Source organism: Roseovarius sp. JB2-10 (assembly GCF_055693585.1).
In genome coordinates, this window is sequence record NZ_CM146337.1 from 1,706,691 (window position 1) to 1,761,723 (window position 55,033).

General features: G+C 56.9%; 61 protein-coding genes, 1 tRNA gene and 1 pseudogene (1 of these 63 running past the window's edge). 40 read left to right on the plus strand and 23 right to left on the minus strand.

Going from position 1 to position 55,033, the window contains the following annotated elements:
* The 5 genes in view from ACZ1HJ_RS08465 to ACZ1HJ_RS08485 are tightly spaced (at most 11 nt apart) and all read right to left on the minus strand, a layout consistent with a single transcriptional unit that may run on beyond the window.
* Positions 1-184 carry the 5' portion of a hypothetical protein gene (locus ACZ1HJ_RS08465; RefSeq protein ID WP_472721859.1) on the minus strand. It extends 89 nt beyond the left edge of the window, so only the first 184 of its 273 coding nucleotides appear in the window; its start codon is at positions 182-184; its stop codon lies off the left edge, out of view.
* The gene (gene plsY, locus ACZ1HJ_RS08470; RefSeq protein ID WP_472721860.1) at positions 181-786 is read right to left on the minus strand and encodes a glycerol-3-phosphate 1-O-acyltransferase PlsY; all 606 of its coding nucleotides are present in this window, start codon (positions 784-786) and stop codon (positions 181-183) included. Before plsY ends, ACZ1HJ_RS08465 begins: the two co-directional genes overlap by 4 nt.
* The gene (gene pyrC / locus ACZ1HJ_RS08475) at positions 786-2,063 is read right to left on the minus strand and encodes a dihydroorotase (RefSeq protein ID WP_472722184.1); all 1,278 of its coding nucleotides are present in this window, start codon (positions 2,061-2,063) and stop codon (positions 786-788) included. Before pyrC ends, plsY begins: the two co-directional genes overlap by 1 nt.
* Positions 2,064-2,074: 11 nt before the next feature.
* The gene (locus ACZ1HJ_RS08480; protein ID WP_472721861.1) at positions 2,075-2,593 is read right to left on the minus strand and encodes a hypothetical protein; all 519 of its coding nucleotides are present in this window, start codon (positions 2,591-2,593) and stop codon (positions 2,075-2,077) included.
* Positions 2,590-3,540, minus strand: a complete 951-nt coding sequence (locus ACZ1HJ_RS08485; RefSeq protein ID WP_472721862.1) for an aspartate carbamoyltransferase catalytic subunit — start codon at positions 3,538-3,540, stop codon at positions 2,590-2,592. Before ACZ1HJ_RS08485 ends, ACZ1HJ_RS08480 begins: the two co-directional genes overlap by 4 nt.
* Before the next feature lie 113 nt (positions 3,541-3,653).
* On the opposite strand from ACZ1HJ_RS08485, the gene ACZ1HJ_RS08490 reads away from it, so the two are divergent.
* The 6 genes from ACZ1HJ_RS08490 (at position 3,654) to ACZ1HJ_RS08515 (ending at position 11,160) form a co-directional block, all read left to right on the plus strand.
* Positions 3,654-4,439: a uracil-DNA glycosylase gene (locus tag ACZ1HJ_RS08490; protein ID WP_472721863.1), complete on the plus strand. Its 786-nt coding sequence runs from the start codon at positions 3,654-3,656 to the stop codon at positions 4,437-4,439.
* A complete protein-coding gene (locus ACZ1HJ_RS08495; protein ID WP_472721864.1) occupies positions 4,436-5,029 on the plus strand; it encodes a metallophosphoesterase family protein in 594 nt (197 codons plus the stop codon). The genes ACZ1HJ_RS08490 and ACZ1HJ_RS08495 overlap by 4 nt, the downstream gene beginning before the upstream one ends.
* Position 5,030: 1 nt before the next feature.
* On the plus strand, positions 5,031-5,651 hold the full coding sequence (locus tag ACZ1HJ_RS08500; protein WP_472721865.1) for a LysE family translocator: 621 nt from the start codon (positions 5,031-5,033) through the stop codon (positions 5,649-5,651).
* Between the two features lie 3 nt (positions 5,652-5,654).
* Positions 5,655-6,197: a molybdenum cofactor biosynthesis protein B gene (gene moaB / locus ACZ1HJ_RS08505; RefSeq protein ID WP_472721866.1), complete on the plus strand. Its 543-nt coding sequence runs from the start codon at positions 5,655-5,657 to the stop codon at positions 6,195-6,197.
* 94 nt (positions 6,198-6,291) lie between these two features.
* Complete coding sequence (locus ACZ1HJ_RS08510) at positions 6,292-7,749, plus strand: efflux RND transporter periplasmic adaptor subunit (protein ID WP_472721867.1); 1,458 nt, start codon at positions 6,292-6,294, stop codon at positions 7,747-7,749.
* Between the two features lie 3 nt (positions 7,750-7,752).
* The gene (locus ACZ1HJ_RS08515; protein ID WP_472721868.1) at positions 7,753-11,160 is read left to right on the plus strand and encodes an efflux RND transporter permease subunit; all 3,408 of its coding nucleotides are present in this window, start codon (positions 7,753-7,755) and stop codon (positions 11,158-11,160) included.
* On the opposite strand, the gene ACZ1HJ_RS08520 is transcribed toward ACZ1HJ_RS08515, so the two are convergent.
* Entirely contained in the window at positions 11,139-11,936 is a 798-nt protein-coding gene (locus tag ACZ1HJ_RS08520; protein ID WP_472721869.1) for a protein-disulfide reductase DsbD domain-containing protein, read from the minus strand. The genes ACZ1HJ_RS08515 and ACZ1HJ_RS08520 overlap by 22 nt on opposite strands.
* A 151-nt stretch (positions 11,937-12,087) precedes the next feature.
* Between ACZ1HJ_RS08520 and ACZ1HJ_RS08525 the strand changes: the two genes are divergently transcribed.
* The 4 genes from ACZ1HJ_RS08525 to recO all read left to right on the plus strand — a co-directional run bounded on the left by ACZ1HJ_RS08525 (position 12,088) and on the right by recO (position 14,857).
* Positions 12,088-12,654 carry a YqgE/AlgH family protein gene (locus ACZ1HJ_RS08525; protein WP_472721870.1) on the plus strand — a complete coding sequence of 189 codons (567 nt, stop codon included), beginning with the start codon at positions 12,088-12,090 and terminating at the stop codon, positions 12,652-12,654.
* A gap of 73 nt (positions 12,655-12,727) precedes the next feature.
* A complete protein-coding gene (locus ACZ1HJ_RS08530; protein WP_472721871.1) occupies positions 12,728-13,120 on the plus strand; it encodes a hypothetical protein in 393 nt (130 codons plus the stop codon).
* Positions 13,121-13,125: 5 nt separating this feature from the next.
* The gene (locus tag ACZ1HJ_RS08535; RefSeq protein WP_472722185.1) at positions 13,126-14,058 is read left to right on the plus strand and encodes a sterol desaturase family protein; all 933 of its coding nucleotides are present in this window, start codon (positions 13,126-13,128) and stop codon (positions 14,056-14,058) included.
* A gap of 61 nt (positions 14,059-14,119) precedes the next feature.
* Positions 14,120-14,857, plus strand: coding sequence for a DNA repair protein RecO (recO, locus tag ACZ1HJ_RS08540; protein ID WP_472721872.1), 738 nt, complete (start codon positions 14,120-14,122; stop codon positions 14,855-14,857).
* Between the two features lie 14 nt (positions 14,858-14,871).
* Here the strand turns inward: recO and ACZ1HJ_RS08545 are convergent, their stop codons facing one another.
* The 3 genes and pseudogenes from ACZ1HJ_RS08545 to ACZ1HJ_RS08555 form a co-directional block, all read right to left on the minus strand.
* Positions 14,872-15,273 (minus strand): META domain-containing protein, encoded by a 402-nt coding sequence (locus ACZ1HJ_RS08545; RefSeq protein WP_472721873.1) that lies wholly within the window; start codon positions 15,271-15,273, stop codon positions 14,872-14,874.
* The gene (locus ACZ1HJ_RS08550) at positions 15,270-15,794 is read right to left on the minus strand and encodes a TetR family transcriptional regulator (protein ID WP_472721874.1); all 525 of its coding nucleotides are present in this window, start codon (positions 15,792-15,794) and stop codon (positions 15,270-15,272) included. The genes ACZ1HJ_RS08545 and ACZ1HJ_RS08550 overlap by 4 nt, the downstream gene beginning before the upstream one ends.
* Before the next feature lie 93 nt (positions 15,795-15,887).
* Positions 15,888-16,582 (minus strand): annotated as a pseudogene (locus ACZ1HJ_RS08555) (DUF1045 domain-containing protein).
* Between the two features lie 111 nt (positions 16,583-16,693).
* Here ACZ1HJ_RS08555 and ACZ1HJ_RS08560 point away from each other — a divergent pair.
* Both ACZ1HJ_RS08560 and ACZ1HJ_RS08565 read left to right on the plus strand, forming a co-directional pair.
* Positions 16,694-17,395 (plus strand): fumarylacetoacetate hydrolase family protein, encoded by a 702-nt coding sequence (locus ACZ1HJ_RS08560; protein ID WP_472721875.1) that lies wholly within the window; start codon positions 16,694-16,696, stop codon positions 17,393-17,395.
* Complete coding sequence (locus tag ACZ1HJ_RS08565) at positions 17,392-18,360, plus strand: SLAC1 anion channel family protein (protein ID WP_472721876.1); 969 nt, start codon at positions 17,392-17,394, stop codon at positions 18,358-18,360. Before ACZ1HJ_RS08560 ends, ACZ1HJ_RS08565 begins: the two co-directional genes overlap by 4 nt.
* A 3-nt stretch (positions 18,361-18,363) precedes the next feature.
* Here ACZ1HJ_RS08565 and ACZ1HJ_RS08570 read toward each other — a convergent pair whose 3' ends face one another.
* On the minus strand, positions 18,364-20,049 hold the full coding sequence (locus ACZ1HJ_RS08570) for an acyl-CoA dehydrogenase family protein (protein WP_472721877.1): 1,686 nt from the start codon (positions 20,047-20,049) through the stop codon (positions 18,364-18,366).
* 145 nt (positions 20,050-20,194) lie between these two features.
* Between ACZ1HJ_RS08570 and ACZ1HJ_RS08575 the strand changes: the two genes are divergently transcribed.
* Positions 20,195-20,965, plus strand: a complete 771-nt coding sequence (locus tag ACZ1HJ_RS08575; protein WP_472721878.1) for a sulfite exporter TauE/SafE family protein — start codon at positions 20,195-20,197, stop codon at positions 20,963-20,965.
* A gap of 9 nt (positions 20,966-20,974) precedes the next feature.
* On the opposite strand, the gene ACZ1HJ_RS08580 is transcribed toward ACZ1HJ_RS08575, so the two are convergent.
* The 4 genes from ACZ1HJ_RS08580 to ACZ1HJ_RS08595 are packed head-to-tail and all read right to left on the minus strand — an operon-like array spanning position 20,975 to position 23,423.
* Positions 20,975-21,454, minus strand: a complete 480-nt coding sequence (locus ACZ1HJ_RS08580; RefSeq protein WP_472722186.1) for a DUF6505 family protein — start codon at positions 21,452-21,454, stop codon at positions 20,975-20,977.
* 11 nt (positions 21,455-21,465) lie between these two features.
* On the minus strand, positions 21,466-22,143 hold the full coding sequence (locus tag ACZ1HJ_RS08585) for a biotin/lipoate--protein ligase family protein (RefSeq protein WP_472721879.1): 678 nt from the start codon (positions 22,141-22,143) through the stop codon (positions 21,466-21,468).
* Positions 22,144-22,165: 22 nt separating this feature from the next.
* Entirely contained in the window at positions 22,166-23,227 is a 1,062-nt protein-coding gene (locus tag ACZ1HJ_RS08590) for an Mrp/NBP35 family ATP-binding protein (protein ID WP_472721880.1), read from the minus strand.
* Position 23,228: 1 nt separating this feature from the next.
* Positions 23,229-23,423 (minus strand): DUF6494 family protein, encoded by a 195-nt coding sequence (locus ACZ1HJ_RS08595; protein WP_472721881.1) that lies wholly within the window; start codon positions 23,421-23,423, stop codon positions 23,229-23,231.
* On the opposite strand from ACZ1HJ_RS08595, the gene ACZ1HJ_RS08600 reads away from it, so the two are divergent.
* Positions 23,398-24,234, plus strand: coding sequence for a hypothetical protein (locus ACZ1HJ_RS08600; RefSeq protein ID WP_472721882.1), 837 nt, complete (start codon positions 23,398-23,400; stop codon positions 24,232-24,234). The two genes, ACZ1HJ_RS08595 and ACZ1HJ_RS08600, sit on opposite strands and share 26 nt — an antisense overlap.
* Here the strand turns inward: ACZ1HJ_RS08600 and ACZ1HJ_RS08605 are convergent.
* The gene (locus ACZ1HJ_RS08605; RefSeq protein WP_472721883.1) at positions 24,228-26,189 is read right to left on the minus strand and encodes a 4Fe-4S dicluster domain-containing protein; all 1,962 of its coding nucleotides are present in this window, start codon (positions 26,187-26,189) and stop codon (positions 24,228-24,230) included. The two genes, ACZ1HJ_RS08600 and ACZ1HJ_RS08605, sit on opposite strands and share 7 nt — an antisense overlap.
* A gap of 338 nt (positions 26,190-26,527) precedes the next feature.
* Here ACZ1HJ_RS08605 and ACZ1HJ_RS08610 point away from each other — a divergent pair, with 338 nt between their 5' ends.
* The 10 genes from ACZ1HJ_RS08610 to ACZ1HJ_RS08655 all read left to right on the plus strand — a co-directional run bounded on the left by ACZ1HJ_RS08610 (position 26,528) and on the right by ACZ1HJ_RS08655 (position 36,380).
* A complete protein-coding gene (locus tag ACZ1HJ_RS08610) occupies positions 26,528-27,148 on the plus strand; it encodes a DUF3305 domain-containing protein (RefSeq protein ID WP_472721884.1) in 621 nt (206 codons plus the stop codon).
* Entirely contained in the window at positions 27,090-27,731 is a 642-nt protein-coding gene (locus ACZ1HJ_RS08615) for a DUF3306 domain-containing protein (protein ID WP_472721885.1), read from the plus strand. Before ACZ1HJ_RS08610 ends, ACZ1HJ_RS08615 begins: the two co-directional genes overlap by 59 nt.
* Positions 27,728-28,342, plus strand: a complete 615-nt coding sequence (locus ACZ1HJ_RS08620; RefSeq protein WP_472721886.1) for a TorD/DmsD family molecular chaperone — start codon at positions 27,728-27,730, stop codon at positions 28,340-28,342. Before ACZ1HJ_RS08615 ends, ACZ1HJ_RS08620 begins: the two co-directional genes overlap by 4 nt.
* A gap of 56 nt (positions 28,343-28,398) precedes the next feature.
* Positions 28,399-28,590 (plus strand): ubiquinol-cytochrome c reductase iron-sulfur subunit N-terminal domain-containing protein, encoded by a 192-nt coding sequence (locus ACZ1HJ_RS08625; RefSeq protein ID WP_472721887.1) that lies wholly within the window; start codon positions 28,399-28,401, stop codon positions 28,588-28,590.
* Positions 28,591-28,704: 114 nt separating this feature from the next.
* On the plus strand, positions 28,705-31,599 hold the full coding sequence (locus ACZ1HJ_RS08630; RefSeq protein ID WP_472721888.1) for a formate dehydrogenase subunit alpha: 2,895 nt from the start codon (positions 28,705-28,707) through the stop codon (positions 31,597-31,599).
* Positions 31,600-31,612: 13 nt separating this feature from the next.
* Positions 31,613-32,206: a formate dehydrogenase FDH3 subunit beta gene (fdh3B, locus tag ACZ1HJ_RS08635; protein WP_472721889.1), complete on the plus strand. Its 594-nt coding sequence runs from the start codon at positions 31,613-31,615 to the stop codon at positions 32,204-32,206.
* Between the two features lie 105 nt (positions 32,207-32,311).
* Positions 32,312-33,538, plus strand: a complete 1,227-nt coding sequence (locus tag ACZ1HJ_RS08640) for a formate dehydrogenase subunit gamma (RefSeq protein ID WP_472721890.1) — start codon at positions 32,312-32,314, stop codon at positions 33,536-33,538.
* Entirely contained in the window at positions 33,539-34,873 is a 1,335-nt protein-coding gene (locus tag ACZ1HJ_RS08645) for a c-type cytochrome (RefSeq protein ID WP_472721891.1), read from the plus strand.
* 1 nt (position 34,874) lies between these two features.
* The gene (locus ACZ1HJ_RS08650; protein WP_472721892.1) at positions 34,875-35,000 is read left to right on the plus strand and encodes a hypothetical protein; all 126 of its coding nucleotides are present in this window, start codon (positions 34,875-34,877) and stop codon (positions 34,998-35,000) included.
* A 9-nt stretch (positions 35,001-35,009) separates the two neighbouring features.
* Entirely contained in the window at positions 35,010-36,380 is a 1,371-nt protein-coding gene (locus ACZ1HJ_RS08655) for a sigma-54-dependent transcriptional regulator (protein WP_472721893.1), read from the plus strand.
* Positions 36,381-36,478: 98 nt separating this feature from the next.
* On the opposite strand, the gene yidD is transcribed toward ACZ1HJ_RS08655, so the two are convergent.
* From yidD to rpmH, 3 genes are read right to left on the minus strand one after another with little or no spacing between them, the layout of a single operon-like run.
* The gene (gene yidD, locus ACZ1HJ_RS08660; protein WP_472721894.1) at positions 36,479-36,712 is read right to left on the minus strand and encodes a membrane protein insertion efficiency factor YidD; all 234 of its coding nucleotides are present in this window, start codon (positions 36,710-36,712) and stop codon (positions 36,479-36,481) included.
* Positions 36,709-37,107: a ribonuclease P protein component gene (gene rnpA, locus ACZ1HJ_RS08665; RefSeq protein ID WP_472721895.1), complete on the minus strand. Its 399-nt coding sequence runs from the start codon at positions 37,105-37,107 to the stop codon at positions 36,709-36,711. Before rnpA ends, yidD begins: the two co-directional genes overlap by 4 nt.
* 24 nt (positions 37,108-37,131) lie before the next feature.
* Positions 37,132-37,266 (minus strand): 50S ribosomal protein L34, encoded by a 135-nt coding sequence (gene rpmH / locus ACZ1HJ_RS08670; RefSeq protein ID WP_027241708.1) that lies wholly within the window; start codon positions 37,264-37,266, stop codon positions 37,132-37,134.
* Positions 37,267-37,563: 297 nt separating this feature from the next.
* On the opposite strand from rpmH, the gene ACZ1HJ_RS08675 reads away from it, so the two are divergent.
* The 10 genes from ACZ1HJ_RS08675 to ACZ1HJ_RS08720 all read left to right on the plus strand — a co-directional run bounded on the left by ACZ1HJ_RS08675 (position 37,564) and on the right by ACZ1HJ_RS08720 (position 45,313).
* Entirely contained in the window at positions 37,564-38,289 is a 726-nt protein-coding gene (locus tag ACZ1HJ_RS08675) for a TVP38/TMEM64 family protein (RefSeq protein ID WP_472721896.1), read from the plus strand.
* Between the two features lie 2 nt (positions 38,290-38,291).
* Entirely contained in the window at positions 38,292-39,710 is a 1,419-nt protein-coding gene (locus tag ACZ1HJ_RS08680; RefSeq protein WP_472721897.1) for a dihydrolipoyl dehydrogenase family protein, read from the plus strand.
* 18 nt (positions 39,711-39,728) lie between these two features.
* Positions 39,729-41,120 carry a sensor histidine kinase gene (locus ACZ1HJ_RS08685; RefSeq protein ID WP_472721898.1) on the plus strand — a complete coding sequence of 464 codons (1,392 nt, stop codon included), beginning with the start codon at positions 39,729-39,731 and terminating at the stop codon, positions 41,118-41,120.
* 57 nt (positions 41,121-41,177) lie between these two features.
* Positions 41,178-41,254 (plus strand) — tRNA-Arg (locus ACZ1HJ_RS08690).
* Positions 41,255-41,408: 154 nt separating this feature from the next.
* Positions 41,409-41,897, plus strand: coding sequence for an integrase arm-type DNA-binding domain-containing protein (locus ACZ1HJ_RS08695; RefSeq protein ID WP_472721899.1), 489 nt, complete (start codon positions 41,409-41,411; stop codon positions 41,895-41,897).
* 16 nt (positions 41,898-41,913) lie between these two features.
* Positions 41,914-42,501 (plus strand): tyrosine-type recombinase/integrase, encoded by a 588-nt coding sequence (locus tag ACZ1HJ_RS08700; protein ID WP_472721900.1) that lies wholly within the window; start codon positions 41,914-41,916, stop codon positions 42,499-42,501.
* A gap of 214 nt (positions 42,502-42,715) precedes the next feature.
* A complete protein-coding gene (locus tag ACZ1HJ_RS08705) occupies positions 42,716-43,501 on the plus strand; it encodes a hypothetical protein (protein ID WP_472721901.1) in 786 nt (261 codons plus the stop codon).
* A gap of 80 nt (positions 43,502-43,581) precedes the next feature.
* The gene (locus ACZ1HJ_RS08710) at positions 43,582-43,794 is read left to right on the plus strand and encodes a MerR family transcriptional regulator (protein ID WP_472721902.1); all 213 of its coding nucleotides are present in this window, start codon (positions 43,582-43,584) and stop codon (positions 43,792-43,794) included.
* Complete coding sequence (locus tag ACZ1HJ_RS08715; RefSeq protein ID WP_472721903.1) at positions 43,794-44,258, plus strand: helix-turn-helix domain-containing protein; 465 nt, start codon at positions 43,794-43,796, stop codon at positions 44,256-44,258. The genes ACZ1HJ_RS08710 and ACZ1HJ_RS08715 overlap by 1 nt, the downstream gene beginning before the upstream one ends.
* Positions 44,259-44,287: 29 nt before the next feature.
* Positions 44,288-45,313 carry a site-specific integrase gene (locus ACZ1HJ_RS08720; protein ID WP_472721904.1) on the plus strand — a complete coding sequence of 342 codons (1,026 nt, stop codon included), beginning with the start codon at positions 44,288-44,290 and terminating at the stop codon, positions 45,311-45,313.
* A gap of 306 nt (positions 45,314-45,619) precedes the next feature.
* On the opposite strand, the gene ACZ1HJ_RS08725 is transcribed toward ACZ1HJ_RS08720, so the two are convergent.
* Positions 45,620-45,961: an H-NS histone family protein gene (locus ACZ1HJ_RS08725; RefSeq protein WP_472721905.1), complete on the minus strand. Its 342-nt coding sequence runs from the start codon at positions 45,959-45,961 to the stop codon at positions 45,620-45,622.
* A gap of 854 nt (positions 45,962-46,815) precedes the next feature.
* Between ACZ1HJ_RS08725 and ACZ1HJ_RS08730 the strand changes: the two genes are divergently transcribed.
* The 4 genes from ACZ1HJ_RS08730 (at position 46,816) to ACZ1HJ_RS08745 (ending at position 49,844) form a co-directional block, all read left to right on the plus strand.
* Entirely contained in the window at positions 46,816-47,178 is a 363-nt protein-coding gene (locus tag ACZ1HJ_RS08730) for a hypothetical protein (RefSeq protein WP_472721906.1), read from the plus strand.
* Positions 47,179-47,249: 71 nt separating this feature from the next.
* Positions 47,250-47,438, plus strand: a complete 189-nt coding sequence (locus ACZ1HJ_RS08735) for a hypothetical protein (RefSeq protein WP_472721907.1) — start codon at positions 47,250-47,252, stop codon at positions 47,436-47,438.
* Between the two features lie 1,039 nt (positions 47,439-48,477).
* Positions 48,478-48,666, plus strand: coding sequence for a hypothetical protein (locus ACZ1HJ_RS08740; protein WP_472721908.1), 189 nt, complete (start codon positions 48,478-48,480; stop codon positions 48,664-48,666).
* 584 nt (positions 48,667-49,250) lie between these two features.
* Entirely contained in the window at positions 49,251-49,844 is a 594-nt protein-coding gene (locus tag ACZ1HJ_RS08745) for a VOC family protein (protein WP_472721909.1), read from the plus strand.
* A gap of 302 nt (positions 49,845-50,146) precedes the next feature.
* Here the strand turns inward: ACZ1HJ_RS08745 and ACZ1HJ_RS08750 are convergent, their stop codons facing one another.
* The 3 genes from ACZ1HJ_RS08750 to ACZ1HJ_RS08760 form a co-directional block, all read right to left on the minus strand.
* On the minus strand, positions 50,147-51,085 hold the full coding sequence (locus ACZ1HJ_RS08750) for a DMT family transporter (protein ID WP_472721910.1): 939 nt from the start codon (positions 51,083-51,085) through the stop codon (positions 50,147-50,149).
* 62 nt (positions 51,086-51,147) lie between these two features.
* A complete protein-coding gene (locus tag ACZ1HJ_RS08755) occupies positions 51,148-51,630 on the minus strand; it encodes a protein tyrosine phosphatase family protein (protein WP_472721911.1) in 483 nt (160 codons plus the stop codon).
* Positions 51,631-51,647: 17 nt separating this feature from the next.
* Positions 51,648-51,902: a DUF1272 domain-containing protein gene (locus tag ACZ1HJ_RS08760; protein WP_472721912.1), complete on the minus strand. Its 255-nt coding sequence runs from the start codon at positions 51,900-51,902 to the stop codon at positions 51,648-51,650.
* 62 nt (positions 51,903-51,964) lie between these two features.
* Between ACZ1HJ_RS08760 and ACZ1HJ_RS08765 the strand changes: the two genes are divergently transcribed.
* Both ACZ1HJ_RS08765 and ACZ1HJ_RS08770 read left to right on the plus strand, forming a co-directional pair.
* Complete coding sequence (locus ACZ1HJ_RS08765; RefSeq protein ID WP_472721913.1) at positions 51,965-52,969, plus strand: GlxA family transcriptional regulator; 1,005 nt, start codon at positions 51,965-51,967, stop codon at positions 52,967-52,969.
* Between the two features lie 37 nt (positions 52,970-53,006).
* Positions 53,007-53,390, plus strand: coding sequence for a hypothetical protein (locus ACZ1HJ_RS08770; RefSeq protein ID WP_472721914.1), 384 nt, complete (start codon positions 53,007-53,009; stop codon positions 53,388-53,390).
* A 162-nt stretch (positions 53,391-53,552) separates the two neighbouring features.
* On the opposite strand, the gene ACZ1HJ_RS08775 is transcribed toward ACZ1HJ_RS08770, so the two are convergent.
* Positions 53,553-54,320: an ectoine synthase gene (locus ACZ1HJ_RS08775; protein WP_472721915.1), complete on the minus strand. Its 768-nt coding sequence runs from the start codon at positions 54,318-54,320 to the stop codon at positions 53,553-53,555.
* Positions 54,321-55,033: the final 713 nt, after the last annotated feature.

Consider the following 55,033-nt stretch of genomic DNA (forward strand, 5'->3'; position numbering starts at 1 on the left):
CCGATTTGAGCCGGTAGAGGTTGAGGCTTATGTAATCCGTGCCGCCCAGTTCTTCTGCGACCAGTTTCTGACTGCTGCCATCGGCGAAATCTGCGCGGGTGACGATATATGTTTTACCCTCTGATTGCCCGGTGAATGTACCAAGCGGCAAGGCATCAAATGCAGCTAGAAAAGCCTCGATCACTTCTGACCGATTTTGGGTTCAGTGCCATCGCGCAGACGTTTGATGTTTGACATATGCCGAAAGAAAACCAGCAATGTCAGGAGGATACCCAGAAAAAACGCGGTCCCATCCCCCAGAAACAACATCCATAGCGTGGAAGACGCGGCAGCGGTGATCGCGGCCATGGAGGAAATGCGAGAGATGGCCGCCGTGACCAGCCATGTAAGGCAACAGGCCGCGCCCACGGGCCAGATCAACGCCAGCAGAATACCGAGGAACGTGGCGACCCCTTTGCCGCCTTTGAAGCCAAGCCATACCGGGAAACAATGCCCGACAAAGGCCATCAACCCCGCCAATTGCGCGGCATCTTCGCCCGAGATAACGCGCGCCAGCAATACAGCAACAGCCCCTTTGCCGCCATCCAGAAGCAGCGTTGCTGCCGCCGCCTTTTTGCTGCCAGTGCGCAACACGTTTGTCGCGCCGATATTGCCAGACCCGATGTCGCGCAGATTGCCCAGCCCCATGGCATTTGCAACGATCATCCCAAAAGGAACCGACCCCAAGCCGTAGCCAATGATGGCCCACAGGATCAGCATGAAGGTGGAGGTTTCAATGACGGGCATCAGGGGGCCTCGAAAACGCAGTTGCCTGCCACATAAGTCGCCATCACTTTACCCTGCAGGCGCGCGCCGTCAAACGGTGTGTTCTTGGATTTCGAGTGCAGCTTTGCACGATCCAGCACGAAGGGTGCATCAGGGTCAAACATCAGCAAATCTGCAGGCGCACCCGCGGCCATGCGGCCTGATTGCAAGCCTAATCGTTTGGCTGGGTTCAACGCCATCGCCCGGAACAGCGTGGGCAAATCAAGATCCCCGGAATGATAGAGGCGAAGCGCTGCAGGCAGAAGCGTTTCCAGTGCCACCGCACCGCTTGCCGCTTCTTCAAAGGGCAGGCGTTTGCTTTCTTCGTCCTGGGGTGTGTGCATGGAACTGATCGTGTCGATCAACCCTTCACGCACGGCGGCAATCACGGCTTGTCTGTCGTCTTCGGAGCGCAACGGGGGTTTGACTTTGAAAAACGTGCGGTAGTCCGCGACGTCCAGCTCGTTCAATGTCAGATGGTGGATCGATGTACCGGCGGTAATGTCGAGGCCGTTTTTCTTGGCCCGTTCCAATGCGGGCAGGGCGCGTGCCGTGGTGATTTGATCCGCGTGATAGCGCGCGCCCGTCATCTCCAGCAGTGCAATGTCACGATCCAGACCCATGCGTTCCGCCATTGGGGAGACGGCAGGCAAACCGCGCAATGATGCGAATTTACCGCTGGTCGCGGCAGCGCCCGCACTCAGCCCCGGTTCTTGCGGATGGGCAATCACCAGCGCACCAAGCGACCGCGCATAGGTCAGCGCCCGGCTGAACACTTTGTTGTCGGTGACGACATGATCGCAATCGGTGAAGGCCACGGCCCCGGCATCGAGCAGGAAACCGATCTCGGTCATTTCGCGACCCGCCCGCCCCTTGGTTAATGCGGCCATGGGCAACACATTCACGGGCGCGGCTTCATTCGCCCGACGCGCGACGAATTCCAGCGTTTCAGGGCTGTCGGTGGCAGGCAGTGTATCGGGTCGCGTAACCATGGTGGTGATCCCGCCCGCGGCGGCCGCCAGGCCAGCAGATTTGTAGCTCTCCTTGTGGCGCTCACCCGGTTCACACACTTTTACGCCGATATCCACGATCCCCGGCGCCAGGCATTTTCCTGCGCAATCGATTGTCCGAACCCCCAGATCCGGATTGCCGCCGTAGATCACCTCTTTGATTTCGCCACCGTCGACCAAAACCGCGCCTGTTTGGTCTGTACCCGCCTCCGGATCGATCACCCGGGCATTGGAAAAGAGCATTTTCATAGGGGCGTCCATCATGCAATCCACACCATAATCACAACCAAAAGGGCCAAAATCAAAAGCGCTATCATTGCGACCCGGCCCGAAATGGCGGCATTTGACGGTGGGTTTTTTGTGTCGGCAACGACCTGGCCCTGAGCGGCATCCGAAGGCAGTTTTTCAAAGCTAACAGGTTGAATCTCTTCAAAAAACGTACCGATCAATCGAAGCGGCGCACCCGGTGTCAGGATTTGTTCGGCCCCCGCCAGTGCCCGCGAAGGCACCAGCAAAACCATTCCCTGCATCGCGTCCAACTGAGGCTTCATATCCGTCAATTGGTCACTCGGTATGCCGTAACCCTCGGCGAGGTATCCTGTCAGACCCAACCCGGTCAGGTCGGCCACATCAAACAGCTCAACCTGTTCTTGATCGAGGGTTTCAGCCCCCAATGCGGCGGCGACATCGAGGGTTTCAGCCTCATCCTTGGTCAGACCCGTCGCAAATACGCGCACAGCACCCCGTTCGCCTGCCTTGATCTCGATCTTCGTGCTCATAGAAGGGCCTCCGCGGGTCGGGCACGCAAGTTCCGCGCCAAGAGATCCATGGCCGCCATCCGCACGGCTACGCCCATTTCAACCTGTTCCTGAATGACACTCCGATTGATATCGTCAGCAATCTCGCCGTCAATCTCGACACCCCTGTTCATGGGTCCGGGGTGCATTACGATGGCATCATCCTTGGCATGGCTGAGCTTGTCGGCGTCGAGCCCGTAGCGGTGGTAATATTCGCGCTCCGATGGGATAAAGCCGCCATCCATCCTTTCGCGTTGCAGCCTGAGCATCATCACCACGTCCACATCTTTCAACCCTTCGCGCATGTCGTCAAAAACCTCGACACCGAATTCGTCGATCTGGCTGGGCATCAATGTGGGTGGGCCAACCAAGCGCACCCGGTTCTCCATCTTGCCCAACAGCATGATGTTGGAGCGCGCTACGCGGGAATGGGCGATGTCGCCACAAATCGCGATGCTCAAGCGGTGAAGTCGACCCTTGGCGCGGCGGATCGTAAGCGCATCGAGCAGCGCCTGTGTGGGATGTTCGTGCCGCCCATCGCCCGCGTTGAGCACGGCGCAATTCACCTTCTGCGCCAGAAGGTCGACAGCCCCGGAATGCGGATGACGCACCACCAACAGATCTGGATGCATGGCATTGAGCGTCAGCGCCGTGTCGATCAGAGTTTCACCCTTCTTGATCGAACTGGCCTGCATCGCCATTGACATGACATCGGCACCCAAACGCTTACCCGCCAATTCGAAACTGGCCTGCGTTCGTGTCGAGTTTTCGAAGAACATATTGATTTGGGTCAGACCTGACAGCGCATCGGAGTGTTTGATGTCGCGCCGGTTCAGATCAACATACTGATCCGCCAAATCAAGAATGGCGGTAATATCGGTGGGCGAGAGGGGTTCGATCCCCAGAAGGTGGGATTTTGAAAAGCTCATCCGCCGCTCCGATCCTGAAAACTGCCCGCTTATAGAAAGGGTTGCCGTGCGGGGCAAGCGGGCGTTTCCAATGACCGCTTTACCTGCCGCGTAGGAGGGTTAGATTTGCGGACATGGATTCGGCATTGGATTTTCATTCGGCGAAGGCTCTGTTGGAGTGGCAGGTCGAACTCGGGGCGACCGAGGCGATCGGGGATGTGCCTGTCAACCGATATGAAATTCCGGCCAAGCAAACCGCCAAGCCGACTGCCCCCGCGTCAGATCCCGCCAAACCCGGCGTTGTCACGCAGGCTGATCCGGTCGCGGAGGCACGTTTGATGGCCGATGGCGCGCAGGATCTGGATGCTTTGCGCGCGGCAATGGGACGTTTTGATCATTGTGAACTGAAAAGAGGCGCTCGAAATCTGGTCTTTGCGGATGGCAATCCCAAGGCGCGGGTGATGATCATTGGCGAAGCGCCCGGGCGGGATGAAGACCGCGAAGGACGCCCCTTTGTGGGCCGCGCGGGACAGCTTTTGGACAAGATGCTTGCCGCGATCCATCTGTCGCGCGCGGCGGATGATGCCGAAGAGGCCGTGTACATCACCAACGTATTGCCATGGCGACCACCGCAAAACCGGGATCCAAAACCGGAAGAAATTGCAATGCTGCTGCCATTTGTGCAGCGACATGTCGCTTTGGTGCAGCCGAAAGTGGTTGTTCTCATGGGTAATATCAGCTGTCAGGCGGGCTTGGGCAAGCGTGGGATCACGCGGCTTCGGGGCAATTGGACGCAAGCTTATGGCACGCCGTGTTTGCCAATGTTCCACCCGGCTTACCTGTTGCGCAGCCCACATGCCAAACGTGAGGCGTGGGCTGATTTGTTGGCGCTACAGGCGCAGTTGCGGGGCGATACATGAAAATTCTGGCGTTTTCCGACCTGCACCATGCGCATCGCCGGGCCGAGGCATTGGTGGCCGTCAGCAGTGCTGCAGATGTGGTCATCGGTGCGGGTGACTTTTGCAATATGCGCGAAAACCTACCCGAGGCTATGAACCTGCTTAGTGGGATTAAAAAACCGATGCTGGTTGTGCCGGGCAATGCCGAGAGCGCCGATGAATTGCGCGAGGCAGCCCATGAGGGCACGACCGTTTTGCACGGTGATGGTGTCGAGATCGACGGCGTGCGTTTTTTCGGGTTAGGCTACGGCGTGCCCGTGACGCCGTTTGGTGCCTGGTCCTGCGATCTCAGCGAGGATCTTGCGGCCGCCATGCTGGCCAGTTGTTCAAAGGCGGATGTGCTGATCGTGCACTCGCCCCCCAAGGGCGTTGTAGACCGGACATCAACTGGCGTGTCCGTTGGCTCCACGGCCATCCGGGAAGCCATTGAACGTATCCAACCGACATTGGCGGTTTGCGGTCATATTCATGACAGCTGGCGGCAAACCGGCCAAATCGGGCGCACAAAAGTCGTCAATCTGGGCCCATCCGCAAACTGGTTTGACATCTGACATGGTGGATTTCTGGACCTTGATGGCCTTCATCCCGGCGGGTCTGGCATTAAATCTGAGCCCCGGGGCCGACATGATGTTTTGCCTTGGCCTGGGCTTACGCTCCGGCCCAAAGGCAGCGGTAGCCGCCAGTGCCGGGATTTCGACCGGGGGCATGGTACATGTGATGCTGGCGGGATTGGGTCTTGGAACGGCCGTGGCGGCAATGCCGTGGCTCTTCGATGTGATCCGATGGGTGGGTGTGGCCTATCTGCTGTATCTGGCCTGGGGGGCACTTCGCGCCGCTCCGGTCCAACATATCAAGGTTCCGTCCACGGGCGTTGGCAAGGCATTCTTTGATGGCATGATCGTCAATCTGCTCAATCCCAAAGTGATCCTCTTTGTCCTGGCGTTCCTCCCCCAATTTGTGGATCCGCAAAACGGCAGCATTCTGGGCCAGTTTCTGATCTTTGGCCTTGTCCTTGCGGTGGGTGGCATGCTGATAAATGGCGGTGTGGGCGTGTTTGCGGGAACCGTGGGACAAAAATTGACTGGCCCCAGATTTACCCGTTGGCTGGGATGGATTTCCGCCGGGATTTTTGCAGCATTGGCTGCCCGTTTGGCCGTATTGGAAAGGGTGTGAAACATGTCGCGTATTGATGAGAACAGGGAATTCATTGCGATCCGCATTGCCGTGTTGACCGTCAGCGACAGCCGCGACATGGCGGATGATCGCTCTGGGCAGGTCTTGGTTGACCGCATTGAGGCCGCAGGACATGCCGTCGCAGACCGGCAAATCATTCGTGATGAGCGTGCGGAGATTTCTGAACAACTGCGTATCTGGATTGCTGATGATGCCGTGGATGCGGTGATTTCGACCGGTGGCACGGGTCTGACCGGGCGCGATGTCACTGTTGAGGCCCACCGGGACGTCTACGAAAAGGAAATCGATGCGTTTGGGACGGTTTTTACCCATGTCAGCATGAAAAAAATCGGCACATCTGCGGTTCAATCGCGCGCCACGGCCGGGGTCGCGGGGGGCACGTATCTTTTTGCGCTGCCCGGAAGTCCGGGGGCCTGCAAGGACGCGTGGGACGAAATTTTGCAGTTCCAGCTCGATTTTCGGCACAGACCCTGCAATTTTGTGGAGATCATGCCACGTCTGGACGAACATCAACGCCGGAAATGACTGCGATGGCCGTAAAACCCTAAAAGCTTGGCATTTTCGGTGTTAGGATTACATTGAGCCAGTACCCACCGGGTATAAGCAAGGGTTTGAGTTTATGCGGTTTTTGCGTCACAGCCTGACCGGATTGTTCCTTTTGTCTCTGACATTGGGTCTGTTGAGCTATGCGGGCTATTCAATTTTCAGTGCCGTGCAGGAACGTCTGGCCAGTGAACCCGACGTGCCGGAACGCCGCGAGCGCGTGTTTGCCGTCAACGTCGTCACCGCGATTGAGCAAGACGTCACGCCCGTTTTGACTGCCTTTGGCGAAATTGCCAGCCGTCGCACGCTGGAAATCCGTTCAAAATGGGGCGGCACGCTGGTTGAGCTGGCCGAGGATTTCGTGGAAGGGGGCCGGGTGGCCGCAGGACAGCTTTTGGCCCGCGTTGATCCGGCAGATGCACAATCCACCCTGGACAGGGCGGCCAGTGATCTGCTCGACGCACGCGATGAAGGCCGCGAAGCTGACCGGGCATTGACGCTGGCGCGTGACGAACTGACCGCCGCCCAAGAGCAAGCTGAACTGCGCGCCCGTGCGTATCGCCGCCAACTTGATCTCGAAGAGCGTGGCGTGGGTACAGCGGCTGCTGTCGAGAATGCCGAACTGGCCGCCGCACAGGCACGTCAAGCCGTTCTGGGCAGCCGACAGGCGCTGGCGCAGGCCGAAGCCCGGGTGGATCAAGCCGCGACACGTCTGTCCCGCGCGGAGATTGCGCAGGCCGAGGCGCAGCGGCGCTTGAACGAAACCCGCATCACTGCCGGATTCGCCGGCACACTCAGCGATGTGTCTGTGGTTCAGGGGGGTCTTGTTACCGCCAATGAACAGCTGGCAAATCTGGTTGATGGCGACAAACTGGAGGTCGCGTTTCGGGTGTCGACGCCGCAATATCTTCGCCTTTTGAATGACGAAGGTCTGTTGCTCCGAGCACCGGTAACCGTGACCCTTGATGTCTTTGGGATCGACTTGGAAGCCGAAGGTGTCATCAACCGCCAAAGCGCGGTTGTCGGCGAGGGGCAGACCGGGCGTCTTATCTTTGCGAGGCTAACGCAATCGAACGGTATGAAGCCGGGTGATTTTGTCACGGTAACGATCGAAGAACCGCAATTGGACAATGTTGTGCGCCTGCCGGCGTCGTCTCTGGGCCCGGATGGCAGCGTATTGGCGCTTGTCGGAGAGGACCGCCTGGAAGCCATTCCCGTAACGCTTCTGCGCCGACAGGGCGACGACATTCTGGTGCGAAGCGACGGCGTCGACGGCCGGGAAATTGTCAGCCAACGCTCGCCTCTGCTGGGATCAGGGATCAAGGTTCGACCTCTGCGGCAAAACGCGGAAACCATGCCCACCGCGAGCGAAATGCTTGAGCTGAGCGAAGACCGGCGGGCGCGGCTCGTGGCCTTCGTTGAAAGCAGCCAGGACATGCCCGAAGCTGTGAAGACACGGCTTTTGGGTCAACTGGCCGAACCCCGCGTTCCGGCGACAATGGTCGAGCGGCTGGAAGGCCGCATGGGGGGCTAGGCCGTGGCCCGCGAAATTCCAACCGCGGCCGGCGGGCTTCTGTCCTATTTCACCCGGCACAAAACAGCCGCTAACCTGCTTCTGGTGGTACTGATCGTTTTGGGCATGGCCGCCCTTCCCAAAATGCGTGCGCAATTTTTTCCTGATGTGATCGTAGACAACGTTACGGTTTCCGTCGTCTGGGAAGGTGCGGGCGCCGAAGACGTAGACGCGGCGGTGGTTCAGGTTCTGGAACCGGCATTGCTGGCCGTCGAAGGTGTGACCAGCAGCGAGGCTACCAGCCGAGAAGGCAATGCCAGCGTCATGCTCGAATTCGAACCGGGTTGGGACATGGGTCGGGCCGCGGATGACGTCCAGACGGCGATTGATCTGACGACAACGCTACCCGAGGATATCGATGAGCCCGAAGTCAGGCGTGGCGCATGGCGCGACCGTGTCACCGACATCGTGATCACCGGGCCTGTGGGCACGGAACAACTGGGCCTATTGGCCGATGAACTGGTGGTCCGGCTCTTTGATGCGGGTGTGACACGAACAACCGTCCGTGGTGTCTCAGCGCCCGAAACGATTATTGAGGTGCCGTCTGCCAACCTGATCGCGCATGATGTGACCTTTGCTGAGATTGCCACCGCCGTAGCGGGTGAAGTCGATGCGGACCCTGCGGGCGATGTAACCGGGGCCAATACACGGGTGCGAACCGGCGTGGAAAAACGCGACCCTGATCAGTTGGCGGCCATTATTCTGCGCTCCAACCCGGATGGTTCAAAACTGACCGTGGGTGATGTCGCCACCGTCAGGGTCGAAGGTATAGCCCATAAGCGCAGCTACTTTGTGGGTGATGCCCCTGCAATGTCGATCCGGGTGGACCGGTCCGCCAAGGGTGACGCAATCGAAATCCAGGGATTTGTCGAAGATGTGGCGCGGGAAATGGCGGAATCCCTGCCTGAAGGGGTTGAGGTCAAGCTGATCCGTACAAGGTCCGAGCGCATTTCAAGCCGGTTGAACATGCTGTTGGAAAACGGACTGACCGGATTGGCGTTGGTAGTCGGCCTGCTCTTTCTCTTCCTCAATGCGCGCACGGCCTTTTGGGTGGCTGCGGGCATACCTGTCGCCATGTTGGCGGCCATCGCATTGATGTATATCGGCGGATTGACGATCAATATGATCTCGCTTTTTGCGCTGATTATCACGCTTGGGATCGTGGTTGATGACGCGATCGTGGTCGGCGAACATGCCGATGCGCGCGTTCGAAAATACGGGGAAGCCCCGGTTGTGGCGGCAGAACGCGCCGCTCAGCGCATGGCGCTGCCGGTTTTTGCCGCCACATTGACGACGCTGATCGCCTTTTTCGGCCTGACGGTCGTGGGCGGACGGTTTGGGGATTTGATTGTTGACATCCCCTTTACGGTGATTGCCGTGTTGCTGGCCAGTCTGATGGAATGCTTCCTGATCCTGCCCAACCACATGGCGCATGCCCTGCGTCAGTCTGGCGACCGCAATTGGTATGACTGGCCCAGTCGGACCGTCAACGCCGGGTTCGTTTGGGTGCGTGAGCGTCTGTTTCGCCCATTCATGGCCGGTGTTGTGTGGGCCCGGTATCCGGTTTTTGCCCTGATCCTCGTAGTTTTGGCCAGCCAGATGGTTTTGTTCATCGGTGGCGATGTAAAATGGCGTTTCTTCAATGCACCAGAACGCGGCAGTGTGACCGGTAATTTTGCCATGGCGCCGGGGGCCACGCGGGCCGATACGCTCGAAATGATGCGCGAAATGCAACGTGCAACGGATGAACTCGGCGCCGAATACGCCGAAAAACACGGCACAAACCCGCTTGATTTCGTGATGGCGCAGGTGGGCGGGAATGCGGGGTATGGGCTGGCAGGGGCGGATACCAAGGACCCTGATCACCTTGGCGGCATTGCGATTGAGTTGATCGATGCGGATTTGCGCAGCTATTCCAGCTTTGCCTTTGCGGCGGATTTGCAGGAGCGCGTGCGCCATCATCCGCTCGTTGAGACCGTCAGTTTCAAGGGATGGCGATCCGGCCCCGGTGGTGATGCGCTGGATGTCGAGTTTTTTGGGGCCACCGCGGATGATCTCAAGGCCGCGGCCGAGGCTTTGAAAGACGCCCTTTTGCCGTTTCCCGAAGTGACCGCAGTTCAGGACAATCTGGCCTACGACAAAGAAGAGTTGATCTTGGAGTTGACGCCACAGGGCAACGCTCTTGGATTTACCATCGACAGTCTGGGCCGGGTTCTGCGCAACCGGCTGAACGGGATCGAGGCGGCAACCTATCCGCTTGGGCCGCGCAGTGCCGAAATCCGGGTTGAACTGCCCGAAGGGGAATTAACCGCCGATTTCATGGAACGGATGCAGCTGCGCACGCCAGAAGGCACGTATGTTCCGCTTGCGGATATTGTGAGCGTCGAGCGGCGCAATGGCTTTTCGACCGTGCGGCGCGAGAACGGGATCCGGTTGATCAACGTGACGGGCGATATTTCTGAAGACGATCCCGCCCGCGCCGAAGCCGTCATGCAAGCACTTGAGACCGAAATTCTTCCGAAAATCGCCAGTGACCTTCAAGTCGAATGGCAACTTTCCGGCCTGAGTGAACAAGAAGATGACTTCCTGAAAGATGCGCGATTGGGTCTGACGTTGACCCTGACCGGCATCTATCTGGTTTTGGCATGGGTGTTCTCCAGTTGGACCCGTCCGCTGGTGGTCATGGCAATCATTCCATTTGGCCTGGTGGGAACGATCTACGGCCATCACCAGTGGGATGTGCCGCTGAGCATGTTCTCGGTCGTTGGATTGTTGGGCATGACAGGGATTATCATCAACGATTCCATTGTGCTGGTGACGACGATTGACGAATACGCCAAGGATCGCGGTCTCATTCCATCGATCATTGATGGCGCGGCGGATCGGTTGCGGCCGGTGCTGTTGACCACGCTGACCACGGTTCTGGGTCTTATGCCGCTGCTCTTTGAGCGCTCACAACAGGCGCAATTCATCAAGCCCACGGTGATCACGTTGGTCTATGGTCTGGCGTTTGGCATGGTGATGGTGCTGATCGTCGTACCCGCCTTGCTGGCGATGCAGCGCGACGTGGGTCGAAAGTTCACAGCACTGCGCCACGGTTTGCGCTTTCCCGACCGGGGTATTCAGGCCGCCATGATCTTTGGTGTTGTCGCTCTTGTGGCATGGCTGGGTGCAACGATGGGCCTGACCATGCTGAATGGGGCTCTACCAAACCTGCTGACTCAGGTTTGGCCCGCAAGTGCATCAATGCCCCCGCTACCCGCCGCATTATTGATGTTTATCGCGGGCTCAGCGCTTTTGGTGGTTCTACTCTACGCAGTGATGGCCATTCTTTACTGGACCAGACGCGCTCAGCCGGCCGGACAGCCCTGAATATCAACCGCATGGTTCTTGCCCAGAACCGTAATGCGCAGACCGGAACGGTTGAGCGCAAAACTCCGTCCTTCAACATGGTAAAGCTCGGTTGTCGCGATCAATCGTTTCCCCTGCCGTTTGGTCTTTGTCCCGGCCACCCAGATTTGCGGATTGTCGGTTTCGATCACCGCGAGTTCGCGCCCGCCCGTGTTCGGCACGTCGACTTCTGCCCGCAATTGCAGCCCGTCGGTCAAGGGTGATATTTGGCATGCCACATGTCCCACCCTGGCCTCACGGGCGGTGAATGGACGATTGGCCAACGCGGCCACGATTTGCGGATCAGGTTTTGTCTGACCCAAGGGCAGATCTTGCGCCACGTTGAGTGTCAGAGGAACGCAGACATCCTTGCAGACGCCGATGGTGATTTCGCCTGCTAGCTTCATGGGTTTGCCCGGTTTGGCGGGCGTCAGGGTCAAAGGCAATGTGAGGGTGTTTTCATACCCCAATGTCATCGCGCCACCCTGCGGGATTTGCTGTGGCGTGGGCCATGAAATAGCTACCCCCGCCAGATTGCGCGATCCGTTCCATGCGAAATGCGGCGGGATGCCCGCATCCCCGGGCGCGCGCCAATAGGTTTTCCACCCGTCATTCAGCGAAATCTTGAGGGCAGCCACGTGTTTTCCATCCGCCCGCTGCCACCCGGTCAGGATGTCAGCATCCAGAATATCGCCCCCATCCTGTGCCGAGGCGAGGGTGGCAGTGGAGAGAAACAAAGCGCAAACGAATCTGATCATCACTCTGAAATGGGTCATCCGAATTGAAATGCCAACTCACTTTCCGGCGAGAAATCGGTGTGTGGCACCCATCACACGCTTGCAACTGGCCCGATACACACCCATTCTCAGGGCTAGCCAACAGGATAGGGCCGTTTCTAGGAGCCACTAATTGACCCAAGACATAGACCTGACAGGCAAGTTGTTGATCGCAATGCCGGGTATGATGGACCCTCGGTTTGCTCACTCCGTCGTGTTTATGTGCGCCCATTCGGCCGAAGGGGCGATGGGGCTGGTGATCAACAAGCCGACAAGTGATCTGTCCTTGCGGGATTTGCTGGAGCAGCTTTCCATCACCAACGGGCCTGACACCCGTGATCTGCCGGTGCATTTTGGTGGCCCGGTCGAGCATGGGCGAGGATTTGTGTTGCACGAATACGGGTATCATTCGGCCATTTCCACGCTGAACGTGAATGATGATTTCGCGATGACGGCCACGATGGATGTGCTTGAGGATATGGCCGAAGGCCGTGGCCCGGGGCAGGCGGTGGTTGCCCTTGGATATGCGGGATGGGGTGCGGGGCAATTGGAGGGTGAGATTGCCCAAAATGGCTGGCTGACCTGCGAGGCCAACGTGGATCTGGTGTTCAATACAACTGATGTTTCAAAATGGGAGGCCGCGTTGCAGACACTGGGTGTCAATCCGTTGGCCTTGTCCGCGGATGCCGGTCACGCCTGAACGGCGCGTGACGTAACGCCACCTTTGACACGGCCACCCTCTGATCCGCTACACTGCCGGGTAGGGAGGGACCATGCCACTTAGCATTCTGTTGCCCATGGTAATTGTCGGTATTGCGGGGATCGCGGCGCTGTTGCATGTGCTTGGTTTTTCGGCGCGCGCACGGCTGGACAGCGACGCCAAGGTCCGAGCCGCATGGCTGCGCGAATTTCCCCAAGACCTGCCGGATCGGATCATCCGGTGCGAAAACCAGACCGCCGCGTTGGTAGAGGGCCGATGGGGGCGCGGTATTGTGTGGGCGATGGGCGCGGATACCACGGCCCGGCATGTGAACGCGGTTGATATTGCGTCGACCACCAGCGGGGTTCGGATCGCACTGGATGACTATACCGCGCCGCGGGTGGATCTGGTGCTCAACACTGCGGACAGGCTTGCCTGGGACCACTTTTTGGAGGGCTCAGCGTGACAGACATGTTGGTCTATCCGGAAGTCACCCATTGGGCCGTCCCGTTTTTCATTGCGGCCATATTGGCAGAATTGGTGTGGATCGTGATCAAAGGCAAAGGCGGTCGATATGAAACCCGCGATGCGCTGACATCGCTGATCATGGGCGCGGGTAATGTGACGTCTTCTTTGCTGCTCGGCTTCATTGCGTATTGGTTTTTCATGGCATTATGGGCCATCACGCCAATTGATCTGGGAACATCGCTCTGGGTTGTGGTGCTGTGTTTTGTGCTGGATGACCTGCGCTATTATTGGGTGCATCGGTTTGGTCACCGCGTACGGTGGGTCTGGGCCAGCCACGTCAATCACCACTCCAGCCAGCACTACAATCTGACAACCGCGCTGCGACAGACCTGGACAGGCACGTTTACCTTCATGATGATCATACGGGCGCCTCTGATCCTATTGGGATTTCACCCGGCGATGGTACTCTTCTGCGGGGGCCTGAACCTGATCTATCAGTTTTGGATCCACACCGAAGCCATTGGCCGGATGCCGCGCTGGTTCGAGGCGGTGATGAACACGCCGAGCCACCACCGTGTGCACCACGGTCGTAATCCGCGCTATCTGGATGCCAATTACGCGGGTGTTTTCATCATCTGGGACAAGATGTTCGGAACATTCGTGCCAGAGCTCGAGGCGGAAAAGGTTGACTACGGCCTTGTGCGCAATCTGGGCACGTTTAACCCGATCCGCGTGGCCTTTCATGAATGGGTTGGCATCATTCGGGACATTGGACAACCGGGGCTGCGCTGGCGCGACCGTGTGATGTATGCGCTGGCCCCGCCCGGATGGAGCCATGATGGTACCCGCGAGACATCCGAACAGATAAAGCGCCGGCATCTTGCGGAGCACCCCGAAGATGCGGGTACACCGGGCTTTGACCGGGCGCGCCATTAGTGCCCTTGGCAGCACCGGCATTATGATGTCCTATGGCCTCTGAACAGGGCAGGGAACGCGGATGGAGTGGCGCGATCAGGGCATATTGTTGTCCAGCCGGGCACATGGGGAAACCTCGGCCATCATCGAGGTTTTTACGCCCCAACATGGCCGGCATGCGGGGGTAGTTCGAGGCGGCACGTCGCGTAAAATGGCGCCGATATTGCAGCCCGGCGCACAGCTCGATCTGGCATGGCGCGCCCGGCTCGAGGACCATATCGGAACATTTCAACCCGAGCTGCTGCGCTCCCGGGCGGCGGCTTCGATGCAGGACCGGTTGTCGCTGGCGGGCTTGAATGCGGTCACGTCGCTTTTGCTGTTTTCCCTGCCGGAGCGTGAAACGCACCCCTCGCTCTACGACCGGACCGAGGCACTGTTGGACCTGTTGGAGCAGGTTGATCTTTGGCCGCTGGCCTATCTGCAATGGGAACTGGCGCTGTTGGATGCGTTAGGCTTTGGCCTTGATCTGTCCGCCTGCGCGGTGATGGGATCAGCGGCAAACGATCTCAGCTTTGTGTCGCCGCGGACCGGGCGCGCCGTGTCCCGCGCCGGGGCCGGAGAATGGGCGGACCGCTTGCTGGCCCTCCCCGCGTGCCTGTTGGGGCATGGCCCCGCGCCGGATCAGGAAATTTCGCAAGGGTTCGATGTCACGGGTCACTTTCTGCGCAACCAGCTGGCGCATGAATTGGGCAACAAACCTCTGCCCGAGGCCCGACAACGTTTTGTTGACCGGTTTCGCAAAGGCATAGAGGACGACTGAAGCGCGGCATGCGTTTAAAGGCCTGATTTGAATATCATTTCGCGCCCGTCATCATTGCTCAGGATCAACGTGACACCTGCCACTTCCGACAGGGTCATATCCTCCAACGCCTGCAAAAACCTTGTTTCTTGCTGAAGGTCGGGGCAGGCGCGTCGCGTTGCGCCTATGTTGCCCACGTCAAACCAGGGATAGGGCGCAGTTTGAGTGCCAAAATAGGTGTTGCACGGGGCCTGGCCGGTGATTTTGCCACCCTCGCCAAACTGTAGTGTGGCGCGCGCGTCAAAAGTGGCTCCGTCAAGCTCGACCAAACGCCATTGCACGCCCGCGCCGCCGTAATTCGCAACGGTTTCATCCCCCCAACAGCCGCCCAGTGCCACGAATACACCGATTAAGGTGGATATTCGGATCAACGTCATCGCAAAGCCAGAACGAGATCGACAAGCGAGCCGATGGCCTCCGCATTGTCATCCGTTTTAGTTGTGGTCATTTCCTGCATCCCGACGCCCGCGGCATAGATGATGCGCGCCATTTCCGGGTTGGCAATGTCCAGCTCGCTCAAGAATTCCCGAAAACACGCGAGACGTGCGGCATCGATGCGCGCGACGCTTTTTGCAGCCGCCTTATTTCCCCGCGCCCAGGCCCTGACCGACGCATCCAAGGACGTGCCGTTTTGGGTACCGGCGATCATTTGGCTCAATCGCCTGAGGCGCCCAACGGCCGTGTCCGCTTCGGTCATCGCGGTCTGCATTTCGACATTCGCCTGTATTTCCCAGGACGATAGTAGCGCCGCGTGGTAGGCGGGTACATCGGCAAAATGCCAATAAAATGAACCCTTTGTCGTCTTAAGCCGCTTTGCCAAAGGCTCAGCCTTCAAAGCGTCCGGGCCATCTTTGACAATCGCATCCATACCAGCACGCAGCCAGTCTGATTTCGTCAATCGCTTTGATGTTGTCCGGACCATAACGGGTGCATACGCTGGCGTATTGCGCTCCACAAGGGGACTATTTGGAAGTGGCGCGATCTTGCCCGACTAGCCGGTGCCGGTAAGCGGAATTTGGGTGATCAAACGGAACCTGCCGTCTTGTGTGCTCTCTCCCATCAAGCTCAGGGCATCGATCTCAAACGGTGTGGGCAGCAACGGGTCGAGAGCAGGGGCCAGCGTGGCGTGTAGTGCCGTTGCCTGCGCCTTGGGTAACTTGCCGGTCAATGTCAGATGGAAACGAAATTCCTGCATTACATAGGGGTAACCCCATTCAACCAGCAACGCGTCCTGCTCGGCGCTGAGGCCGGCCTTTCGTCTGCGTGCCAAAGCCGCAGCACTGAGTGGCGCGCGAAACCCGTCCAGTGCGATTACCGTACGGCTGGCCAGATGGTTCAACGCCGTCTTGTCGCCTTGCGGTACCAGCGCTAAAAAACGGCCAAGCTGTGCCAATTCCAAACCGGCCAAGGACACCGGTGCGTGTTCCGCACAAAACTGTTCGAAACTGGTGCGTAGCGCCGTGAACGATACCCCTTCTGCCAGATGAAAAGGCGCTTTTATCGTACCGTGAAAACCGTATTTGCGGGGGTTTCCGTGATGTCCGACAGCGGTATGGGCAAGGGGCCAAATTCAGGTGGCGCAGGCTCTATTCCAGTCCCGGCATCCCAGCCCAACCAAGAGGCGCCGAAAGCGGCCAGAGGGCTGGCAGATGGCGTGAAGAAAATGGCGTAGCGCGAGAATTCCATATCGATTGTCTAGGGTAAATTCAGGGTCAATGCCACAGTCGCGACCACGTGTTTTGACAGGCCCGCATTGAGATCGCATAAGGGGCCAACAACCAAGACTTGGGGGCCAGCGTGGCAGATAAAACCATCTTTTCCGTGCCTGACACGCCGCTTGCCTCCATTCAGGGCAGCGACCTCAAATTTCCCGTCCGCCGGATATTCTGTGTCGGTCGAAATTATGCTGCACACGCCGCCGAAATGGGCAACGAGGTTGATCGTGAAGCGCCATTTTATTTCACCAAGTCCAGCCATGCGCTCTGCGCATCCGGTGCGACCATTCCTTATCCACCTGGTACAAATGATTGCCACTATGAAATGGAATTTGTCGTGGGCATTGGCGCCCCTGCTTTTCAGATTGGCAAAGCGAAGGCAATGAATGCGGTGTGGGGCTATGGTTGTGGCATAGATCTGACGCGCCGTGACCTGCAGGGTGCCGCCAAGGAGAAACGTCGCCCTTGGGATTTGGGCAAAGATTTCGAAAATGCTGCGGTGCTGGCACCTTTGTCACCCGCGTCGCAATTCGGCGGGATTGCAGGACAAAAGATTCAGTTGGAGAAGAACGGGACACCTGTTCAAAGTGCTGCCCTGTCTGACATGGTCTGGTCAGTTCCTGAAATCATCGCGCATTTGTCGGGCTTTTATCACCTTCTGCCCGGCGATTTGATTTACACTGGCACGCCTGCGGGTGTCGGCCCGGTTGAACCCGGTGATACGTTGAACGGCAGGATAGATGGTTTGTCCGCCGTGTCGCTTTCAATTGGCCCATCGGAATGACAGATACGGCCACGCAACATGACTGGCTGGAATTCTTCCCCGTGTCGATGTTCACGATTGTCATGGGGACATGTGGATTGGCGTTGTCGTTGGGGGCAGCAGAGGCCGCACTGGGTCTCACCGGCCTATTGTCTGGGTTGGTTTTGGGGCTAACACTGGCTCTCTTTCTGCTGATTTCGGCCACGTATCTGTCGAAAATTCTCAGGTGTCGGCAGGCCGTGCTTGATGAATGGCAGCACCCGGTGAAATTGGCGTTCTTTCCGTCAATTTCGATATCGGTCCTGTTGATTTCGGCAGCCTTGATGAACGTATCACCCGCCGTTGCACACATGATCTGGTTGGTGGCGACGCCAGCGCAGGCGGTGTTGACCCTTGCCGTGATCAGCGGCTGGATCGGCAAACGCGCGTTTCAACATGGCCACCTGACGCCGGCATGGTTCATTCCTGTCGTGGGCAATGTCATGGTACCGTTCGCCGGAATGCCCTTGGGATATGTCGAAATCAGCTGGTTCTTTTTGTCCATCGGCTTGTTGTTTTGGGGCGTGCTTCTGAGCCTGGTGATGAACCGGTTGATTTTTCACGATCCTTTGCCGGAACGGCTGCAACCCACGCTGGTGATCCTGATTGCGCCTCCGGCCGTTGGATTTGTGTCATGGGTATTGATGACCGGAGAGGTCGATGCCTTTGCACGCGTCCTTCTGAACGTCGCCTATCTCTTTACGCTGATCGTCGCGGTCCAGATGCCGCGGCTCTTGAGAATTCCGTTTTCGCTGAGCTTTTGGGCCCTGTCATTTCCGTTTGCAGGGATCACGGTTGCCAGCTTCATCTACGCGGACCAAACGGGATCAACGCCCCACATGCTGATAGGGCTGGCGTTGCTGGCAGGATTGATGGTCATCATTGCCGGATTGCTGGTGCGCACCTACGCAGAGGTGCGCACCGGATCGGCGTTTCAGCCCGATTAGGCCTTAGCCCAAAAGTCGACGGGTAATCACCTGCGCCTGGATTTCGGCGGCACCCTCGAAAATGTTCAGGATACGCGCGTCACACAGGATGCGGCTGATTTTGTATTCCATGGCAAAGCCGTTGCCGCCATGAATCTGCAGACCGTTGTCCGCTGCGGCCCACGCCACGCGGGCGCCAAGCAGCTTGGCCATGCCCGCCTCGAGGTCACAGCGATGGCCATGATCCTTTTCCCATGCGCTGAAATAGGTCAGCTGACGCGCGATCATGATCTCAACCGCCATCATTGCCAACTTGCTGGCCACACGGGGGAATTCGATCAACGACTTGCCGAACTGTTTGCGGTCGATGGCATATTGCATCGAGACATCCAGCGCCGATTGCGCCACGCCGACAGCGCGTGCCGCAGTCTGAATACGGGCAGACTCGAAGGTTTCCATAAGCTGTTTGAAGCCCTTGCCCTCTTCGCCGCCCAAAAGGTTTTCACCTTTGACGTGGAAGTTATCAAAGCCCAGCTCGTATTCTTTCATACCGCGATAGCCCAGAACTTCGATCTCGCCGCCGCTCATGCCTTCCGTTGGGAACGGATGCTCATCGGTGCCGGGCGTTTTCTCGGCCAGGAACATGCTGAGGCCACGATGGTCTTTGCTGTCCGGGTTTGTGCGTGCCAGCAGGGTCATCACTTGTGTCCGAGCGGCGTGGGTGATCCAGGTCTTGTTGCCGGTGATCCGGTAATCATCACCATCCTTGACCGCGCGGGTGCGCAAGCTGCCCAGATCCGAGCCTGTGTTGGGTTCGGTGAACACGGCGGTGGGTAGGATTTCAGCGCTTGCCAACTTGGGCAGCCAATGCGCCTTTTGCTCATCGGTGCCGCCACAGATAATCAGCTCGGCCGCGATTTCGCTACGCGTGCCCAACGACCCCACGCCAATATATCCACGGCTCAGCTCTTCGCTGACCACAACCATCGATGCCTTGGAGAGGCCAAATCCGCCATGCTCTTCAGGAATGGTCAGGCCGAACACGCCCATTTCCGCAAGTTCCTCGATGATTTCCATCGGGATCAGCTCGTCTTTGAGGTGCCAGTCATGTGCGTAGGGCTCGACCTTGTCGACAGAAAAGCGGCGGAATTGCTCTCGGATCATTTCCAACTCTTCATCGAGGCCGCTGGTGCCCACGGTGATCTCGGCACTGCGCTCTTGCATGAGTTCCACCAGACGCATGCGTGCGTCCTGGGTGTTCCCTTTGGCCATCAGCGTTTGCACTTCGGCGCATTGGAAGCTGCTCAGCGCGTCCCAACCAAGTCCCATTTCCTGCAGGCGAACAATCTCGCCCTGGTTCATCGGGATGCCACCTGCAATGTGATGGAGGTATTCGCCAAACGCGATTTGCAGGATCAGCTGGTCTGTTTCCCCAAACTTGCCCTCGTTGTTCAGACGTGTCGCCCAATTCTGCATCTGACGCAGAGATTCGACATATGTCGCAAGCCAAGCCAGCCCATGAGCGGCGCATTGATGCGTCTCGATGGCGCCGCCCGAAACGCGGCCATCAACCACGACCTGTTCGCTCAGTTTGTCCTTTGCGATCTGCAAAACTGCCTCAGCCGGGGCAATTGCCGCACCGGTAAGCGTCAGAAGATCATCGAGAATTACCGAATTAGCCATTGCCAAATCCTGCCCGTCATGCGCCATGAATCATATCCTTTTCCGTTGCCGCTTTCCTAGTCACTTTGCAGGTGCAGCGCAACATTAATGCCTTTTGCTGCTGCATTTTGACGCAAAATTACGTAGCGAGATATTGCGGTGCAGCGCGAAGTCAAGCTGCTAAAAGGGGCCCATGGAATTGTTTTTCGGCATCGAGTCTGTAGGCGTTCTGATTTTTGCCTTTTGCATCAGCCTTTTGGCCGGGATGATCAAAGGTGTCGTTGGATTTGCCCTGCCGACAGTGATGATATCGGGCCTGGGATCGGTCACCACGGCAGAAGTTGCGATTGCCGGTATGATCTTGCCCACGCTTTTCACCAACGGATGGCAGGCCGGGCGCCATGGCATAAAGGCGGCCATCACCTCAGTCACGAAGTTCAAGGTTTTCCTTATCGTCGGATTCGTCGTGATGATGTGCAGCACGCAATTGGTGCCGATATTGCCGGGCGACACGCTTTTGCTTGTGCTCGGTAGCCTTGTCACCGTTTTTGTCGGCCTGCAGATCCTGGGCATTCAGCCGCGCATCGACGGCCATCCGGGACCGCGACTTCAGAGTGCTTTTGGCGGCGCTGCCGGGTTGATGGGTGGTGTTTCAGGCATCTGGGGGCCGCCGACGGTGGCGATGCTCACCGCGCTTGAGGTCGAAAAGAAGGAACATGTGCGCATTCAAGGTGTCGTTTATTGCCTTGGTGCGCTGGCATTGGTCGTGGGCCATCTGGGCTCGGGCGTATTGCGCGCCGAAACCCTGCCTCTGTCGCTGGTGCTGGCACCCACGGCGCTTTTGGGGATGGCGATCGGCTTCCAGATTCAGGACAGGATTGCACAGGAGACGTTCCGCAAGGCAATCATGGCTGTTCTGCTGATCGGTGGGTTGAACCTGATCCGCCGCGGCATGTTTGGCTGACGCCGCCGGTTATTCTTCCAGATCGCCGTGGATGGCGAACTGTTCCAGTCCGGCATCCTGCGCCTCGATTACGCGGAACGTTTCCTTGACCCCGGCGTCGGTCAACTCACGCAGCACGGTGAGCAGGGTGTTGGGGTCGTGGTCTTCGCAAAGCTCCGCCATATGGTTCAGCTCTTCCACGGCCACGGGCAGGGCGCTGGCCACATCGGGGGCGCCGTATATCTGCACAAAATGCTCGGCCAGCGCGATTGACAGCGCGTCAAATTCAATCTGTTCGACCTGCGTGATCGCCACAAAGGTCACACGGCCAAAGGTTTCGCATCCCAACCAGCCATTGGCAAAAGCCTGACGCGGCTTGCCGGTCAGGTCCGCTTCGGTCCAGTTGGAGAACTCGAACCCGCCCGAAATGCACCATTCTCCAGTCCGCGCCGGGGAGTGATACACGTTCATGTCGCTTTCATCGAAATGGATCGCGCGGGCCAGCTTCAGATCGGACGTCATCAGGCAGTCTCCAGAATAGTTGAAAGCGGAATGAGATGGGTTGTGTCCTTGTCGCGGATCAGCATGCCAAACCGCTCATCCACCCCAAGCCAGCTTCCGGTGATGTCACCGTGTGTGATGTCTTCGCCTATACCATGGGCCAATCCGCGCCACTCCGCATGCAAAGGGGCGGAACCGTCGGTTTCCCATCGGGCGATCCCCACCAAGGTGTGGCGCGCCCAGCTTTCCAGAAGGCTCGTTGCATCGACATCGGCGCAGCCTTCGTCATAGAGCGCTGTCTGATCCGGCGTGTCGCCCGGGCTTTCGGACGTCTGCATAAAAGGCACGTCCAGTCCAACGACCAGCCATCCGGGCTCTTGATCTGGGTCAGTACCGCCCGCGGCCACGCGCATATTGCCACAGGATGCGCCATTGATCCTAATGCCACCATCCCAATCCAGATGCACGGCCACTTCGGGTGGGGCCAAGGCGCCCAGAGCGTTTTGAAATCCAACGCCGCAGGTTGGCAACATGGCCATCGCATCTTCCAGCGGCACCTCAGGGGCCATGACCATGGCGGCCAACAACCGATTGGCTGTCACGTTATGAACGATCAACCCCGCGTCACATCCAAGGGCGGCCATGGCACAGGCTTTGTCAAACGGGTCAGTGCCGCCTGTGGCGGCCTGACCGGACATCAAGGGGGAAAAGTCGGTCCTGTCATGCCACCCCTTGGTCGATCAGCTTGCGTGCCACGTCGCGGAACGCTTGGGCCTGAGGGCTGTCTGGCTGGCTGACCACAATCGGCGCGCCGCCGTCCGACGCCAACCGGATGTCCAGATGAAGCGGGATTTCGGCCAGCAACGGGACATTCAGTTTCTGCGCCTCGGCCGCAACGCCGCCATGCCCAAAGACATGTTCCTCATGGCCGCAGTTGGAACAGATATGGGTCGACATATTTTCGATCATGCCCAGCACCGGTACGTTCAACTGGTTGAACATGTCGATGCCTTTTCGGGCATCAAGCAATGCCACATCCTGCGGTGTGCTGACCACGATTGCTCCATCCACCTGTGCCTTTTGCGCAAGGGTCATCTGAACGTCGCCTGTCCCCGGAGGCAGATCCACCAACAGGCAATCCAGCGCGCCCCATTGGACTTGCATAAGCATCTGCTGCAGCGCTCCCATTAGCATCGGGCCGCGCCACACGACGGCCTGCCCTTCATTGGTCATCAGGCCAATCGACATCATGGTCACGCCATGGTTGCGCATTGGCAGAATGGTTTTGCCATCCGGGCTTGCGGGGCGCCCGGAAACACCCAGCATCCGTGGCTGAGACGGGCCATAAACATCCGCGTCCAACAGGCCGACACGGCGTCCTTCGGCGGCCAATGCGCAGGCCAGATTTGAAGAGATCGTCGATTTACCGACCCCACCCTTGCCACTGGCGATTGCGATCAGGTGATCGACGCCAGGGACTTGCTGTGGGCCTTGCGGTTCAGCTGCGCGTTGGGGCTTCAGGTCCGGCGGCGCCTTGGCGGAATGGCCGGTCAGCACCGCGCTCACTTCGGCGGCTCCGAGCGCCTTGACCGCAGCCTCGGCAGCATCGCGAGCCGGACCGTACGCATCTGCCTTTGATGGGTCGATTTCCAACACAAACCGGACTGTGCTTGCGTCAACATTCAGCCCGCGCATGACGCCGGACGACACGATGTCGCCGCCACTGACGGGGTCTTGGATGGCTTTCAGCGCGTCCAGCACGCTTTCACGGGTAATGCTCACGTCAGTCTTGCCCTTTGATCGTGCCGGTTACCACATGTTCAACATCCAGACCTTCGATGGTCAGCACCATTTTGGCCTGATATTCCTGCCCTGCGGTGCTGCCAGCAGTGCGCAAACCGTCCTCGATGGCCTGCTGCGAAGTTACGCCGACCTGTTTGAGGAATTTGCGCATGGACATATTGAAATCGTCGCTCATTTTTGCCGTCCTTTGTGGTGTGTTGCCAAGATTATTGACGCAATGGTCCCGGTTTTCCTACCCTTGGGCCATGCGAAATTTGATTTACCTCTTCATCGCCATCCTGCTTTTGCCCATTGCGGCCAGCGCGGGCGACCGTGACATTCGCCTGAACGCACCCACAGCTCTGGTCGAAAGTGGTCTGCTGAAATACCTGTTGCCGCGTTTTTCGCTCAAGACACAGATCAAGGTCACGGTTGTTGATGGCGCGGCTGAGATATCGTTGTCGCCCGAGCCGACCGGCACACCGGTTTTTGCCGGTGCGGGTGCGACCTGGTACATGACCGTTGATACCGGCCACCCCGGGGCAGTGCGATTTGCAGATTGGCTGACTTCCGACATTGGAGAGCGCACCCTGACCAGTTACAATGTGGATGGGGCGCAGCCCTTTAGCCTGCCGGTCGAAGAGGAAAGCGTTGAAGTGGCATCGGTGTTCGAAGGCGACGCGGAAGTCGGCGCTAAACTGTCGCTTGTACATTGCGGACGCTGCCATGTTGTCAGCGACGATAATCGCATGAACGCGATTGGCTCGTCGCCGTCGTTCCATGTGCTGCGGACGATGGCCGACTGGGAAAGCCGGTTTCAGGCCTTTTATGCCCTCAATCCGCACCCGGCCTTCACGCAGGTTGCCGACGTGACAGACCCGTTTCCCATCGACCGCCCGTCGCCTATCGTCCCGGTTGAAATCACCCTGGATGATCTTGATGCTATTCTGGCCTATGTGAACCAGTTGCAACCTGTGGACCTCGGGGCGCCTATTCAGCATCAGTGATCCCGACGCTTGCTGAAATAGTCTTCGGTGGTGCGCGTTTTGGGACGTGGTTTGTCTTCAAACGGATTGTTTTCTGAATGAAACTGCGCGTTGACGCGGCAATTGTCGCACATCTGGATCATCTTGGCCGCGTCGTTCGTGGCAAACATCGAATGTTTTCCGGCCAGCTTTTCGATGATCTTTTCGACGGTGGATTTCACGCCGAATAGCGCGCCGCATTCGATACACGCAAAGGGCTCTTCTTCATTCAGTACGGTTTGCGTGAGCGCCTCATCGGAAAGGTTCAGGCGCGGCTCATAAGTGATCGCGTCTTCCGGGCAGATGTTGGCGCACAGGCCGCATTGCAAACAGGCGTCTTCCTGAAACAGAAGCTGCGGCATATCGGGGTTTTCGTTCAAGGCACCGGAGGGGCACAGAGACACGCATGACAGGCACAGGGTGCAGGCGTCCGTATCGACGAGCACAGCGCCGTAAGGCGCGTCCTGCGGCAGGGCAAGTGCCTCTGTGTCCGGGTTGAGGGTTTTGGCGGCCAGCCGGGCCACTTGACGGCGGTTGCCCATCGGCAGGATTGGCGCGACGTCGGGTGCTGACGGCCCCGGAAAATCAAACAGGTTTTCGCTCAACATCGCCGGATCCTCGAAATCCAGAACAGTGACGCGATCCTCGCCACCGATGGCGCGGGCGAGCGGTACCTCGTGGTTCAATGCGTCCCGTTCTGTTTTAGGCGACAAAAGAATAAGCACGTCGCCAAAGCCAGAGGCCAACGCAGCGAGGATTTCCGCATGGCCAAAGCCCGCCAGTGCAGATACCTCTAGTGGAATGACATTTGCGGGCAGGCCGCGATCAAACCTGGCGGCCAGGCGGATCATCTCGGCACCATGCTGCGCATCATGCACCAACAGACGCGGATGTGTGCCACCGGCCTTGCGATAGGCCGAGGCCAGCGTTTCGATCCGCCGGAACACGAGATCGGGCGCCGGAGCGTCATAGGTGATGGCGCCGGAAGGACAAAGCGCCGAACATGCCCCGCAACCCGCGCAGATCATCGGGTCGATATCCACGTGTTCCCCGGCGGATATGATCGCCCCCGTTGGGCATACGTTCAGACACCGGCTACATCCGTTTTGTTCGGCCCGGGAATGGGCGCAAATCAGGGGTTCGAGCGCGACATAAAGTGGCTTTTCGAACGTGCCGATCAGTTGGCTGGCCGAAAGGATTGCATCCGCCACGGCGGGCAAGCTGCCGGGATCAGCGCGCAGGTAGCCTTCGCGTTTTTCGGGCGCTGGGAAAAGGGGCGCATCACCTGTCAGGTCCAAAATTACATCGCAGCCCGTTTGGCCCCCATCACGAGGGTTGGTCCAGCTCAATGCACCGCGCCCTGTGGGGTCAATCTGTTGCAATGCATCAATCGCAAGCTCAAAGCCACCGAAGGCACCGGTGGCACGTTTAAGCTTGCCGCGGACCACATCAAATCCGCGCGCTTCTGGCGGCTCGCTGGTGCTATCCGTCAGAAGCACCGTCACGCTGAGCATGTCCTGCAGCTTTTCTGCGGCGGCCAGGGCCGTGTCCGCCGCTCCGATTATAAGACACAGACCTTCTGATACGACATCCACGGTTTTTTCGCCGGGGTCCGACAGCGTCGCCTCTGCCACCAGAGCGGCCATTTTGGGTAGTTTTGACGCGTCATCCGCGCTCCATCCGGCACGATCACGCAGATCAATCAGGGGCGGTTCGGGCTGCTCAAGTTCGTCGGCAAGCTCTTGAAAAACCCGCGCCTCCTGACGGCAACAAATCAACGCATCACCGGTGGCAATTGCCGCATGCGCCGCGTCGATCTGGCGCGTGCACAAGGCAGTATGGACCTTGGAGCAGGAAAGACCGGTGGCGGCCTCAAGGGCATCCTTGTCCAAGTTCTGACTCCCAGAACAGTCGCATAGAATCAATTGCTTAGCCATGAAATTCCTGTCTGTATGCGGCTCGATTTGGCGCGTGATTTGTCCAGTTTGCGGCGCAAGAGTAGGCATGATTCTTCCCTGCCGTAAACACGATTTACTGTCCGGTCAGAGCGTAAATTCTGCCAAATTATTCCTGATTGATTCTGTTTGTTAATGCGTAAAAGCCCCCGGCACAGCGCGCCAGATTCGCGATATTCGGTCAAACTGTCCAATGGTGCGCGTTAAGACTCTGTTCTCTACCCAAAATGTCCGTGTCTTTTGGGCGATGTTAAAAACGCTTTGAGCGCTGCGGTTTCTGATTCACTCTGAATGGGACGAAGAGGGGGATAAGCGTCACCGTGATTCACAACCCAGACTGTTACGCAACTTTGCCTTTAGGCGTGGTGATCCGGCGCACACCGGGTGTAACCCGCTGGGCAGCATGGGCCTGGAAGGCGGTTGGCGTTCTGCCCGGGGCGGGCGACGCGGATTGGCGGATCATGCGCGAAGAGGACGGCGCCACGGAATTTCACGCAGCGACCTGTTTGCTGGAATTGCACGGCGCGGAGACCGAAGCATACCTGCACGGCTTGTCCACGAAAGTGCCATCAATTTATGTCGTGTTGCGCCAATGCGAAGGCGACCGCCCGCTTGAGGTGCTTTTGGTGACGGCGTCACCCTATGACGCACAGGACTATGCCGACAGTGGTGAAGAGATCGTGGAAAAAGTCCCGATGCCCGACGGCCTCGTGGCTTGGGTCCGCGATTTTGTAGAGACCCATCACGAAGAAGAAGAATTCAAGAAGCGCCGCCGCGACAAGACCGACATCGGCAAAGTCGAAGACGGTGTGGGTGATCCGCGGATCGCCCAGTTGAGCGGCGTGTACAGATCCCCCGCTCTGGCCCGCAAGGGAGGCTGCATTGAGCGAAGCGCGCGATTTCTGGTCCCGTCGCAAAGCGGGTGTCGCTGCCGAGATTGAGGCGGACGAAGCCAGTGTCGAGGCGCGCGCGATTGAAATTGATCAGGCCGAAAAAACGGATGATGAAATACTGGCCGATCTGGGCCTTCCCGATCCGGACGTGTTGCAGGCCGGTGATGATTTCAGCGGATTTATGTCCAAGGCCGTGCCCGACAGGTTGCGGGTGCGTGCCTTGCGCAAATTGTGGCTGACCAATCCGGTGCTCGCGAATGTGGATGGGCTTGTCGACTACGGCGAGGATTTCACGGACGCGGCATGCGTCATCGAAAACCTGTCGACCAGCTATCAGGTGGGCAAAGGAATGCGGGCCCACGTCGAGGAAATGGCCCGTCAAGCGGAGCTGGAAGCAGCTGAAGCTGAAGCCGAAGAAGATGTTGCTGAAGGTGAGGCCGAACCCGACGTGTCTGACGATGAGGATCAGGAAATCGACGACCTGATGGCCGACGCTGACACACCGCCCGCTGACGAAGAGGACTTGGCAGAGTTTGCCCAAGAGCCGGATCACACGGGCGACACGTTTGCCCCGGCCCCGCGTCGACGGATGCGGTTTAATTTCCACGAAGAAGAGGTGGCTAACGTATGAGTGATGCGGTGATGAGCGACATGCCGGAAATTGCGGAAGAAGATCGGTTGCGGGCCGATCTGTACGACTTTCTGGGCCTGTTGCTGGCAGGGCCACCGGATCAGGGGCTCTTGGCGCAGACCGCGAAGCTCACCGGCGATGACAGCGAGATGGGCACGGCAATTTCGGCCCTTGCCAAGATTGCGGCGTTGAGCAAACCGGCAACGGTCGAAAGTGAATTCAATGCGCTCTTTATCGGCTTGGGTCGGGGGGAATTGTTGCCCTATGCCAGTTACTACCTGACGGGCTTCCTGAACGAAAAGCCATTGGCCAGTCTGCGCCGCGACATGGCGGTGCGGGGCATGACGCGGGCTGAAAACGTTTATGAACCTGAAGACAATATCGCGTCCTGCATGGAGATGATGGGAGGTCTGATCCGCGGGCGCTTTTCCACGCCTGCAACGCTTGAAGATCAAAAGACGTTTTTTGGCAAACATATCGGTCCTTGGGCCGGGCATTTTTATACGGATTTGGAGGCTGCGAAAAATTCGGTCCTCTATGCCTCGGTCGGCGCTGTCGGCCGGGTATTCATGGAGATCGAAACACAAGGTTTCCGGATGAGCGCGGGGTAACCCCTCGCATCTAACGACGGGGAAACCCGTCATCACTAAAGGGAGGAGACACTCTCATGACCAAGAAAACCGAGGATGGCACCAGCCGTCGCGATTTTCTGAAGCTGGCTGGCACTGCTGCGCCTGCTGCCGTGGCGGCTGCCGCGGTGAGCGGTACCGCAGCCGAGGCGGCCGAGCCTGACCTGACATCTGAGAAGATGCAGGATACCGCGCACACGCGCGCTTACCTCGACAGCGCCCGGTTCTAAGGACCCGGACGACGTCACCCGACACCGCGGACGACTGGTTGCGATTGGCCCGACTGACCGTGGAAACAGCAATACCTAGCAAGCCCGGAGGGGCACGCAAGGGAGGAGAGAAACATGCTTAGGAAAAAGACCAACGGGGTTGCGAGACGCCCCCAGCGGACAAGTATCCTGTCTGAGGTTGCCGAGAAATCGGTCGACCGCCGCGCGTTTTTGCGTGGTTCCGGTTTGGCCATTGGTGGCCTGGCCGCGATTGGCGCAACGGGAGGGACCGTCACCCGCGCCACGGCACAAAGTGCCGCGACAGAGGCGGTTGAAACGGTAAAATCGGTTTGTACGCACTGTTCGGTCGGCTGCACGGTTGTGGCCGAAGTATCGAACGGCGTCTGGGTGGGCCAAGAGCCCGGCTGGGACAGCCCGTTCAACCTCGGTGCTCATTGCGCCAAGGGTGCATCGGTTCGTGAGCACGCCCATGGCGAGCGCCGCCTGAAATATCCGATGAAAAAGGAAGGCGGAGAGTGGAAACGCATCAGCTGGGAGCAAGCGATCGACGAGATCGGCGACGGCATGATGAACATCCGCGAGGAAAGCGGCCCGGATTCGGTTTATTGGCTGGGCTCTGCCAAGCACAATAACGAACAGGCTTACCTGTTCCGCAAGTTCGCCGCCTATTGGGGCACGAACAACGTGGATCACCAGGCGCGGATTTGCCACTCGACGACAGTGGCCGGTGTGGCGAACACATGGGGCTACGGCGCCATGACCAACAGCTACAACGACATCCACAACTCCAAAGCCATCTTCATCATCGGCGGCAACCCGGCTGAGGCGCATCCCGTCTCGCTGTTGCATGTTCTGCGCGCGAAAGAGCAGAACAACGCACCGCTGATCGTGTGCGACCCGCGCTTTACGCGCACGGCGGCACATGCGGATGAATATGTGCGGTTCCGTCCGGGCACGGATGTAGCCCTGATCTGGGGTATCCTCTGGCACATCTTCGAGAACGGCTGGGAGGACAAAGAGTTCATCCGGACCCGTGTCTGGGGCATGGACCAGATCAAGGAAGAAGTGGCCAAATGGGACCCTGAAGAGGTCGAACGTGTCACCGGCACACCGGGCAGCCAGCTGCGCCGCGTGGCGCTGACCATGGCCAATAACCGCCCCGGCACTGTGATCTGGTGCATGGGTGGCACACAGCACACCAACGGCAACAACAACACACGCGCGTATTGTGTGTTGCAACTGGCGCTTGGCAACATGGGCACGTCGGGTGGTGGTACCAACATCTTCCGCGGCCATGACAACGTGCAAGGTGCAACGGATCTTGGTGTTCTGAGCCACACATTGCCGGGCTACTATGGTCTGAGCAAAGGTGCCTGGGGCCACTGGGCTCGCGTTTGGGAAGAAGACCCCGAATGGCTTGCGGGTCAGTTCGACAGCATCAAAGACAAGGATGGCAAAGACGCATCCTTGCAGAACCTCAAGGGTATTCCTGTCAGCCGTTGGATCGACGGTGTTCTCGAAGATGAAGAGAACATGGACCAGCCCAACAAGGTACGTGCGATGGTTCTGTGGGGCCACGCGCCCAACTCGCAGACCCGCATGAAGGAAATGAAGACGGCGATGGAAAAGCTGGACATGCTGGTCGTGGTTGACCCGTATCCCACCGTTTCCGCTGTTTTGCATGACCGCACTGATGGCGTCTACCTGCTGCCGGCGTGTACGCAGTTCGAAACCCGTGGTTCTGTCACGGCGTCGAACCGCAGCTTCCAGTGGCGTGACCGGGTTGTGGAGCCTCTCTTCGAGAGCCTTCCCGACGAGGTCATCATGGCCAAGTTCGTCAACAAGTTCGGCTGGGGTGATCGGTTCTTCCGCAATATCGAAATGGAAGACGCGGAAACACCCAATGTCGAAAGTGTCACGCGTGAGTTCAACCGTGGTATGTGGACGATCGGGTATACCGGGCAGGACCCGGACCGGATCAAGATGCACATGGCGAACCAGCATACGTTCGACCGCACCACGCTTCAGGCGGTGGGTGGCCCGGCGGATGGCGACTATTACGGTTTGCCATGGCCCAGCTGGGGTACAGCCGAGATGAAGCATCCCGGTACGCCGAACCTCTATGACATGTCCAAGCCGGTGGCTGAGGGTGGTTTGACCTTCCGTGCCCGCTTTGGCGTGGAGCGTGATGGCGACAACCTTCTGGCCGAAGGGGTCTATTCAGCGGGATCGGAGATTCAGGATGGATATCCCGAATTCACGATGCAGATGCTGATGGATCTTGGCTGGGATGGTGACCTGACCGCGGATGAGCGTGCGGCGATTGATGCCGTCGCTGGTCCGGATACCAACTGGAAAACCGACCTATCCGGCGGGATCCAGCGGGTTGCGATCAGTCATGGCTGTGCGCCATTTGGCAACGCCAAAGCCCGTGCAGTTGTCTGGACATTCCCTGACCCGGTGCCGTTGCACCGCGAGCCGCTCTATACGCCGCGGCGCGATCTGGTTGCGGATTATCCGACCTACGAAGACCGTCAGGCCTACCGTTTGCCAACGCTCTACGCGTCGATCCAGAAACAGGATTTCAGCAAGGATTACCCAATCATTCTGACATCCGGACGTCTGGTCGAGTATGAGGGTGGTGGCGACGAGTCGCGGTCAAACCCGTGGCTGGCCGAGCTTCAGCAGGACATGTTCGTGGAAATCCATCCGCGTGATGCCAATAACCTTGGTGTGCGCGATGGTGAACAGGTCTGGGTTGAAGGTGCCGAAGGTGCCAAGGTCAAGGTCATGGCAATGGTCACCGAGCGGGTGGGCGAAGGCGTGGCCTTCATGCCCTTCCACTTCGGCGGTCATCTCGAGGGCGCGGATCTGAGGGACAAGTATCCCGACGGTGCGGACCCTTATGTGCTGGGCGAAAGCTCGAACACGGCACAGACCTATGGCTACGACTCGGTCACGCAAATGCAGGAGACGAAATGTACTCTCTGCAAAATCAGTGCAGCTTGAAGGAGATCTAGATATGGCTAGAGCTAAATTCCTCTGTGACGCCGAACGCTGCATTGAATGCAACGCCTGTGTCACTGCCTGCAAAAACGAGCATGAGGTGCCGTGGGGTATCAACCGCCGTCGTGTTGTCACCATTCAGGATGGTCAACCCGGTGAACGGTCGATTTCCGTGGCCTGCATGCACTGTTCCGATGCGCCTTGTATGGCGGTCTGCCCTGTAGACTGCTTTTACCAGAATGAGGAAGGGGTGGTTCTGCACTCCAAGGACCTCTGCATCGGCTGTGGCTATTGCTTCTACGCGTGCCCCTTCGGCGCGCCGCAATTTCCGCAAGCAGGTAATTTTGGATCCCGCGGCAAGATGGACAAATGTACCTTCTGCGCCGGTGGACCAGAAGAGACCCACTCGACAGCCGAGTTCCAGAAATACGGACGCAACCGGATCGCGGAAGGCAAACTGCCCATCTGCGCCGAGATGTGTTCGACCAAGGCCCTGCTGGCCGGTGATGGTGACATTGTTGCCAACATCTACCGTGAGCGTGTTGTCGCACGCGGTTTCGGCTCGGGCGCTTGGGGCTGGGGCACGGCCTATGATCAGAAAGGTGGCTAACCCCACCTGACTGACCTGGTCTGAACAACCGGTCGGGCGGCTCATACGTGGCCGCCCGACCGGATGCTTACAAAAAAGAATTCACAAAAAACGGGACATGGATCGATGCCACGCCTTTTGCTGAGCCTTCTTCTGTCACTCATGATGAGCCTGCCGCTTGCTGCCCAGGAGGCTGCACCGGCGGATGCCACATCTGAAGAAACCGACCGCGCCGCAACCGGTGGGGCACAGACCCTTGAGGATATTCTGGCGCGCCAGCGGGGCGAAGAAGTCGACGATGCTTTCCGACGGGAGGCAACCGGCAATTCGGACACCGCAGCGGGGATTGCTTCGCAGCTTGGCACGTTGGGCGGTGCGTCTGACCCTGAGTTGTGGCGCGCATTGCGGTACGGCACAGCGGATGTAACCGTCTCCGGTGGTGGCCCCGAGGCCCGCGTTCTGATGCAGGACGGCGGCATGCGGTGGCTGCAATTCCGCGAAGGCCCTCTGGCGCAGAACGGCGCTTACCTGCTGGGCGGCACTTTGGCGCTTCTGCTTATATTTTTCCTCCTGCGCGGACGGATTTACATCGACGGCGAAAAAACCGGACGCACAGTCACGCGGTTCAAGGCGATCGAACGGTTTGGCCATTGGCTGATGGCCGGCTCTTTCATTCTCTTGGGCATCACGGGTCTGGTGTCTCTTTTTGGGCGCAAGGTCCTGATCCCTGCTTTCGGTCATGAGGCCTTCGCAACCCTCGCCATTGCATCCAAATGGATCCACAATAATGTCAGCTGGGCCTTTATGCTGGGTCTGATCATGGTGTTTTTCATGTGGGTCATCCACAACCTGCCAAGTCGAACAGACCTGAAATGGATCGCACAAGGTGGCGGTATCTTCTCGCAGGGCAAACACCCGCCTGCCAAGAAGTTCAACGCTGGGCAAAAGATGATTTTCTGGTCGGTGATCATTCTGGGCGCTTCAATCTCGGCCTCGGGTCTGTCGCTTCTCTTCCCGTTCGAATTGCCGATGTTTGCAAAAACCTTTGCGATCCTGAACGACACAGGCATCGCAAACGCGTTTGGTTTTGGCACTTTGCCGACCGAGTTGGCGCCGCATGAAGAGATGCAATACGCGCAACTCTGGCACGCAATCGTGTCCTTTGTGCTGATGGCGATCATCTTTGCCCATATCTATATCGGTTCGATCGGTATGGAGGGCGCGTATGATGCCATGGGCAGCGGCGAGGTTGAGGAACAATGGGCGCGCGAGCACCATTCGCTCTGGCTCGAAGAAGTAAAAGAGCAGGGCGGCGCGTCCCCGGCGGATGGCAAGGCAACCCCTGCTGAATAGATGCGGGCGCTGGCGCTAATTCTTGGGGTTTTCTGTGCGGGCACGCCCGCGCAGGCACAGGAGTTCACCACGCTCAAGGGACATGGCGGCCCGGTGATGGGCATCGCGGTGCATCCGGAAACGGGTCAGGTGGCCACCGCCAGCTTCGATAATTCCGTTGGCCTCTGGAAAGATCGCAAGCCGACCTGGCTTGAGGGGCATGAGGCGGCCGTCATTACCGTATTGCCGCTTGGCCGCGATGTGTGGGTGTCTGGCGGAGACGACTTTCGCGTACTGTTTTGGACCCCGGGCGAGGCGGAACCATTTGAAGTGACAAAACATGCAGGCAAGGTCACGGATATCGCGTTTTCGGGCGTGGCCGGTGCTTTTGCTTCTTCCAGTTGGGATGGAACGATCGAATACCGCAAATTCCTGGACTTCCTGCGGAAGGATCCGTCTGGTCCGAATTACTTTATACCGACGACATTGCGGGGCCATACCTCCGGTGTGAATGCGGTGTCGTTTTCGGAGACAGGCAGGCTCTATTCAGCGTCATCAGATGGCACAATCCGGGTCTGGGATGGCATTCCAAATGCACCCACGTCACGCGTGATTGTATCCAACGGGTTCGGCATCAACGAATTGGTGGTAAACGAGGCCGAAGGCTGGCTCGCATATGGCGCAGTGGATGGTGCGACCCGTGTGGTGCATCCCGAAACGGGTGACACACTTGCCGATTTCACGCTGGAGCGCCGACCAGTGCTGGCCATGGCTTATCACGCTGAGACAAACCAATTGGCTGTGGGCGACGGGCAGGGCTACATCATGATGATTGATACCGCCGAATGGAAGATCGCCCGTGATTTCCGGGCCATGCGGCAAGGGCCGGTCTGGGCCTTGGATTTCGATCCCGAGGGGGATGTGATCTATGCCGGAGGGATCGAAGACGTGGTGTTTTCGTGGCCGGTGGCGCTTCTGGATGAATACGACCCGGCAGGGGGAGAAACTCGCAGTTTCCTGCGCGATGCCGATGCGATGCCCAATGGCGAGCGGCAATTCATGCGCAAATGTTCGATTTGCCACGCGCTGACACCGCCGCCGTCACGCAAAGCAGGACCCACGCTGCACGGTGTTTTCGGACGTCGCGCCGGAACGCTGCCGGGCTACAGATATTCCGAGGTTTTGACAGGATCAGACATTATCTGGTCTGATGACACGATAAATGCGCTCTTTGATGAAGGCCCGGATCACTATATCCCGGGTTCCAAGATGCCAATGCAACGCATCACACGGGCAGAAGACCGGCGTGATCTGGTGGACTTCCTGCGGCGGGCCGCAGGCAATGGGGAGAACTGATATGAAGTCAATGCTGACCGCCTTCGCGGCGACGGTTGTGATTGCAGTAGGCGCAGATATGGCGCTGGGCACGATGGGTTTTTCGGCGGAAGAATCCTCGACAGGCAATGCAGTGCGACTGGATTAGGCGCAGGTCATGACACCTGTACTGAAAGAGACTGAGGCTGCAACCGGCTCGGATGACTATGGTGAAAACCTGAGTGTCGCGTCGATCCTTGTGATTGATGACGAGCCGGGGATGCGCAATTTCCTCACCAAAATTCTGAGCCCGCGGTGCAAACGCGTTGAGCAAGCGCGCTCGACGGCAGAGGCTGCCGCCATTCTGGACCAGGCGCATTTTGATCTGGTTATTCTCGACAACATCATGCCGGGTCAGACAGGGCTGGACTGGCTGGCCGAGCAACGCCGCGTTGGGTTTTATGCAGATACGATCCTGATCACGGCCTATGCCGATCTGGACACCGCCATTCAGGCGCTGCGCACGGGTGTCGCGGATTTCGTATTGAAACCGTTCCGCGCCAACCAGATTTTGAACGCGGCGGCACGCGCATTGGACCGCAAATCGCTTCGCCGCGAGAATTACCTGTTGCGGCATGAGCTGAGCGAAGCCGGGGCAGTGGCCCGTGGGCGCTTACTGGGCAATTCGCAGCCCATTCAAAATGTTCGCGACATGCTTGCGAAACTGGCGCCTTTACCCACCTCAGTGCTCTTTACGGGCGCGAGCGGGACGGGCAAGGAAATTGCGGCCAGAACCCTGCACGGCCTATCAGATCGCGCAGACAAACCCTTTGTAGCGGTCAATTGTGCGGCGTTTTCCTCTGATCACATCGGTGAAGAACTCTTTGGTGTGGTCGAGGCGGGTGAGCACCGCAAGGACGGGCTCTTTTTGCACGCCGATGGCGGCACGCTCTTGCTGGATGAGGTGGCGCAATTGCCTGATAACGTTCAGGCCATGTTATTGAGGGTATTGGAAGATCAGCGTATCCGACCGGCAGGTGCGGAACGTGAAATCCCCCTCAACCTGCGTTTTTTGTTTGCCACAAATGCAGATCTGCAATCAGCGGTCGCTGCCGGGACGTTCCGCCAGGACCTGTATCACCGGATCAATGTGGTGAATATCGAGATGCCGCTTTTGAGTGCGCGGAGCGAAGACATCGTAGAGCTGACGGCATTCTACATGAGCGAATTTTCCAGATCGCTTGGGATGTCGGCGCTGGAACTGAATGAAGAGGTTTTGTTGAAACTCAGCCGCTATGCGTGGCCCGGCAATGTTCGCGAGCTGCGAAACCTGATTGAGCGGTCGGTCATTCTGGGCGCATTCCCCGCAGAGTTTTCGGGCGCGGGCAGGGTGACAGGCACGCAGGCGATGGAGACGCTGGAGCTTGTGGAGCAGCGCCATATCCTGAACATGCTGGATGCGTGTGGCGGCAACCGGGCGGAGGCCGCCCGGCGCTTGGGCGTATCGCGCAAAACCGTGGACCGCAAATGTGCGGCCTGGGGGCAGTAAGAGATATTCGCAGGAGATTGCTGTCGCGCACACCGGTCAGTTTTGCGTTCCGGCCACGCAGGCCTTGGGCGTAATCCCCCCAACCCCATGTCAGCGCTCTATTGCTTGCGCTTATCCGGCACGGGATCATAGCCGCAGTTGCCCCAGGGGTTACATCGACCAATGCGTTTCGCGGCAATCCAGCCGCCTTTGACGGCCCCGTGTTTTTCGAGCGCTTCGAGCGCATAGGCGCTGCAGGTGGGTTGATAGCGGCAGTTGAACCCCACCCACGGCGACAGGACCAGCCTGTAGGCACGGATAGGGAGGGCAAGAATATGAGCGAGGGGGCTCATGCGCCGCCATGCAGCTTTTTGAGAGCCACAACCAGATCGTTTTGCAGTTGGTCAAAAGGACGGTTCGCAGTGGCCACTGCCCGCCCGATCAACACATAATCCCAACCGGGGCGCCCAAATTCAGGCAGGACCAGACGGGCAGCTTCGCGCAACCTGCGTTTTGCACGGTTACGGGCAACGGCATTTCCAACCTTTTTCGAACATGTATAGCCAATGCGGATAACCGGTTTGGCGTCGTTGCGATTGCGGGCCTGAACGGTCATTGAGGGAGTGGATTGTCGGCGCGCACGGGCAGCTGCCAGAAAATCAGCGCGGTTTTTCAAGACCTCCAGACAAACGGAAACCGCCGGGGACGTATTCCCCGTTTGTGTATCGGGGGTCTCCGGCGGTGTCATGTCCGTTGGTCCTTAGGCTGAGGCTTAAGCGCTCAGCTCTTTGCGGCCACGGGCGCGGCGCGCGTTCAGGATTTTGCGGCCCGCTTTGGTGGCCATGCGCGCGCGGAAACCATGGCGCCGTTTGCGCACGAGGTTCGAGGGTTGAAAGGTGCGTTTCATCGCTCCGTCTCCGATCTGGTCCGTGGGCAGGTCAGGAATCGCGGCCCATGGGTAAATATCTGAAGCCCGGTCTATAAGCGGCTCAATTTGACAAGTCAAACCCGCGCTAGGCCTTTTGCAACAAAATTCGTGTTAAGTCGCCCCCGCAATGTTACAAAGCCGCGAATTTGGGGCAAATACGCTGCGGAAAGCATCACCGCTGTTCAAGGGAACGTGAGGCACCTATCAAATGCGTGCCACACCGAGCATGTAGATGCCATCGAATTCAAATAGATGGAAAGCTGAAAGATGGCTCACGTGACCGAACCGCAAAAGACGTCAATCCTGCGACATGCGCCTCTGGCGCTCATTGTAATTGTCGCATTGATCGGCTTCTTTACATTGCGCGACTACCTGACCTTCGACACGCTGCGTGATCATCGTGAAACGCTTCTGGCCTTCAGGGATGCAAACTTTCTGGGCCTCGTCCTGGCCTTCATAGCCGTTTACTTCGTGATCGTGGCGTTCTCCTTGCCGGGGGCGGCTGTGGCGTCGGTGACCGGTGGCTTTCTCTTCGGCTTGGGATTGGGCACAGCGTTCAACGTGACGGCTGCATCTCTGGGTGCAATGGCTATTTTTCTGGCAGCCCGTTGGGGGCTGGGGAAGACACTGGCTGCCAAAATGGAGTCGTCCGACGGTGCGCTCAAGAAGGTCAAGTCCGGTCTTCAGGAAAATGAGATCAGTGTGCTTTTTCTCTTGCGCCTCGTACCTGCCGTTCCGTTTTTTGTCGCAAACTTGCTGCCAGCATTGGTGGGCGTGAAGTTTTTCAATTTCGCGATCACGACCGTGCTCGGCATTATTCCGGGTGCGCTGGTTTTCACTTGGATCGGTGTTGGCCTTGGAGAAGTATTCGACCGCGGCGAAAGCCCCGACCTGTCGCTTCTGTGGGAGCCGCAAGTGATCGGACCCATTCTTGGTCTGAGTGTGCTTGCCGCCTTGCCGATCATCATCAAGGCCGTTCGTGGCCGCAAAGAAAGCATCTGAAAATGAGCGAATTGAAAGCTGATTTACTGGTCATTGGCGCCGGTTCCGGTGGGCTGTCAGTTGCGGCGGGTGCGGTGCAGATGGGTGCATCAGTCATCCTTCTGGAGGGGCACAAGATGGGCGGGGACTGCCTGAACTACGGCTGCGTTCCTTCCAAAGCCTTGATCGCCAGCGGCAAGGCTGCGCATGCGCAGAACCATGCTGCCGCTTACGGCATTGCGGATCAGCAACCCAAGGTCGACTACGCGGCTGCCAAAGACCACGTGGCGAATGTGATCGCGACGATTGAGCCGCATGATAGTGTCGAGCGGTTTGAAGGGCTGGGTGTTCAGGTGATCCAGGAATTCGGCAGCTTCATCTCGCCCACGCAGGTGCAGGCTGGTGATCATGTCATCACGGCGCGTCGGATCGTGATCGCGACGGGTTCATCACCGTTCGTACCTCCCATTCCCGGGCTCGAAGACGTTCCCTACGAGACCAACGAGACAATTTTCCAGCTGCGTGACCAACCGGAGGATTTGTTGATTGTCGGGGGTGGTCCCATCGGGATGGAAATGGCGCAGGCGCATGTGCGGCTTGGCAGCAAAGTCACGGTGATCGAGGGCATGAAGGCCTTTGGTCAGGATGATCCTGAAATGGCAGCGATTGTTTTGGATAATTTGCGCGAAGAAGGCGTCGAAATCGCGGAAGAGGCGATGGCCTCTCAGATACGGGGCGAATTGGGCGCCATTGAAGTTGAAGTGGCGGATGGTCGTGTGTTCAAAGGCACGCATCTTCTGATGGCGGTTGGGCGCAAGTCCAACACTGAAAAGCTCAACCTTGAGGCTGCGGGCATAAAAACCTCGCGCCGTGGAATTGATGTGGACGCCGGTATGCGTACCAGCAACCGAAAGGTCTATGCGATCGGCGACGTTGCAGGCGGTCTGCAATTCACGCATTTGGCCGGGTATCACGCCGGGCTTATCATTCGTTCCGCGCTTTTTGGGCTGCCGGCCAAGGAGCGGACGGATCACATCCCGTGGGCAACATACACCGATCCCGAACTCGCGCAGGTTGGCTTGACCGAGGCGCAGGCCCGCAAAGAACATGGCAGTGTTCTGGAGGTTGTCCGATTTGAATATAAACAAAACGACCGCGCTATTGCAGAGCGTAAAACCAACGGGTTGATCAAGGTAATGGTGGTCAAAGGCCGCCCGGTCGGGGCATCGATCGCAGGCGCTCAGGCAGGTGAATTGATAAATCTTTGGGCGCTGGTCATTGCCAACAAATTGAAAATGAAACACGTGGCCAATATGGTTGCGCCGTACCCCACAATTGGCGAATTGAACAAACGTGTGGCAGGGGCCTATTTCTCGCCGCGCTTGTTTGATAATCCTACCGTAAAAAAGGTGGTTGGGTTGGTGCAGCGCTGGCTGCCCTGACGTTAATCTGGAACACTAATGTTGAACTCACTTTCCGGCCGATTTCTGATCCTGACCGCCGTCTTTGTGATGCTGGCAGAGGTGTTGATTTTCGTGCCGTCCGTGGCGCGGTATCGCGAAGATTTCCTGATGTCGCGGTTGGAGCGGGCGCAGATCGCTGCCCTGGCAATGTTGGGTGAACAGAATGTCACCGTCGAATTGCAAGAAGAGCTGTTGCAGAATGCGGGCGTCTACAATGTTGTGATGCGTCGCGATGAGGCGCGTCAGTTGATGCTGTCCTCGCCAATTCCGTCGCCGATCGCCCGTACGTTTGATCTGCGCAACGCCGGCGCGCCTGAATTGATCCGCCACGCGTTGGAGCGTCTTGTTGATCCTAATCCCGAAGTGATCCGCGTGATCGGCGAGCCGGTCCGCATGGCCGGTCTGTTGATTGAAATCACGATGGAAACCACGGAATTGCGCTCGGCGATGATTGACTATGGGCTGCGTATTTTGTGGCTCTCTGCGGTTATCTCGATCATCACCGCGGTGATGCTGTTTTTGGCTGTGCGGGTGTTTCTGGTCAAACCGATTGAGCGGGTGGTTGGTAACATGAAAGCCTATGCCGCAACGCCGGAGGATGCCCGTTTGGTGATGCAGCCCTCCGCCGGTGTGACCGAGTTGCGCGAAGCCGAAGAGACGCTGCAAACCCTGCAGACCCAGTTGACCGGGGCCTTGCGCCAAAAAGAGCATCTTGCGCAATTGGGCGGTGCGGTTGCCAAGGTAAGCCACGATCTTCGAAACATCCTGACCAGTGCGCAGCTGTTCACTGACCGGATTGAGGCCAGCGAAGACCCGACGGTGGCGCGCATGGCCCCGAAACTGGTCAATTCGATAAAACGCGCCGTGCATCTCTGTGAATCGACCCTGGCCTATGGAAAGGCGGAAGAGCCGTTGCCAACACTCAACAGATTTGCGCTTGCAGATATCGTTCACGAGGTTTTCGACGCCGAAAGGCTTTCGGTCGGTGACCATGATGTCAGCCTGTCAGAGGGTATCCCCGCAGCGCTAAATATCCGGGCCGATGCGGAGCAATTGTTCCGGGTCGTCGGCAATCTGGTCCGCAACGCGCGCCAGGCAATTATTGCTTCGGGCCAGCCAGGCGAAATCAACGTGTCTGCTGGTGAAAATGAAGCCGATTGGTGGGTGAAAATTTCGGATACAGGCCCGGGCTTGCCGGCAAAAGCGCAAGAATTTCTATTCACGCCGTTTCATGGTGTTGCCAGCAAGGGTGGCACAGGGCTGGGCCTCAGCATTGCAGCGGAATTGGTCCGCGGTCATGGCGGCGAGCTGGTTCTTGAATCGACTGGGGACGAAGGAACGGTCTTTTGCATCCGCCTGCCGAAAGCCGACCTGCCGTCGCGAAAATAAATTCTACCACGCCCTCTTGCATTGCAGGGCGCATGGGTCTAATTGCTGGCCCTCAACGGACCGATAGCTCAGCTGGATAGAGTACCTGACTACGAATCAGGGGGTCGGGGGTTCGAATCCTCCTCGGTCCGCCACTTTACTACATCTTCGGATTTGACTGAATGGCGTTAGGTGTTAATTGGCGCCTATTTTTTTTTTAAGGGCTTTGATTGCTTTGAGCATTGCCTTGAAGTTATTTCGATGATGCCCATATCTGTTCACTGAGTGGTATGGAATGTGGTATAAATCATGGCGGCGCTATCTGGAAAGCTGACAAAGAAGCTGGTTGAGAACCTTGGACCGGGGCGGCATGGGGATGGTGGCGGCTTGTATCTGGTGGTCGATCCCTCCGGCGCGCGGCGCTGGATTGTGCGGGTGACGGTCAAGGGACAGCGGAATCGTAAGGGCAAACCGATGCGGACCGATTACGGTTTGGGCGGGGCTGATGTGGTGACGCTCAACATGGCGCGTGAGCGGGCGCTGGAGTATCGCCGTATGGCCAAGCAGGGTTTGAACCCACGCTACAACATGAAGCAGGACATCCCAACCTTTGAAGAATTTGCCCAGCAGGTCCATATCGAACGCCTCCCGACCTGGAGCAATCCGAAGCATGGCCAGCAATGGATCAACACCCTACGCGACTACGCCTTTCCCAAGATCGGGCGGATGCCCCTGAACAGCATTGGCCAGCCTGAAGTGCTGATGTGCCTGTCGCCGATCTGGACCGAAAAGCACTGAGACGGCCCGACGCTTGATGCAACGGATCAAGGTGGTTCTGGATGTGGCCAAGGCTAAAGCGTTCCGGGAGGGTGAGAACCCGGTCACTGCCATAAAAGACGCCGGTGTGCTGCCGAAGGTCAAAAAGAAGGTCAAACACCACAAGGCAATGGACTGGCGCGATGTGCCTGCGTTCTACGCAGATCTGCGTAACCGTAACGCAATGGCCGCCAAGGCGCTGATGTTCACCTGTCTAACCGGATCGCGCACCGGTGAGGTTCTGGGCATGAAATGGGGCGAGATTGACTTTGACCAAGGCGTGTGGACCTGCCCCGACGAGCGCATGAAGACGGGTGAGGAACACCGCGTGCCTTTAACTGGAGAGATGCTTGCAATCATCGAACCTCTGAAGGCGATGCAGTCCGACTATGTGTTTGAAGGCCAGAAGCGCCACCAGCCGTTGTCCAACATGTCGATGCTGATGTTGCTGCGCCGGATGAAAATCGAGGATGTCACAGTGCACGGCTTCCGCTCCACCTTCCGGGTGTGGGCCTCCGAAGTGGCCAATGCCCCGCGCGAAGTGGCCGAAATGAGCCTCTCGCATCGAGATCGGATCGAAGGTTGAGCAGGCCTATGCGCGATCGGATCTGCTCGAAAAGCGCCGTGCGTTGATGGAACGGTGGTCGAATTTTGCAGCGGGTGCAGACGCAAAGGTGATTTCTTTGCCGAAAAAGGAAAAAAGTTAATGGGCGAAGGGTCCGAAACTAGACCCTTTTTGGATATCTCGATGAGTAATCATAGTTCATTGTAATGGATTAAGTCCCCTGTAAAGTGACCTTATGTTCACGGATGAAGAAACTAGGAAACTAGGGGCGGCGTTGCACGATGTGATAGCCGAGATGCTTGGGCGCGATCTGCGAGACGAAGAATTACCTTATTACGAGGACGTTTGCCCCTTCGATATTGACCGGGAAAACCTTCACGAAAACAAGCCTGCATTCAAAGCCGAAATGTCGTTCGTCAGCAATTGGCTGGCGCAATTTGAAGTGATGGCGGATGTGCTAAACAGGGAAACAGCGACCCCGACCAATGAAGAGAATGTGTACGACCTTGTCGAGTATCTCAATGGTTGGGCGCGATCCGATTCAATGTACTTTAACCCCAAGACCGCACAGGAACTGGCTACGGCGAATGTCATGTCCGTCGGAATTGTGCCCTGTATTCTGATGCTTAATGAGCACCTTAAAGTACTACTTCAGAAACGCTTAGAAGTGCTAAAAGAGCAAGAAGAGCACTACTGGAACGTGCCACATCGCCCTCCAAACTACTACGCTCGAACAATCGCGCTACGGCTGGCGAAGCTTTTTGCTCGTGAAACCGGAAAACACCCAACGGTTGGCACGACGTCCGATGGCAGCACGCCTTCGACCGCATTTGCACGCGCTTTGGAAGATACATTCCGCATCCTATCTATTGAGCAGGACTTTAGAGGACCCGGTGAATGGGCAGTTTCGCAGATATCCGAAACTGATCTTGAGCCTAGGCATTACAAAAGTTCTCTGACGGTACTGAAAGAAATAGCTGCGACGGGATACCTAAATAAGTATCCTAAATTAAAGCCTTAGTTCGGCCTGGTTAGCCCGTTTTTTCAAGCAAAATCGGTTGTGTTTGACTGTTTCCAAGAGCAATCTTTGGAGGCCAAAAAATGGCGACCCTATTCGAGCAGAACCGAAACTACCTTCCGGGTGATCCCGAACTTGATCTGATTGGCGACCGCGCCAAGCTGGCACAATGGCGGCACAAGGGCATGGGTCCCGCCTACTACAAGCTGGGGCGCAAGATCATCTATCGCGGCGCGGACCTGAACACCTGGGCTAATGCCAATCGGGTTGATCCGGCAGGCGAGGCGCGCATCTGATGGCGCGGAAATACAATTGGCGGCGGGTCAGGAAACACTTCTCCTATGATTTTGCCCAGGCGGCCAAGGTGCTGGAGTGTTCGGTCGCGACCATTCGCAAGTGGGCCAAAGAAGGCATGCCAGTCATGGCGGACCAGAAGCCGTACCTGATCGATGGTCAGGACCTGCGGGACTTCGCCCGGCAAAAGTCAGAGGCGTTGAGCTGGCCAAAACCGGAAACCAATGCCCCTTGGACCTACTTTCCATGCTTTGGCTGCAAAGCCTATCGCAGGCCGTATCTGTTGATGGTCGATTACATCCCCATGACTGCGGTCAGGGGCCGCCTAACGGGCATCTGTGAGGCCTGCGACAACGCCATCACCAAGTACTGCACCATCGACCAGATCCCTAGGATTAACACCACATTGGATGTGACACACCAGCCGGGGCCAAACACATTAACCGACCCCGACACCCCCAAGTGACATTCATACTTTGAGCAGGAATGAGACAAATGACGAAACACACCTCAGCAAACACCCGGATCAAGCGTAAATACTTTGCCTATCTGCGCGGTGCAGAACAGCTCTCGGAGGCCACTGTCGAAAAGGTTGCGGCCTCCCTGAGCTTCTTTGAGGCGGCGATGGGTTACAAAGACTTCAAGCGCCACAACCTGACCTGGCCCGAGCGGTACAGGGAGGTTCTGGCGGAGGCCACCGGACCCAAGGGACAACCCCTCGGCGCATCCACCCGTTCCAACCACATGCGTCACGTTCGCGACTTTATCCGGTGGTTGGCCGACAAGCCCGGATACAAGTCCAAGATCGGCTGGAGCGACGCGAAATATTACCAGTTAAGTCGGAAGGAAGAACGCGTCGCCGGAGAAAAGCGCGATCCAGTATACCCGTTGCCGGAACATGCGTTGTTGGCCTTTCGCGCGATGCCAGATGACACAGAGTTGCAGCGCCGGGATCGTGCGGTCTTTGCGTTCCTGCTCATGACAGGTGCACGGGTCAAGGCGACGGCTTCGCTGAAACTCAAGCGCGTGAATCTCGTAGAGGGAACCATCTACCAGGATGCACGAGATGTAGAGACCAAGCGCGCGAAGACGTTCAAGACGGCATTCTATGTCTCCGAGCCGGATGTTTGGGAGGCCTTCGCAGGATGGGTTACGTATCTCTACGATGAAAAACACTTCGGGCCGGAAGATCCGCTCTTTCCCAAGACCAGTCAGGACATTGATGCTAACGGCAACTTCACTGCCGACTTCTTCGCTCGTGCCCATTGGGCACAGACAGGCTCCATCCGTGCTATTGTCAAAAACACGTTCCAGCGCGTCCACATGCACGCCTACGGCCCGCACAGCTTCCGCCACATGCTCACGCATATCGGTATGGACATCTGCCAGTCCCCGCGACAGCTCAAGGCATGGAGTCTCAACTTTGGTCACTCGGACGTCATGACCACGCTCCAGAACTACGGCAAGCTCACGAGCCGAGAGCAGATCGAGGAGATTGTTAAGCTGTCGAAACAAGGTTGAAGGAGGCGCAGATCACTTGAAATTTCCTAACGAAGTGGCGAGAAGCGGAGAGAAAGTCTGCACATCTAATCTTTTAAGTATATGTATTATAGGTGTTATATCGTAAAATTTAGCAAGGATACCACAATTTATACCACGTTACGCACATCACTCGCCCGAATTGGCCACCGATAGAAAGTGCTTCGGCTATATCGCTATTTTTTGGACGCAGCAGCCGTTCATTTATTTCGCAACTAATGCCTGCTGAGGGCTCAAAGCTGACATTCGCAGGTATATTGTGCTAGCAACCGCGTAAGACCGAGAACATCAGATCAATAATTGGTTTTGACTCTTTCCGGACGCTAATGCCTTTTTGAACCATTCTGGTTGGCGCCCTTTACCGCTCCAGGTTTGCGATTTGTTTTCAGGGTTACCGTATTTTGCCATTGCTTTGGCCTTGCTCTTTTTCTTGGCTTTGGATGCATCTTTGCCTTGTTTTGCATCTGCTGCAATTTCGGCAAGCGTAAAACCATGTGCATTAGCAGCCTTCTCAGCCGCAACGAGCGCGGCATTGCGCTCTCGCTCGATCAATCTTGTAAGTGCAACGCCTACATCCACGCGAAGCTTTTCAAGCTGCTTACGTGTCATAGATTTTAGGTCAATGTTCATTTTCGCTATCCTTAAGTGGTTGATTTCATAAACCACAAACCATGACGGGAAGGAACTCCCTCGTATCACAACCTGAATTTGTGCAGGCCATCGACAATGAGATCCAGAAAACGATGACCGCTACGGGCTCAAAGCTGTCTCCCAAAAAATTCGCGCTAATGCTTCAACGCTGTTTTGGGATTTTTAATGAGCACCTTGAAACCCTATGATGCTAACATCGATTGTAGGACCTCTTTGCTTCAGTCCAATACTCTCCAAAACAGTGGCATAGGATGTCGTTGCAAAGCGGATAAGAGCGCTTTCAGCACGCGATTTCGTCTTTAAACTATTTGTCTTTCCAGTGGCCTCGCGACCCTGTTTTGGGGCACGCGAACGGGTATGGGGCTCGTGTTCCTTGGGCCGCGCTTTTGATTGTTTAGTATGCTGACGCGCTGAAAATTCCGCATAGCGCGAAGCTTTCCTCGTGGCGTTGGACTTGGAATGCTTCTTTATGTGAGCACTGAGAGTATCTGCAGCCGCGTTAATGCGCCCCATATGCCGCGTGGCCTGTTCCTTATCGGAGCAGCGATCAGGGTGCTACTTGAGAGCCATCTTACGACGCACACGTTTTACGTCCTCCAAAGAAGCTTCCAAGCTGAGACCCAATACTCGGGCTGCATGTTCGGGCGTCGCTGCCATGTCTACTCCCACAAACGAAGGATACGATTAAGCTTTTGCCAATGTATTTCGAAAAACTTTAGATGAATAAGCTTACATTTGTTTTTGGTTAACCGGGTGAATCGTCGGAACTGATCCAATTCCACTTGAGATAAGGCTCGAAATAGACGCGTTCCTGATATGCCAACCTGGCACCGGTGGCGCGTGAGTTACGCACACTCGATGCATCGCGTTCCAATACTCCTGAAGTACTCAACAGCCCAGCCAACCAGCTCATTGAAACCATAGTCCGCATTGCCGCCGTGAAAGCCGCAGGCAAAATGTATTCCGGGGGCGTGGGAGAAAGCCTGCAGATTGCCAACATGGCCTCAGGACGTGCCAGGCGGTTCCTGCAGCGTTTGACCAATGACAGGGCGCGGCAGATCCTGGTGGATGCCATGGAAGACCCGGAATTGATGAAGGTACTTCTCGGCAGGCCAAGTGGGCTCAATGCGTCGAAGAATGAGCGCTTGATGTCGCGGTATCTAGTCGGGACGGTGGGGTCGATACAGGACGATTAACTTAATTTTAATCAACTTATTGGCGAATCTGTATCACATGCAAGTAAGTAGCAAATTGTCGGAGAACAAAAATGCCAAAAGACACCAATTGGGTTGAACCTATTCAGCCAGTTGAAAGCTATGCATTATCAGTTGTTAGCAGAAAGCGAGACGTTTTCCCAAGGCTGGCGGATCCTGAAGAAACTCTGGAAGCGACTGAAAGCTGGTTCAAGCAAGTGACTTCTACACTGCAACGATTGCTTGGCCTTAGCGTCCGGTAACGTGCCGCGAAACTCTGTTTTGATGGGGTTGCACGCCGGTTGCTCAACCCCATCCCGCCCCATAATGGTGTCCAAATTGGACACCTCGCCTGCATCTTCGAGAACATCGCCGATGGTGCCGACTGTTGTTGGCGAAACCCCCAGTCTATCGGCAATCTGCCGATTACTTATCCCCAGTGTTTCAACTAGTTGAGCCGAAATCGACCGACAGTTGTGGGAGATAGATGAAAACCTAATCCGGTCGGAGTTAACCGCAACGCAGCAGGCCGAGCACCTAGCCAAGTGGAAGGAGCTCTGGAGCGCGCGCGATAATGCGCGGATTCCGCGCGATACTCCCGGTAGGCCAAAAGCTTTTGCCGGAGAAACTGAAACTTCTACTGGGTTACCAAAGAGACGCATTCAGGAACCTGTATCACGGGCGTAAGGTGTTACAGAGGCAGCCAGAGACGCAATACGGGGTACTGACCTAGACAAGGGTGTGGTGTTGGACGAATTGAAGCGTTTCTTTGCAGTAAAATTAAAAAGTCAAACTCAGTATGGAGCTGGTTAAGAAATCGTTAGGATTCCGTTAATAGTACTTGGTTGCTGTTGCTTCATTTCTAGCTGACTTTTGGGGGATATCTATAGTTGATTATGGGCTTCTGATAAGGACAATTTACGCGACCAGGCAAGCGCAAGAACTCGGATACGTTCGAACCGCTGATGCCCTCGGCGAAATTGTCAAAGAGTTATCGAAGCAATTGGACGCTGAGTTTTTGATGACTAGTATCATGCAGCCTACCAACTCAACAAAGAAAATGCCGCGTAGGTTGAGTAGGCGAATAGCTTCAAACATTTCGGAAGATAACATTTAGTAGTGCAGTGGAAATCTGCATCAATAGATAATGAGAATTGCTGTACCGAACTTAGCACTTTCACATAGCTTGAGCGAAATAACGCCGAGTTTACGCGGTGTGACCCAAGGTTAAGAGAACATTAGGTTTTTATTAACAAAGTGATTCCACTGATTGACAAATTTTTGCCAGTACTGGAGTGAGCAATGAATACGAATGAAATTATCGTTCGAACCATGAACGCCGCCAAGGAAGCCCGTGAACAGGGTTTCGAGAATACCGCTGATGCTTTCGACGAAATCGTTGAAAAACTGTTGGAATTAGCCAATTCGAGAGCTCAATCTGCAGGCGAAAAACGAGCGAACGCTAGCACGGATTTACATCATATCCACTAGTAATTCTCCTGTTACACCTTTGATATTCGACCGTTTACCTATTGTTAATACTAATCCCTAAGGTTGTTTCGGGTGGGGCTGCCACTCACTTTATCGCCCAAGGGATACAAACAATGACGAGTTACAAAGACGCACTTGTGCTACTTAATGACCTCGACAAATTCGCCGACACTCGCGGATTTCCAGAAGCTGAAGAACTCATTCTAAAAGCCAGGCAAGCGCTTGAGAGCGACTTGGGCAACACACTTCCCCCAGTGCGTAAATCGCCCAAGCCGTCACGAGTTTATCCAAATCAACAAACCGTCAACTAGAAAAACAAATACTTGGCTAGCTAACCCTATCAACCCCTTCACTAGCAAAAGCCCCTAGCGCAGCAATTGGCGCTAGGGGCTCAAAGCCGTCATTTGAACCGACAATACAGCCACGTTGACATCCTCGCACTCCGAGAGATAGCATTTCGTATTGGCATTGAGGATGCCTTCGGTCCGCGAAAAGGGTAGAACCCACCTGGCAACTTTGTCGATCATCAACCTTTTTTCTGCCTGAGGACGCGGACGTCGGGCGTTACTGGAAGAAGGTGGCAAATGACTAAATCTCTCCCTGATTCTGCCAATCTCGATTGGCTTAAGAAGACCTCGAAGCAAAAATTGCGCCAATGGCGCGTCGAAGGCAAGGATGTCCAGCTAGCCGAAGCACAGCTAGCTGTCGCGCGCGAGTATGGCTTTACAAGTTGGCGCGCGATGCGATCAAGTGTTTCGCCCGATCAAAGAGAAGAGGGCAAAGCAACCGGAGACACGCTGGGACCCTGTTCGCCCTTATTCATCGTGAGCGACCTCCACGCATCCATCGAGCACTATACAAGGAAGCTGGGTTTTGATTGCCGGTTTAAGGGACCGGACGGAGACGAGTTTTTCGCAATCCTCGGGCGAGGGTCTGCCCAACTAATGGTTAAAGAAATCGGCGAAGATGTAGCACCGTTACCGAACCACCAGAGACATGAATGGGCGCGGCTGGATGCCTTTATCTATGCTTCCAACCCAGACGCGCTTGCAGACGAGTTCGAGGGTCGTGATGTTTCGTTCCGAAAGCCGCTCCATGATGACGCTGATGATGGGCTACGTGGGTTTGAGGTGGCCGACCCAGATGGATACATTTGTTTCTTTGGTCGGCCCAATTAGACACGACGTGTCGCCAACTTTGGGTCTCAACCGTCCCCTTTTGAATGACCGCGTTGGGCTCCTGCCAACATCGGACGCAATACAGCATCTCAAGCTCTCTACAAAGGCGGGCCCCCGAGGACGGCCCAAACCTGCCGTTTGTTGATCAACACTGTCGCTGCGATGCGGACCGTTAGAGGAGACAGTCGCCGCGACCGTAAGACTCGATCTGGTTTCCATTGCAATTCAGAAACCTGGACGTGGTCCTTATCGATCAGGATGGTTGGCTCGTCTCACTGAGTGGCGCTGCACGTAACCGTTTCTTATCCTGTTGCCGCCTCGCTGCGTAACACCACGGCCCCTGCGACAACGATCATGGCCATCCCGGCAAGTGTCGCATTGTTGAGGGCGATCCCGAAGAACAGGATATCCCAGCCTGCCACAAAGACCAGATAGCTGTATTCAAACGTTCCTATGATGGCCGGGGGTGCAACTTTGTACGCCCCCGCCAACATCATCCCCAGGACAATGGCGAATGCGGCAAGCAGCAAAAGTACAAGCCAATCGGACGCCTCAATCGTCGACCATGTACCGAAGATGTAGGGGAATGCCGTTGCCGTGTCATACGCCGGTTCGGCGACCACCAGAACGACGCTGATGACCAGACCAGCCGCCAGCATCACCAAATTCTGCGCCAAGGATAGGGCCGCGACCGGGACATCCTGACACTTTGCCCGTGTTACCAGGTGTGCGGCGGCATATGAGCAAGCGCCCAATAGCGGCAACAAAGCCCAGCAGGAGAACGCCTCGGTGCCCGGCTGCAAGAGACACAAAACGCCTGCAAATCCGACGATCACGCCAATCCATCCCAACATGCCAACCGGCTCCCGGATGACGTAGGCCGAGAGCAAAGTGATGAAGACCGGGGCCGTATAGTTTGCAGCCCCAACCGTTGAGAGGTTCAGAAACGGGATCGCCGCATAAAAGGCCAAAAAAGTGCCTGTGATGAAAATCGCCCGCAACAGCGACCACAGCCCATAGGCCGCCCGCACGGCGCCTTTGTCCCGATGCGCATACCATACAATTCCGGCCAGCACGGGTACGGCAAGGCAGCCGCGCAGGGCAAATATCTGCCAGAGCGTCATCTGACCGCTGAACAGCTTGAACACCACGTCCTGGACCGAGATCGTGAATGCGGTCGCAATGATCAGCGACACACCCAACAGGATGTTCTGCGGCGCGCTGATGGATGCTGTGGTCATCTTTGTGCCGAACTCCGTGGCTGCAGGGGCAACTGTGCCAGTCGGTGCCGATCAGGTACAGATCAATCGTAATCCTCACCTGCATACTGATTTGGAACCCCCTTCAAATTGGGATTGTCAATAAAGGCGGCCCAGTCATCGCCAGGCCGCCATATGCTGTCCATGATTGCCAAAGCCGCGTCTTCGCTGATCTCGGCGTTGGTCTTGGCATATCGATAAATGAAGGCGCTGACCCGTGCGTTGTAAATGCAGTGCACATGCACTTTCGTGTCTTGAATGCCCGCCATCGCGTCTTGGAACTCCTTGAAGTTCTGGTCTGTTGGATTCTCAAAATCGACGGGTATGTGAATGTAGGTCATGCCAAGGGCGACAACATGATCTGCTTCGCCTTCCAGTGCCCCTTCGCCCTGGCCGAGGCCAAGGTTGATGACATGAGTCACGCCCAGCTTGCGAACGTCGGCCAGTTGATCGACGTCGGGTTGTCCGGACGTGGTCAGGCGCGCATTGATGCGACGCCAATTGAAGATGTGGTCCAGTTCGGTCATCTCGGCCTCCCTTTCTGTCACGCCACAAGGTGGGCGCATGCCGCGTGCGCCTTTGTAAAGCGCTGTGTGGACGCCGGGTTGTTTGTAAGCTTGTCCACTGGTCGAACTGGGCGGGGCACAAAGTTGCCGCCGCAGTTGGGACAGGTGTTGTCGAACCGCTTGAACACGCAATCCGCGCAGAAAGTGCATTCAAAAGAGCAAATGCGCGCTTCGGTCGACACCGGTGGCAGGTCCTTGCCGCAGCATTCGCAGTTTGGTTTCAGTTTCAGCATGTCGTTCCCTCCGGTTGATCCACGCCTAGACTACGCGTCTGCGATCTGGCAGAAATGACAAAATGACGTCAAAAACTGCCAAACTGCGCACGACGACCCTCGGCAAAAGACTGGTCGTCTTTGTAGTCTATCCCGATATCGTCCTGCTGGATCTGGTTGGTCCCTTGCAGGTCTTTTCCCATGCGCTGGACGCCAAGACCCGAGACAACGGGTACGAGTGTGCGGTTGTGTCCGTTGGTGGAGCCATGACACCGACGAACACGGTTGTTTCGATCCCAACCTTGTCGGTGTCCGAGGTGTTACAGCGTGACATCCACACGCTGGTGGTCGTTGGTGGGGATGGCGCAATTCCGGGCATGCGCGATCCCGTTCTGGTGCAAGCGGTTCAGGATTTGGCAGAGAACGCGTCGCGCATCTGTTCGGTGTGTTCCGGGGCCTTGATTTTGGGGGCGGCGGGTTTGCTGGATGGGCGGCGTGCGGTGACCCATTGGGACGATTGCAAAATGCTGGCTGAAGAGTTTCCAAGGGTGCGGGTCGAGCTTGACCCCATATTCATCAAGGATGGAAACACGTGGACATCTGCCGGGATCACGGCAGGTATCGACATGGCGCTTGCGATCACCTCAGAAGACCTTGGTCGCCAATCCGCCTTGGATATGGCCCGATCCATGGTTGCACAAATGGTCCGTTCGGGTGGTCAATCGCAATACAGTCCGACCTTGGGCCGTCAGCTGACGGACCGGGCCGGACGGTTCGAGGACCTGCATTCGTGGGTCGCGGACAATATCGCGTCGACGTTGACCGTCGAAACGCTGGCGGAACAGGTTGGGATGAGCGCGCGGAACTTTGCCCGCACCTACACCAATACAATGGGTAAAACGCCTGCAAAGGCTGTTGAAGCGATGCGCATTGAAAGCGCGCAGGATTTTCTGGAATCCACGCCAAAGAGCGTGAAAGAGATCGCGGTGGCCTGTGGGTTCAAGGATGAAGACCGCATGCGCCGAGCCTTCCTGCGGACGTTGAATGTGTCGCCCAGCGAATATCGGCGCAACTTTCAGGTGCTGTGACATAACAGCGGCGCGCACTGGCAGTTGGAGCAAAGACATGATCGAATACGAGATTGCGCTATTGAACAGACACGATGACAGCACCGTTGCGGCGGTGGTGCAGGATGTCTGCAAGAGCGAGGGTCTTGAGCTTCAGCTGAGGACATCATTGAAGAAGTATCCTGGTTGCACCCACTGGCACTTCAAGCGTCCGAATGTGCACGGCATTCTGGAGTTGACTTGGTGGCCGGGTGAAATCGGGCAGCGTGTGCCGCGCCTGTGGCTCTCGATCCACAGAAATCGAAAGGCAGCGTGGATATCGGAAATGATGCCTCGAATAAAGGCGGTGATTGAGAAACAACTGAGCGATCTCGTCCTAACAGCAGTCCCTGGCGCCCTTGTCCGTCAATCCTCGGCATCGCAATCATGCGACTATCTATAATTGCGCTGATGCTCGCCGAAACGCTATGCGCTAAGAATTGCAAGTAACGGGTATGTACCCATCGGCCCTTAGCTGCCGTTCGATCGCACAGAAATTGCGCATCCCATCTTCTTGATACCGGACGTTCGTGTCCAGCGTAGAGTTCTGGTCAGAACACCAAATTCAGAAGTACGGTTGTTTGAAGGAGTGGGAAACTACGTTGAGCATTTGGAGGTCAGTGGCTGCACGCAGGCTAAAATGGTCGGCGGGCGACGTGCAGATAGCCATACTAGGCTCAAGTTGTCGGGAGTCGCCGGAGGCGAGGTCAACCACCTCTCCCGAGCCGGAAAGGACGTGGTACGCTCGAGTGTAGTTGTCCCGTTCAGGTGTCATTTCAGCGCCTGAAGAAAGATAGATGTGCTCCAGGCCAAAACCAATGGCGTCAATGTCGGACAACAAGACAGTCTTGCGAACGCCTCCATTTTCAGTCGGCATTTCTTGACTAGCCTTACATAAGTCATCCAGGCGTTTGACAAACATGCGCCGATTGGTCTTTTCGATCGGCCCGCTAGACTCATAAGAGCCGTCCTCGTCAAACCGTTCATTACCGGAAAGCGGAGGGAAGAAGATACTAATATGACATTCGTCCTCAATGAAGTTTAGGCGATGCTGGTCATTCGGCCCAACGACATAGAGCACTCCTGCTTCAAGCGGCCAGCATTCACCACTTGTTAAATCGGTAACTTCGCCTTTGCCGGAAACGATGTAATTCGCCTCCCAATGGTTTTTCAGCCAGACCTTCAATGTCGTGCCTTGAGCAACCTTGTTCTCATTGTAAGAAAAACCAATGTCGTCCGAGGCCGTCAGGAAGCGCGCAGAACGAAACGACTTATCCGTCGGGTACTTAATTCGGCCCAGGGTTTTTAAGTCATCGAGTGTTCGAACAATCATGTGAAACTCTTATTGTTGCGGTGTTTCAATGCAACCATGTGATTGGCCAATTGTACACTACGCCAACTCTGCCGGGCCAAAGTCGCCGTTGACCCGTTCGGCTCAATGCTGCGCTTGCAGCTCGCTTTGCGGACAATCATTGCAGTCGCGAGATACTCTTCCTTTCTAAGTCACGAAACATGAATATAACAACCGATGCGGGTTTACCCATGCACGCATCAGAAGACTTCAGTGTGTTTGGATGGGACGCCAAGGCTGCAATGCTATGCTTGGGGCCAGGCGCAAATTATGCAGCACTGTACAGTCGAAACTACGATTTCCCAGATGATTTGATACCCATCGGAAGTGCAATATTTGAGTGCATAGCCCGAGAAAAACTTGGAACAGCTCAACCCAGTTTTGGACCCTTCTGGTGCACGAGCCGACCATTGCTACAGCGAAATATAGTCGAAAATTTAGGTTCGGTTTGCCATCACGTGTTGCGTTGGCAGTGCGTAATCGTGCCGCAGCAAGAGAATTACGCATAACCCACGCTAAAGTCTTTCGTGGGATTTCCTTGAAGTAGGAAAACCTATTCGGGAGATACGACGCGATTTTTTTAATTTGCAAAGACGAACCAAAGTTTGATTCAACCATTGCTATTTGGAATTTAGAACCTGAAGATATTTCCTGAAATGGTAAAAGACTTTGGACAATTTGGACAACAAGTAGAG

Bases quoted from the DNA above. Each gene is read 5' to 3' on its own strand.
- ACZ1HJ_RS08650 (WP_472721892.1), top strand. From the start codon at position 34,875: ATGAAGTCAATGCTGACCGCCTTCGCGGCGACGGTTGTGATTGCAGTA.
- ACZ1HJ_RS08765 (WP_472721913.1), top strand. From the start codon at position 51,965: ATGACGTCAAAAACTGCCAAACTGCGCACGACGACCCTCGGCAAAAGA.
- recO (WP_472721872.1), top strand. From the start codon at position 14,120: ATGGAGTGGCGCGATCAGGGCATATTGTTGTCCAGCCGGGCACATGGG.
- ACZ1HJ_RS08500 (WP_472721865.1), top strand. From the start codon at position 5,031: ATGGTGGATTTCTGGACCTTGATGGCCTTCATCCCGGCGGGTCTGGCA.
- ACZ1HJ_RS08485 (WP_472721862.1), bottom strand. From the start codon at position 3,540: ATGAGCTTTTCAAAATCCCACCTTCTGGGGATCGAACCCCTCTCGCCC.
- ACZ1HJ_RS08680 (WP_472721897.1), top strand. From the start codon at position 38,292: ATGAGCGAATTGAAAGCTGATTTACTGGTCATTGGCGCCGGTTCCGGT.
- ACZ1HJ_RS08715 (WP_472721903.1), top strand. From the start codon at position 43,794: ATGGCGCGGAAATACAATTGGCGGCGGGTCAGGAAACACTTCTCCTAT.
- ACZ1HJ_RS08585 (WP_472721879.1), bottom strand. From the start codon at position 22,143: ATGTCCGGTCAGGCCGCCACAGGCGGCACTGACCCGTTTGACAAAGCC.
- ACZ1HJ_RS08770 (WP_472721914.1), top strand. From the start codon at position 53,007: ATGATCGAATACGAGATTGCGCTATTGAACAGACACGATGACAGCACC.
- ACZ1HJ_RS08735 (WP_472721907.1), top strand. From the start codon at position 47,250: ATGCCAAAAGACACCAATTGGGTTGAACCTATTCAGCCAGTTGAAAGC.
- ACZ1HJ_RS08570 (WP_472721877.1), bottom strand. From the start codon at position 20,049: ATGGCGCATGACGGGCAGGATTTGGCAATGGCTAATTCGGTAATTCTC.
- ACZ1HJ_RS08545 (WP_472721873.1), bottom strand. From the start codon at position 15,273: ATGACGTTGATCCGAATATCCACCTTAATCGGTGTATTCGTGGCACTG.
- ACZ1HJ_RS08750 (WP_472721910.1), bottom strand. From the start codon at position 51,085: ATGACCACAGCATCCATCAGCGCGCCGCAGAACATCCTGTTGGGTGTG.
- ACZ1HJ_RS08725 (WP_472721905.1), bottom strand. From the start codon at position 45,961: ATGAACATTGACCTAAAATCTATGACACGTAAGCAGCTTGAAAAGCTT.
- ACZ1HJ_RS08755 (WP_472721911.1), bottom strand. From the start codon at position 51,630: ATGACCGAACTGGACCACATCTTCAATTGGCGTCGCATCAATGCGCGC.
- ACZ1HJ_RS08700 (WP_472721900.1), top strand. From the start codon at position 41,914: ATGCAACGGATCAAGGTGGTTCTGGATGTGGCCAAGGCTAAAGCGTTC.
- ACZ1HJ_RS08720 (WP_472721904.1), top strand. From the start codon at position 44,288: ATGACGAAACACACCTCAGCAAACACCCGGATCAAGCGTAAATACTTT.
- pyrC (WP_472722184.1), bottom strand. From the start codon at position 2,063: ATGAAAATGCTCTTTTCCAATGCCCGGGTGATCGATCCGGAGGCGGGT.
- ACZ1HJ_RS08480 (WP_472721861.1), bottom strand. From the start codon at position 2,593: ATGAGCACGAAGATCGAGATCAAGGCAGGCGAACGGGGTGCTGTGCGC.
- ACZ1HJ_RS08495 (WP_472721864.1), top strand. From the start codon at position 4,436: ATGAAAATTCTGGCGTTTTCCGACCTGCACCATGCGCATCGCCGGGCC.
- ACZ1HJ_RS08510 (WP_472721867.1), top strand. From the start codon at position 6,292: ATGCGGTTTTTGCGTCACAGCCTGACCGGATTGTTCCTTTTGTCTCTG.
- ACZ1HJ_RS08595 (WP_472721881.1), bottom strand. From the start codon at position 23,423: ATGAGCGACGATTTCAATATGTCCATGCGCAAATTCCTCAAACAGGTC.
- ACZ1HJ_RS08705 (WP_472721901.1), top strand. From the start codon at position 42,716: ATGTTCACGGATGAAGAAACTAGGAAACTAGGGGCGGCGTTGCACGAT.
- ACZ1HJ_RS08710 (WP_472721902.1), top strand. From the start codon at position 43,582: ATGGCGACCCTATTCGAGCAGAACCGAAACTACCTTCCGGGTGATCCC.
- ACZ1HJ_RS08535 (WP_472722185.1), top strand. From the start codon at position 13,126: ATGTTGGTCTATCCGGAAGTCACCCATTGGGCCGTCCCGTTTTTCATT.
- ACZ1HJ_RS08620 (WP_472721886.1), top strand. From the start codon at position 27,728: ATGAGTGATGCGGTGATGAGCGACATGCCGGAAATTGCGGAAGAAGAT.
- ACZ1HJ_RS08745 (WP_472721909.1), top strand. From the start codon at position 49,251: ATGACTAAATCTCTCCCTGATTCTGCCAATCTCGATTGGCTTAAGAAG.
- ACZ1HJ_RS08740 (WP_472721908.1), top strand. From the start codon at position 48,478: ATGAATACGAATGAAATTATCGTTCGAACCATGAACGCCGCCAAGGAA.
- moaB (WP_472721866.1), top strand. From the start codon at position 5,655: ATGTCGCGTATTGATGAGAACAGGGAATTCATTGCGATCCGCATTGCC.
- ACZ1HJ_RS08565 (WP_472721876.1), top strand. From the start codon at position 17,392: ATGACAGATACGGCCACGCAACATGACTGGCTGGAATTCTTCCCCGTG.
- ACZ1HJ_RS08530 (WP_472721871.1), top strand. From the start codon at position 12,728: ATGCCACTTAGCATTCTGTTGCCCATGGTAATTGTCGGTATTGCGGGG.
- plsY (WP_472721860.1), bottom strand. From the start codon at position 786: ATGCCCGTCATTGAAACCTCCACCTTCATGCTGATCCTGTGGGCCATC.
- ACZ1HJ_RS08775 (WP_472721915.1), bottom strand. From the start codon at position 54,320: ATGATTGTTCGAACACTCGATGACTTAAAAACCCTGGGCCGAATTAAG.
- rnpA (WP_472721895.1), bottom strand. From the start codon at position 37,107: ATGACACCGCCGGAGACCCCCGATACACAAACGGGGAATACGTCCCCG.
- ACZ1HJ_RS08625 (WP_472721887.1), top strand. From the start codon at position 28,399: ATGACCAAGAAAACCGAGGATGGCACCAGCCGTCGCGATTTTCTGAAG.
- fdh3B (WP_472721889.1), top strand. From the start codon at position 31,613: ATGGCTAGAGCTAAATTCCTCTGTGACGCCGAACGCTGCATTGAATGC.
- ACZ1HJ_RS08645 (WP_472721891.1), top strand. From the start codon at position 33,539: ATGCGGGCGCTGGCGCTAATTCTTGGGGTTTTCTGTGCGGGCACGCCC.
- yidD (WP_472721894.1), bottom strand. From the start codon at position 36,712: ATGAGCCCCCTCGCTCATATTCTTGCCCTCCCTATCCGTGCCTACAGG.
- ACZ1HJ_RS08655 (WP_472721893.1), top strand. From the start codon at position 35,010: ATGACACCTGTACTGAAAGAGACTGAGGCTGCAACCGGCTCGGATGAC.
- ACZ1HJ_RS08520 (WP_472721869.1), bottom strand. From the start codon at position 11,936: ATGATCAGATTCGTTTGCGCTTTGTTTCTCTCCACTGCCACCCTCGCC.
- ACZ1HJ_RS08490 (WP_472721863.1), top strand. From the start codon at position 3,654: ATGGATTCGGCATTGGATTTTCATTCGGCGAAGGCTCTGTTGGAGTGG.
- ACZ1HJ_RS08630 (WP_472721888.1), top strand. From the start codon at position 28,705: ATGCTTAGGAAAAAGACCAACGGGGTTGCGAGACGCCCCCAGCGGACA.
- rpmH (WP_027241708.1), bottom strand. From the start codon at position 37,266: ATGAAACGCACCTTTCAACCCTCGAACCTCGTGCGCAAACGGCGCCAT.
- ACZ1HJ_RS08575 (WP_472721878.1), top strand. From the start codon at position 20,195: ATGGAATTGTTTTTCGGCATCGAGTCTGTAGGCGTTCTGATTTTTGCC.
- ACZ1HJ_RS08695 (WP_472721899.1), top strand. From the start codon at position 41,409: ATGGCGGCGCTATCTGGAAAGCTGACAAAGAAGCTGGTTGAGAACCTT.
- ACZ1HJ_RS08600 (WP_472721882.1), top strand. From the start codon at position 23,398: ATGGACATATTGAAATCGTCGCTCATTTTTGCCGTCCTTTGTGGTGTG.
- ACZ1HJ_RS08685 (WP_472721898.1), top strand. From the start codon at position 39,729: ATGTTGAACTCACTTTCCGGCCGATTTCTGATCCTGACCGCCGTCTTT.
- ACZ1HJ_RS08760 (WP_472721912.1), bottom strand. From the start codon at position 51,902: ATGCTGAAACTGAAACCAAACTGCGAATGCTGCGGCAAGGACCTGCCA.
- ACZ1HJ_RS08640 (WP_472721890.1), top strand. From the start codon at position 32,312: ATGCCACGCCTTTTGCTGAGCCTTCTTCTGTCACTCATGATGAGCCTG.
- ACZ1HJ_RS08605 (WP_472721883.1), bottom strand. From the start codon at position 26,189: ATGGCTAAGCAATTGATTCTATGCGACTGTTCTGGGAGTCAGAACTTG.